The organism is Pseudomonas sp. MS15a(2019) (genome assembly GCF_013277805.1).
Lineage (GTDB): Bacteria > Pseudomonadota > Gammaproteobacteria > Pseudomonadales > Pseudomonadaceae > Chryseomonas > Chryseomonas benzopyrenica.
Genome location: NZ_VBTN01000001.1, coordinates 55,960 through 112,768, shown reverse-complemented (window position 1 = coordinate 112,768; position 56,809 = coordinate 55,960). Strand labels below are relative to the sequence as shown.

Here is a 56,809-nt window from a genome sequence, read left to right as displayed (position 1 = left end):
CACCAGCGCGATGCAGGGCGGATAGATGGCGGTCAGGATGGGCACCGAAATCTGGATCAGCTGGGTCAGCCCCAGGTTGGACACCAGCAGCGAGAAGGCCGCCAGCAGAACCACCAGGCTGCGATAGCTGAAGGGCAGGAATTCACTGAAGAATTCCGCGCAAGCGCAGGTCAGGCCCACCGCCGTGACCAGACAGGCCAGGGTAATCAGCACCGCGAGAAAGTCGCTGCCGACACTGCCGAAGGTGTGCTGCACATAGGCATGCAGGACCTCGGCGCCATTGCTGGCGTGGGGCACCAGCGACCCGCTGCCAGCGCCGAGCTGGAACAGGCTCAGGTAGACCAGCACCAGCCCTGCCCCGGCGATCAGGCCGGCGATGATGGTATAGCGCGTCAGCAATTGCGGCGCCGTCACGCCCCGGGCGCGAATGGCGTTGACGATGACGATACCGAACACCAGGGCGCCCAGGGTATCCATGGTCAGGTAGCCGTTGACGAAGCCCTGGGACAGCGCCCGCGAAGCATAGTCCGGCGCTGCCGTGGCAGGACCGCCGGCCGGCCAGAACAGCGCCGCACCACCCAGCACTGCCAGCGCCAGGATCTTCAGCGGACCAAGAAAGCGTCCCACGGTGTCGAGCAGGCGTCCCGGATAGAGCGAGACCACCAGCACCACTAGGAAGTAGGCCAGGCTGTAGAGAAACAGCGGTATGGGTCCGTTGCCCAGCAGCGGCGCGACGCCGACCTCGAAGGACACCGTGGCGGTGCGCGGCGTAGCGAACAGCGGCCCCACCGACAGGTAGCAGACGATGGCCAGGGTGCGGGCGGCCGTCTGGCCGAGCGGCTTGCTCAGGGCATCCATGCCACCGCCGACCCGCGCCAGGGCGATCAGCGTCAGCACCGGCAGGCCGACGGCGGTCAGCAGGAAGCCCAGGGCGGCGCTCCAGACGTGCTCGCCCGCCTGCAGACCGACGATCGGGGGAAAGATGATGTTGCCCGCGCCGACGAACAACGCGAACGTCATGAATCCAAGGGCCAGGACATCCCGGCTTTGCAAAGCTTTCATGGAAGGCAGTACCAGCAATGAGGAAAACGAGGCAGCCCGCCCTCATGGGAGCAGGTCTTGGCGGGGCCACGGCGTGGCCGTTGGAGCGGAAGGTTGCCATCCTAACGAATTACCGGCGAAAAGGCAGCCGGCAGCTGATGAGGCGTAATGAACGCGCCCATGAAAAAGGCCGCCCGGAGGCGGCCTTTTCTACAGTCAGTCAGGCTCAGGCCTGCTTGACTTCCCAACCGGTCAGCTCGGCCAAGGCCTTGCCGATGTCGGCCAGGGACCGCACGGTCTTCACACCGGCGTCCTGCAGGGCGGCGAACTTCTCGTCCGCAGTGCCCTTGCCACCGGAGATGATGGCGCCAGCGTGGCCCATGCGCTTGCCGGGCGGAGCGGTGACGCCGGCGATGTAGGACACCACCGGCTTGGTCACGTTGGCCTTGATGTAGGCCGCGGCTTCTTCTTCAGCGCTGCCGCCGATCTCGCCGATCATCACGATGGCTTCGGTCTGCGGATCTTCCTGGAATAGCTTCAGGATATCGATGAAGTTCGAACCCGGGATGGGATCGCCGCCGATGCCCACGCAGGTGGACTGGCCGAAGCCGGCGTCGGTGGTCTGCTTCACGGCTTCATAGGTCAGGGTGCCGGAACGCGACACGATACCGACCTTGCCCGGCAGGTGAATGTGACCGGGCATGATGCCGATCTTGCACTCGCCGGGGGTGATGACGCCGGGGCAGTTCGGGCCGATCAGGCGCACGCCCAGTTCGTCGCACTTCACCTTGGCATCCAGCATGTCGAGGGTGGGGATACCCTCGGTGATGCAGACGATCAGCTTGATACCGCCGAAGGCCGCTTCCAGGATGGAGTCCTTGCAGAAGGGAGCCGGCACGTAGATCACCGAAGCATCGGCGCCAGTGGCTTCCACCGCCTCGCGCACGGTGTTGAACACCGGCAGACCGAGGTGGGTGGAACCGCCCTTGCCGGGGGTCACGCCGCCAACCATCTGGGTGCCGTAGGCGATGGCCTGTTCGGAGTGGAAGGTACCCTGGCTACCGGTGAAGCCCTGGCAGATGACCTTGGTGTCTTTGTTGATCAGGACGCTCATTACTTACCCTCCGCGGCCTTGACGACCTGCTGGGCAGCGTCGGTCAGGCTGGTTGCCGCGATGATGTTCAGGCCGCTTTCGGCCAGGACCTTGGCACCGAGTTCGGCGTTGTTGCCTTCCAGGCGAACCACGACCGGCACCTTCACGCCAACTTCTTTAACGGCACCGATGATGCCTTCGGCGATCATGTCGCAGCGCACGATGCCGCCGAAGATGTTGACCAGAACGGCCTTCACGTTGCTGTCGGACAGGATGATCTTGAAGGCTTCGGTCACGCGCTCTTTGGTCGCGCCGCCGCCCACGTCCAGGAAGTTGGCCGGCTTGCCGCCGTGCAGGTTGACGATGTCCATGGTACCCATGGCCAGACCGGCACCGTTGACCATGCAGCCGATGCTGCCTTCCAGGGCCACGTAGTTCAGTTCCCACTTCTGCGCATGGGCTTCACGGGCGTCGTCCTGCGACGGGTCGTGGAAGGCACGCAGCTTGGGCTGACGGTAGATGGCGTTGCTGTCGATGTTGATCTTGGCATCCAGGCAGTGCAGGTTGCCATCCTTCTTGATCACCAGCGGGTTCACTTCCAGCAGCGCCAGGTCGTAGTCCTGGAACAGCTTGGCCAGACCGACGAAGATCTGGGTGAACTGCTTGATCTGGTCACCTTTCAGGCCCAGCTGGAACGCCAGGTCGCGACCCTGGTAGGGCTGAGCGCCCACCAGCGGATCGATGGTGGCCTTCAGAATCTTTTCCGGAGTGTCGTGAGCGACCTTCTCGATGTCCACGCCACCTTCGGTGGACGCCATGAACACGATACGGCGGCTGGAACGATCGACCACGGCGCCCAGATAGAGCTCCTGATCGATGTCGGTGCAGGATTCAACCAGGATCTTGGTGACCGGCTGACCGTTGGCGTCGGTCTGGTAGGTCACCAGACGCTGGCCCAGCCACTTGGCGGCGAATTCCTTGGCTTCTTCCTTGCTCTTGACCAGCTTCACACCACCGGCCTTACCACGGCCACCGGCGTGTACCTGGGCCTTGACGACCCACTCGTCGCCGCCGATACGGCCGCAAGCCTCGTAGGCCTCCTGGGGGGTGTCGACAGCGTAGCCTTTGGAAACGGGCAGGCCGTATTCAGCGAACAGCTGCTTACCCTGATACTCGTGGAGATTCATGCTTGTCTACCGTCTTCGTTGGGTATTGCGCATTCGACGCTGTGCGTTCTCCGAGCCGTCCTCCGGACGGTCGCGGGCACCGCGCCACCTGTGACCCCTGCCCTAGTGGGGTGTCTCACACCCCACTCACAAGAGTCCGAGGCGCCTTCCTGCGGTGGAGCCCTGAGGCTCCACGGCGGTCGGCGACCCCGTGGTTCCGTAAATCTCTTACCGCTTCTTGCGATTCACTGCGTGGATCGCATGACCGTTCACCGCCAGGGCCGCTTCGTGCAGCGCCTCGGACAACGTCGGGTGCGAGAACACCATCATGCCCAGGTCTTCGGCGCTGGTGCCGAATTCCATGGCGATGGCGCCTTGCTGCACCAGCTCCGCCGCGCTCGGGCCGACCACATGGACGCCCAGGACGCGATCGGTCTTGGCATCGGCCACGACCTTGACGAAACCGGCGGTGTCATTGGCCGCCAGGGCACGACCGCTGACCGCGAAGGGGAAGGTGCCGACATTGACTTCGACGCCTTCGGCCTTCAGGGCCTGCTCGGTCTTGCCGACCCACGCGATTTCCGGGTGGGTGTAGATCACCGAGGGGACCAGATCATAGTTCATCTGGGCCTTGTGACCAGCGATGCGCTCGGCGACCATCACGCCCTCTTCCGAGGCCTTGTGGGCCAGCATCAGACCGCGCACGCAGTCGCCGATGGCGAACACGCCCGGCACGCTGGTGGCGCAGTGGTCGTCGACGTAGATGTAGCCACGCTCGTCGCTTTCCACGCCGCTGTCGGACGCCAGCAGGTCGGTGGTCACCGGACGACGGCCCACGGCAACGATCAGGCGATCGAAGGTGATCTGCTTTTCTTCACCGGCTTCGGTGTAGTTGACGGTGACTTCTTCGCCATTGACCTGCGAGCCGGTCACACGAGCACCCATGCGGATGTTCAGACCCTGCTTGGAGAGGATCTTGTAGGCTTCCTTGGACACCTGCTCATCGGCGGCGACCAGGAACTTGTCCAGGGCCTCCAGCACGGTGACTTCGGCACCCAGGCGGGCCCAGACCGAACCCAGCTCCAGGCCGATGACGCCGGCACCGATCACGCCCAGACGCTTGGGCACGCTCTGGAATTCCAGGGCGCCAGTGGAATCGACGATGACCTTCTGGTCCACCGGAGCCGGCGGGATGTCGATGGGACGCGAGCCGGACGCCAGGATGACGTTTTCGGCCTCGACGACCTGGACGTTGCCGTCCAGACCGGTGACTTCGACCTTCTTGCCCGACAGCAGCTTGCCGTTGCCTTCCAGCAGGGTCACGCCGTTGGCCTTGAACAGGGTGGCCACGCCGCCAGTGAGGTTCTTCACGATCTGGTCCTTGCGGCCGATCATGGTGGGCACGTCGATGGTGACGTTCGGCGCGTCGATGCCGTGAACCTTAAAGCCCTCGTGGGCCTCGTGGTACTTGTAGGAGCTGTCCAGCAGCGCCTTGGAGGGAATGCAGCCCACGTTCAGGCAGGTGCCGCCCAGGGCGACCTTGCCTTCCTTGCCCTTGTAGCGCTCGACACAGGCCGTCTTCAGGCCAAGCTGCGCGGCGCGGATGGCGGCCACGTAGCCACCAGGGCCGGCGCCGATCACCACTACGTCGAATTTGTCGCTCATACACTAATCCCCTTGGAGCAGCTTCAGGCAGGAAAACTTGAAGCGGTGCGTGGCCCCTGCCCCGCACCGCGAGAGCCGGATCAGATGTCCAGCAGCAGACGAGCCGGGTCCTCCAGCAGGTCCTTCATGGTGACCAGGAAGGTCACGGCTTCCTTGCCATCGATCAGGCGATGGTCGTAGGACAGCGCAAGATACATCATCGGTAGGATCACCACCTGGCCGTTCACCGCCATCGGGCGTTCCTGGATCTTGTGCATGCCCAGGATCGCGGTCTGCGGCGGGTTGACGATGGGAGTGGACAGCAGCGAACCGAAGACACCACCGTTGGAGATGGTGAAGGTACCACCCTGCATGTCTTCCATGGTCAGCTTGCCGGCCTTGGCCTTCTTGCCGAAGTCGGCGATGGTGCCTTCCACTTCCGCCAGGCTCATGAACTCGGCGTTGCGCAGCACCGGCACCACCAGGCCACGGTCGCTGGACACGGCCACGCCGATGTCCTGGTAGCCGTGGTAGACGATGTCGTTGCCGTCGATGGAGGCGTTGACGCCCGGCTGGCGCTTGAGCGCCTCGGTGGCCGCCTTGACGAAGAAGGACATGAAGCCCAGGCGTACGCCATTGTGCTTCTTCTCGAACATGTCCTTGTACTTGGAGCGCAGGTCCATGATCGGCTTCATGTTGACCTCGTTGAAGGTCGTCAGCATGGCCATGCTGGACTGGGCTTCAACCAGGCGCTCGGCGACCTTGGCGCGCAGGCGGGTCATGGGCACGCGCTTCTCGGTGCGGTCGCCAGCGGCGGTCACCACCGGAGCGGCGGCGGCAGCGGGCTTGGCAGCCGGAGTGGCAGCGCCGGACTTCTTGGCCTCGACAGCGGCGACGGCGTCTTCCTTGGTGATGCGACCACCCTTGCCGGTGCCGACCAGGGTAGCCGGGTCGATGCCGTTCTCTTCGGCGATCTTGCGCGCGGCGGGCGCCAGGATCGGATCCTCTTCACCACCGACGGCCGGTGCGGCGGCCGGAGCACTGGCGGCAGCCGGCTGGGCAGCCGGAGCGGCGGCGGCAGTGGCGCCCTCCTCCACGCGAGCGATGACTTCTTCGCTCAGCACGGTATCGCCTTCGTTCTTCAGGATTTCGGCCAGGACGCCATCGGCCGGTGCCACGACTTCCAGCACGACCTTGTCGGTTTCGATGTCGACCAGCAGTTCGTCACGCTTGACCGCTTCGCCGGGCTTCTTGTGCCAGGTGGCGACGGTGCCGTCAGCGACCGATTCCGGGAAGGTAGGGGCTTTGATCTCGATAGCCATTCTATGAATTTCCTTAGTGATCTCTAGTAGTCGCGTGGCGAATCAAACGGAGAAAGCATCGTGCAGCAGTTTTTCCTGCTGCTCGGCGTGCATGGAGGCATAGCCGCAGGCCGGCGCGGCGGACGCATCGCGACCGGCGTATTCCAGACCCAGGCCCTGCTTGTAACCGGACACGGCGCGGCGCATGTGATGCTGGCTGCAGTACCAGGCGCCCTGGTTCATCGGCTCTTCCTGGCACCAGACCACGCGCTCGAGGTTCGGATAGCCGGCCAGTACGTCGGCCAGATCGTCTTCCGGGAACGGGTAGAGCTGCTCCAGACGCACGATGGCGATGTCCTGGCGATTCTCGCTGCGGCGCTTTTCCAGCAGGTCGTAGTAGACCTTGCCGCTGCACAGCACCAGGCGCTTCACCTGCTGGGCATCGATCTGATCCAGTTCGTTGATCACGGTCTGGAAGGAGCCATGGGCCAGGTCTTCCAGGGTCGAGATGGCCAGCTTGTGGCGCAGCAGCGACTTGGGCGTGAGTACCACCAGCGGCTTGCGCAGCGGGCGGATCACCTGGCGACGCAACAGATGGTAGATCTGCGCCGGCGTGGTGGGTACACAGACCTGGATGTTCTGCTCGGCGCACAGTTGCAGATAACGCTCCAGGCGTGCCGAGGAGTGCTCCGGGCCCTGGCCTTCGTAGCCATGGGGCAGCAGCATGGTCAGGCCGCAGAGACGACCCCACTTGATCTCGCCGCTGGTGATGAACTGGTCGATGACGACCTGGGCACCGTTGGCGAAGTCACCGAACTGGGCTTCCCAGACCACCAGCGCATTGGGCGTGGTGGTGGCGTAGCCGTATTCGAAGCCCAGTACCGCTTCCTCGGACAGGAAGGAGTCGTAGATCTCGAACGACGGCTGATTCTCGGCCAGGTGCTGCAGGGGCACGTAGGGTACGGCGTCCTTCTGGTTGTGCAGCACCGCGTGACGGTGCGAGAAGGTGCCACGGCCGACATCCTGACCGGTGATGCGGATCGGATGGCCTTCGTGCAACAGGGTGGCGTAGGCCATGGTCTCGGCGAAGCCCCAGTTCAAAGGCAGACCGCCGGCGGTCATCTTCTGGCGATCTTCGAGGATCTTGCCGACCTGACGCTGGACCACGACGCCTTCCGGAACCTGCAGCAGCTTGTTGGCCAAATCCTGCAGGGTCTTGAGGTCGAAGCCGGTGTCGTGCCGGGCGGTCCAGGCATGGCCGAGGTAGGGTTTCCAGTCGACGAACAGGTCGCGATTGGGCTCCTTGACCAGGCTGGCCACGACGTGACGGCCCTCGTCAAGGGCACCGCGATAGGCTTCGAACTGTGCCTGGACCTGCTCGGCAGTGACGACGCCGGCCTGGGTCAGGGCATCGGCGTAGAGATCGCGGGTGGTGCGCTGCTTGGCGATCTGCTGATACATCAACGGCTGGGTGCCGCTCGGCTCGTCGGCCTCGTTGTGGCCGCGACGGCGGTAGCACACCAGATCGATGACGATGTCACGCTTGAACTGCATGCGGTAGTCGACCGCCAGCTGGGTGACGAACAGCACCGCCTCGGGATCGTCGCCGTTCACATGGAAGATCGGCGCCTGGATCATCTTGGCGACATCGGTGGCGTACTCGGTGGAGCGCGCGTCTTCCTGGCGGTTGGTGGTGAAGCCCACCTGGTTGTTGATCACGAGGTGCAGGGTGCCGCCGGTCTTGTAGGCCCGGGTCTGCGACATCTGGAAGGTTTCCATGACCACGCCCTGGCCGGCGAAGGCGGCGTCGCCGTGGATGGCCACGGGCACGACCTTGTCACCGGAGCGATCGCCGCGGCGATCCTGGCGCGCGCGTACCGAACCTTCCACCACCGGAGAGACGATCTCCAGGTGCGAGGGATTGAACGCCAGCGCCAGGTGGACTTCGCCGCCCTGGGTCATGACGTTGGAGGAGAAGCCCTGGTGATACTTGACGTCACCGGAGCCCAGCTCGACCAGCTTCTTGCCTTCGAACTCGTCGAACAGGTCGCGCGGGTTCTTGCCCAGGGTGTTGACCAGCACGTTCAGGCGGCCACGGTGGGCCATGCCGATCACCAGTTCCTTGACCCCATAGGAGCCGGAACGCTGGATGATCTCGTCGATCAGCGGAATCAGGCTCTCGCCACCTTCCAGGCCGAATCTCTTGGTGCCCGGGTACTTGGTGCCCAGGTACTTTTCCAGACCCTCGGCGGCGGTCAGACGCTCCAGCAGATGGGTACGGACTTCCGGCGAATACTGCGGACGGCCACGGACGCTTTCCAGGCGCTGCAGGAACCAGCGGCGCTCCTCAGAATCGACGATGTGCATGAACTCCGCACCAACCGTGCGGCAATATGTCTCTTGCAGCGCATCCCTGATTTCGCGGAGAGTTGCTTCCTCTTTGCCGATGAACAATTCACCGGTACGGAAGGTGGTATCCAGATCGGCGTCGGTCAACCCATAGTGGTTGAGCAGCAGATCGGCAGGCGGCTGACGCTGCCACAGACCCAAGGGGTCGAGTTGGGCAGCCTGATGACCCTGCAGACGGTACGCCTGGATCAGACGCAGGACTTCGACCTGCTTCTTCTCGTGTTCGGAACTGACGGTACCGGCCGAGACCGGCTGAGCTCGCCGCTGATTCTTGCCCAGCAGCACGAAATGGTCGCGGATCGCGGAATGCGCGACGTCCGGCGAATTGCCAGTGACCGCGGGAAGCTTCTGGAAGTAGGTGCGCCATTCTTCCGGCACAGCGTTGGCATCGTGCAGAAACAGCTCATAGAGCTCTTCCACATAGGCAGCATTACTGCCGGACAGGTGAGCGCTGTCCCACAGTTGCTGCATCTGACTTTCGTGCATCTAGTTCACCCCTTCGGCAGAGATAGCATCAGCCGATGACCAGCCTCGACGCGAGACCTGGCCTCACTACGACTGCGCCAATGCCCGGATGCGGTTCCGGGTATCCCTGAATGGACATTGGTTGAATCAAGCTATCAAGGTCGCTAACGAACCCGCCCGGCACAACTGGCCGGGCGGGACGTGGATCAGGTACCGCTCTGCAGCAGCATCGCCCGCACATGGCCAATGGCCTTGGTCGGGTTCAGCCCCTTGGGACAGACCGCCACGCAGTTCATGATCGAACGGCAGCGGAACACGCTGAACGGATCGTCCATGGCGGCCAGACGCTCCTGGGTCTTGGTGTCGCGACTGTCGGCCAGGAAACGATAGGCCTGCAGCAGCGCAGCGGGGCCGAGGAACTTGTCGGGATTCCACCAGAAGGACGGGCAGGACGTCGAGCAGCAGGCGCACAGAATGCACTCGTACAGACCATCGATCTTCTCGCGGTCTTCCGGGCTCTGCAGGCGCTCGATGGCCGGTGCTGGGGTCTCGTTCTGCAGGAACGGCTTCACCTTCTCGTACTGCTTGTAGAAGATGCTCATGTCGACGACCAGGTCACGAATGACCGGCAGGCCAGGCAGCGGACGCACGACCAGCTTGCCGTTCTTGACCACCGCCGACAACGGCGTGATGCATGCCAGGCCGTTCTTGCCGTTGATGTTCATACCGTCGGAGCCGCACACGCCTTCGCGGCAGGAACGACGGTAGGAGAAGCCTTCATCCTGCTCTTTGATCAGAGCCAGGACGTCCAGCACCATGAGGTCCTTCCCACCGGTATCGACCTGGAACTCCTGCATGGACGGCAGGCCGTCCTGATCCGGGTTGTAACGATAAACGCTGACTTTCAACATGGTGGTCACCTTTAGTAAGTCCGAACCTTGGGTTCGAACATCGGTACGGTCTTGGGCGCGAAGTTGACGTCACGCTTACTGACCCGCTTTTCACCGGGGAAATAGAGGGTGTGGCACAGCCAGTTCTCGTCGTCGCGCTCTTCGAAGTCTTCACGGGCGTGAGCACCACGGGACTCTTTGCGGTTCTCGGCGGCGATGGCGGTCGCTTCGGCCACTTCGAGCAGGTTCTGCAACTCGAGCGCTTCGATACGGGCGGTGTTGAAGCCCTGACTCTTGTCGTTGATCTTGACCTTGGCGATGCGCTCGCGCAGGTCGGCCAGCTCGGCGATGCCCTTCTGCATGTACTCGCCGGTGCGGAACACCCCGAAGTAGTTCTGCATGCAGGTCTGCAGTTGCTTGCGCAGGGTGGCGACGTCGTCACCGGTGGTGCGCTCGTTGACGCCGGACAGGCGCTGCAGCGAGGCTTCCAGATCGCTTTCCGAGGCACCGCGGTGCTCGATACCTTCCTTGAGCGCCTTCTCCAGGTGCAGACCAGCGGCACGCCCGAAGACCACAAGGTCCAGCAGCGAGTTGCCACCCAGACGGTTGGCCCCGTGCACGGACACGCAGGCCACTTCGCCTACGGCGAACAGGCCTTCGATGATCTTGTCGTTGCCGTTGGCGTCCTGGGTGATGGCCTGGCCATGAATGTTGGTGGCGATGCCGCCCATCATATAGTGGCAGGTGGGGATCACGGGCACCGGTGCGACGACCGGATCGACATGGGCGAAGGTCTTGGACAGTTCGCAGATACCGGGCAGACGGCTGTGCAGCACGTCTTCACCCAGGTGATCCAGCTTCAGCAGCACGTGATCGCCATCCGGACCGCAACCGTTGCCGGCCAGCACTTCCTTGACCATGGAACGGGCGACCACGTCGCGACCGGCCAGGTCCTTGGCGTTGGGCGCATAGCGCTCCATGAAGCGCTCGCCATGCTTGTTGATCAGGTAGCCACCCTCACCGCGGCAACCCTCGGTGACCAGTACCCCGGCGCCGGCGATGCCAGTGGGGTGGAACTGCCACATCTCGATGTCCTGCACCGGCACGCCGGCACGCAGCGCCATGCCGACGCCGTCACCGGTGTTGATCAGGGCGTTGGTGGTGGAGGCATAGATACGGCCCGCACCGCCGGTGGCCAGCACGGTAGCCTTGGCCTTGACGTAGACGGTCTCGCCGGTTTCGATGGCGATGGCGATGACGCCGACCACGACACCATCCTGGTTCTTGACCAGATCCACGGCGTACCACTCGTTGAGGAAGACCGTGTTGTTCTTCAGGTTGCCCTGATAGAGGGTGTGCAGCAGAGCGTGACCGGTACGGTCGGCTGCGGCGCAGGTACGTGCGGCCTGGCCACCCTTGCCGTAGTCCTTGGACTGACCGCCGAAGGGACGCTGATAGATGCGGCCCTGCTCGGTACGGGAAAACGGCAGACCCATGTGCTCGAGTTCGAAGACCGCTTCCGGGCCCACGGAACACATGTACTCGATGGCGTCCTGGTCACCGATGTAGTCAGACCCCTTGACGGTGTCGTACATGTGCCAGCGCCAGTCGTCGTTCGGGTCGGCCGAAGCGATGGCGCAGGTGATGCCGCCCTGAGCGGACACGGTATGGGAGCGGGTCGGGAAAACCTTGGTGATCACCGCGGTCTTGTGGCCAGACTGGGCCAGTTGCAGGGCGGCGCGCATACCGGCGCCGCCGCCACCTACGATGATGGCATCAAACGAAATATGACGAATTGTGGACATAGATCAAACACCCCAGAAGATCTGCACGCCCCAGACGAAGAACGCGAACATCGCGAACCCGCATACCGCCTGGAAGAGAAAACGCACGGCGGTAGCACCCTTGCCGATTGCCATGGTGGTCAGGTAGTCGGTGGAGATGGTCCACATACCAACCCAGGCATGAACGCAGATGGACACCAGCGCCAACAGGCTGAAGATGCGCATCAGGGTGTGGGAGAACAGGCCGTGCCATTGCTCGAAGGTGAGCCCTGGATGAAGGATCAGGAAGCCGATGAGAAAGAGGAAGTAGACCGCGAGGACGACTGCCGAGACCCGTTGAGCCATCCAGTCGTAGAGACCGGAACGCGAAAGATTGGTGACGTTGGTTACCATACCCAAACCCCTGCCAGAATGATCAGAACTGCGGAAATGACCAGCACGAGCTGCGCACCCAGCTTGCCGCCCTGCAGGGTTTCGCCGGCGCCACCATCCATGATCAGGTGCCGAATGCCGGCGACCAGGTGGTAGAGCAATGCGGACAGCAGACCCCAGATCACGAGCTTGACCAGCGGATAGGCCAGAAAAGCTTTCACTTGGCCGAAGCCTTCCGGGCTACCCAACGACAGATGCAGGCCATAGAGCATGACTGCGATGCCGAGGAAGAGGATGACGCCGGAGATACGGTGAAGAATCGAGGTATAAGCTGTGATAGGTAGTTTGATGGTCCTGAGATCTAGGTTTACAGGTCGTTTGCTATTCACGGCTTCTTTCACACTGAGGGCCCAATTACGGTCGGGCTAGTTATAGGAGATTCCACATCTGCTACACGCTTCCTGTTGAAAGCGTCTCGACCGCTCGGCATCAGCTCGCCGACCCGGCACGGTCGGGCGAGAATTATAGACAGTTAGCCTACTCATGACAAACGCGGATACCCGATCCCGACGTCGCCAGCTGATATTCAGAAGCCTGCGTGTTAATGTCTTTTCGCCGCACAATCTGCCCAGAAAGCGCCTCTAGGGTGATATTTTCGTAAATTGACTTTCAAATTTATCCCTCTATAGTGGGCGAGGCCCTGAGTGGAGGGTTTATTGATGATTTCAAAGCAAAATAAGGAGGCCTAATGGCTGACAAGAAAGCGCAGTTGATCATCTCGGGAGCGGATCCGGTTGACCTGCCCGTTATGTCCGGCACCCTCGGCCCGGACGTGATCGATGTTCGCAACCTCACCTCCACTGGTGTGTTCACCTTCGACCCGGGCTTCATGTCCACTGCCTCGTGCGAGTCCAAGATCACCTACATCGACGGTGACAAGGGCATCCTGCTGCATCGTGGCTACCCGATCGAGCAATTGGCGGAGAAATCCGACTACCTCGAGACCTGTTACCTGCTGCTCAAGGGTGAGTTGCCGAACGCGCAAGAAAAAGCGCAGTTCGTTGACACCATCAAGAACCACACCATGGTTCACGAGCAACTGAAGAACTTCTTCAACGGCTTCCGTCGCGATGCGCATCCCATGGCCATCATGTGCGGCGTAGTCGGCGCCTTGTCGGCCTTCTATCACGACTCCCTAGACATCACCGATCCGCAGCACCGCGAGATTTCGGCGATGCGCCTGATCGCCAAGATGCCGACCCTGGCCGCCATGGTGCACAAGTACTCCATGGGTCAGCCGATGATGTATCCCCGCAACAACCTGGGCTATGCGGAAAACTTCCTGCACATGATGTTCAACACCCCGTGCGAGGAAAAACCCATCAGCCCAGTGCTGGCCCGTGCCATGGATCGCATCTTCATCCTGCATGCCGACCATGAGCAGAACGCCTCCACCTCCACCGTTCGCCTGGCCGGCTCTTCGGGCGCCAACCCCTTCGCCTGCATCGCTGCCGGCATTGCCGCCCTCTGGGGTCCGGCGCATGGTGGCGCCAACGAAGCCGTGCTGAAGATGCTGGACGAGATCGGCGATGTCGCCAACATCGACAAGTTCGTGGCCAAGGCCAAGGACAAGAACGATCCGTTCAAGCTGATGGGCTTCGGCCACCGGGTCTACAAGAACTTCGATCCCCGCGCCACGGTGATGAAGCAGACCTGCGACGAAGTCCTGGCCGAGCTCGGCATCAACGATCCGCAGCTGGAGCTGGCCATGCGCCTGGAAGAACTGGCCCGCAAGGACCCCTACTTCGTCGAGCGCAACCTCTATCCGAACGTGGACTTCTACTCTGGCATCATCCTCAAGGCGATCGGCATTCCGACCAGCATGTTCACCGTGATCTTCGCCATGGCGCGCACCGTTGGCTGGATCTCGCATTGGCAGGAAATGCTGTCCGGCCCCTACAAGATCGGCCGGCCGCGCCAGCTGTACACCGGCGTCGCCCAACGCGACATCTCGGACGATCGCGGCTGATCGATCCGTAAAGAAGAACCCCGCTTCGGCGGGGTTTTTTATGCCTGCAGTGCCTGGATCTACGTCTGACGCCAAGAACGTCAGGCATGAAAAAGCCCGCACTAGGCGGGCTTTTTCATGTCTGGATCAGGCAGATTACTTGGCCTGAGCTTCGACTTCGGCTTCTACGCGACGGTTAACAGCGCGACCGGCTTCGGTAGCGTTGTCAGCAACCGGGCGAGACTCACCGTAACCAACAGCGTTCACACGGCCACCCTGCACGCCGTACTGGTTGACCAGCACGTTACGCACGGCGTTGGCACGACGCTCGGACAGCTTCTGGTTGTAGGCGTCGGTGCCGACGGAGTCGGTGTGGCCTTCAACGGTGGTCGAGGTCTGCGGGTACTGCTGCATGAAGTCAGCCAGGTTCTTGATGTCGGCGTAGCTGTTGGGCTTGACCACGGCCTTGTCGAAATCGAACTTCACGTCCAGCTCGACGCGAACGGTTTCAGCGGCAGCCGGGCAGCCGGTAGCGTCAACGGTGACGTTGGCCGGGGTGTTCGGGCACTTGTCGACGTTGTCGCAAACGCCATCGTTGTCGGAATCGGTGCAGACGTCAGCAACGGGGGCCGGAGCCGGAGCCGGAGCGACTTCTTTCTTGGTGGAACCACCGAAGTTCAGACCAACACCAACAGCAGCGCTCCACTCGGTGTCGCCGTAGTCGATGTTGTAGTTGGCTTGCACGCCGGTACGGGCATACAGGTTCTCGGTGAAGTAGTACTTCAGGCCGGCACCCAGGTTGGCGTAGGTGGAGTGATCACGACCACCTTCGTTGATGTCGCGGTTGCTGATGGACTGGTGAGCGAAACCACCGGACACGTACGGACGCAGGCCGACGCCGGGCTGACCGAAGTGGTAGTAGGCATCCAGAGCGGCCAGGCTGCCCTTGATGTTCTTGTGGCCCAGGTCGCGGTCGCCACGGGCGTTGTGGTACTCACCGTAGGACAACGCCAGCTCAACGTCGTCGGTCAGGAAGTAGCCAACGGAACCGCCGTACAGGTCAGCGTTGGTCATGTTGCGCTGGCTGTCGGTGAACAGACGGCTGCCGAACAGCTCAGTCTCGACGGCGCCTTGACCTTGTGCCAGGGCGCTCAGCGAGGCGCTTGCCAGCAGGGAGCCGATCACGACGCCCAAGGTGCTCTTCAGTTTCATCCTTTGTATCCCCATTTTAGTGGTACTAATTCCGGCAATCTCCGGAGGCTTCGACAACAAGTTTTCGTGAAGTTCAAAAACTTACAGCTGACACATCCGGTCAGCCCTCAACTTCAGCTGCGAACTTGTCACGCAGTTTGTCGAGTGCCCGCTTGTATCGCATCTTGGTGGCGCTGAGCCCCATGTGCATGATGTCGGCTATCTCCTGGAACTCCAGCTCCGCGACGAAACGCAGCACCAGGATCTCCCGATCGACCTGCCCCACATGGACCAGCCAGCGATCCATCCCTCCCTTTTCTTCCAGCTTCGGCGCCCGTTCCTCGGAGGCTTCCTCCATCGGATCCAGACTTAATGCCTCCACCAGCCGCCGCTTGCGGCGTTCCTTGCGGTACTGAGTGATGCACTCGTTGTAGGTGATGCTGTACAGCCAGGTCTTGAATTTCGATTTCCCCTCGAAATTCTTCAAACCGTAAAGCACCTTCAGCATGATCTCCTGGCAGACATCGTCGGCATCCCGGTCGTTCCCCAGGTAACGGGCGCAGACGTTGAACAGGGTGCGCTGATAGCGGCGCATCAGTTCTTCGTAGGCTCGCGTCACGTGGAAGAGTTCACCATGCGCGCGCTGGACCAGCTCTTCATCGCTGAGCGTGGTCGGATCGTAGGCATGAGGGGCAGGCTTGTTCAAGACGGAATTGGCTACCAAAAAGTGGCGGGCATGATAGCCATCTCCGCGACGCCTGTCAGCGGCTGCGGACCTGAGCCTCCAGCAATAGACGGTTCGGAACCGAAACGATGTCGCCCTCCTCGGTCATGATGAGAGTCTTGGCAGTACCGATCTCCTCGATCTCGCCTTCGACATCCGCCAAGGTCACCCACTGGCCGACTTCGTAGAGTTCGCGCACGTAGATACCGGCCAGAATCTGCGACACCAGTCCCCGGCTACCCAGCCCCAGGGCCAGGGCTGCAGCCAGGGCGAAGGCGGTGAGCACGATGGCGATGACCAGGTTCAGCAGTTCGGTCTTGATCTCCAGCTGACCGACCGCGACCGAGATCGCAATGATGATGACCAGGCCCTGGGCCAGACGCCCCAGCCCTGCGGCGTAATCCAGGCCGACGCCCTCGGCGGCGCCGTGGACCAGGCCGCTGACCAGTTGCGCCAGCAGCACCCCGACGATGAGCACCAGGGCGGCGCCAAAGATCTTGGGCACATAAAGCGCCATGACGTCCAGGGTGGAGGAAACGCGCTGCAAACCCAGGGACTCGGCCGCCGACACCAGGAACACCAGCAGGACGAACCAGTAGACGATCCGGCCGATCAAAGTGGTGACCGGCATGCGCATGCCGATCTTGGCCAGTTGCTTGGTCACGCCGGCACCGGCGAGCACGCGGTCCAGGCCGAGCTTGGCGAGGACCTTCGACAGCACGGTGTCGAGAATCTTGGCGACTGCGAAGCCCGCCAGGATCACCACCAGGGCACCGAAGACGTTGGGAATGAAGCCGGCCACCTTGCTCCACAGGGTGGTCATGGCGGACAGCAGACTCTGGGTCCAGATATCGAATTCCATCTACTTCAGGATCTCCGGGGAAGATTCGCTACGTGCGGTACGGCGCGAGCGCGGCTTCAGATGAGGGGCGCCAGTGCCCAGTGCCAGCAGCAGCGCCGATGCCCAGTGCCGCCCGATCAGATCGAACAGCGCACCCGCGCCCACCTGACGATTGGCGGTCTTGAGCACACGATGCAATCGTGCCTGATCATCGCCCTCCTCGTCCTGAGCATTGGCCGGGGTATTGAGGAGCGCCTTGAGGGACGCTTCGAAGGGATCGTGCATAGGCACCTCGCTGGTCGTTTCCTCTTGACGCAGCGAGGTGGAGACGGGTCACAGCCAGCGCAGTCGGCGAAACAGCCAGACCTGGAAGATCGCCACCGCGCCGATCAGCAGGCAGGCGGCCACGAAGCCGAAGACGGATGACGAACCCGGCATGCCCCCCATGTTCATCCCGAGCAGACCGGTGATGAAGCTGATGGGCAGGAAGAAGCCGGTGATGATGGCCAGCAGATAGAGGGTGCGGTTGGTCTTTTCCGTGGTCGCCCGTTGCTCGGCGTCCTGCAGCAGCGCGACCCGCTCGCGCATGACCTCGAGCTCTTCCAGGTTGCGCACCAGACTGTTGTGCAATTCGCTCCAGTAGCCCTGACTGGCCGCCTCGACGAACCAGGCCGGCTTGCCACGGGCCAGGTCGCCATAGATGTCGCGCTGCGGGGCCAGATAACGGCGCAGCCCGGTGGCGCGGCGCCTGAGGGTTAGCACCTGGGCATGGTCGGGCAGGCTGCCCTCGTCCTGGTCGACCTGCTCCTCGAGACCATCGAGTTGATCGGACAGGCCACGCACCAGGTCATCGACCCGACTGGTCATGTAGCTGGCGAGGTAGAGCACCAGCTCCTCGGTATTCTGGGCGCCGATGCCCGCCTCCAGGTCCTCCTGGACCTCGGCGGCGGCCTTCATGGGCCTCATGCGCAGGGAGATGACCCGGCGTTTGTCGACGAATACCCGCAGCGAGACCATGTCTTCGGGCACGGCGCCGGGATTGAGGTTCACCCCGCGCAGGAACAGCAGGAGGCTGTCGTCGGGCTGATTGACCAGGCGTGGGCGGGTCGCCTCTTCCAGCAGCAGATCGCAGGCGAATTCGCTCAGACCACTGGATTGCCGGAGCCAGGCCTGGGCCTCGGGCACACTGCGATCCCAGTGCAGCCACAGCACCTCGCCGGGACCTGGCTCGACCTCGGCCAGTTCACGGCGACTCAGGCGCCGTCCACCACCGCGGCCGTCGAGGAGATAGCCATAGACGAGGCCCTGTTCCACATTACTGTCGTACTGCTGCATCTGGTGTCTCGTGCAAGGATGCTGCCCCCGTGTGGTGAGGCGATCCGGCGAACGTGACTCCAGCTGGGCGCAGGGCCACGCTCGTGGGGAATGGGGGATTAATCCCGGAAAGAGTCACCCCACCTCAGGCAGGCAGGGTGACCCCTGGGATCAGGCGTTGCCTTCAGCCAGGAAGAACCAGGTGTCGAGCACGGAATCGGGATTGAGAGACACGCTCTCGATGCCCTGCTCCATCAGCCACTTGGCCAGGTCCGGGTGGTCCGAGGGACCTTGACCGCAGATGCCGATGTACTTGCCGGCCCGGTTACAGGCTGCGATGGCATTGGCCAGCAGCTTCTTGACCGCCGGATTACGCTCGTCGAACAGGTGGGCAATGATGCCGGAGTCCCGATCCAGGCCCAGGGTGAGCTGGGTCAGATCGTTGGAGCCGATGGAGAAGCCGTCGAAGTGCTCGAGAAACTCGTCCGCCAACAGGGCGTTGGAGGGCAGCTCGCACATCATGATGACGCGCAGGTCGTTCTCACCGCGCTTGAGGCCGTTCTCGCCGAGCAGCTCGACCACCCGCGCCGCCTCGTCCAGGGTGCGCACGAAGGGCACCATGAGCTCGACGTTGGTCAGGCCCATCTCTTCGCGCACCTTCTTCATGGCGCGGCATTCCAGCTCGAAGCAATCGCGGAAGTTCTCGCTGATGTAGCGAGAGGCACCGCGGAAGCCCAGCATGGGGTTCTCTTCCTCAGGTTCGTAGAGTTTGCCGCCGATCAGATTGGCGTACTCGTTGGACTTGAAGTCCGATAGGCGCACGATGACCTTTTTCGGCCAGAAGGCGGCGGCCAGGGTGGACACCCCTTCCACCAGCTTTTCGACATAGAAGCCGACCGGATCCGAGTAACCAGCGATGCGCTTGTCGACGCTTTCCTTCACCTCGAAGGGCAGGCTGTCGTAGTTGAGCAGCGCCTTGGGGTGCACGCCGATCATGCGGTTGATGATGAATTCCAGGCGGGCCAGGCCCACGCCAGCATTGGGCAGCTGGGCGAAGTCGAAGGCGCGGTCGGGGTTACCGACGTTCATCATGATCTTGAATGGCAGCTCGGGCATGGCATCCACCGAGCTCTGGCGGATGTCGAAGTCCAGTTCGCCTTCGTAGATCAGGCCGGTGTCACCTTCGGCACAGGAGACGGTGACGGTCTGGCCGTCCTTGAGCAGGCTGGTGGCGTTGCCGCAACCGACCACGGCCGGGATCCCCAGCTCGCGGGCGATGATGGCGGCGTGGCAGGTACGGCCGCCGCGGTTGGTGACGATGGCGCTGGCGCGCTTCATCACCGGCTCCCAGTCGGGATCGGTCATGTCGGAGACCAGGACGTCACCGGGCTGGACACGATCCATCTCGCTCACGTCGCGGATGATCTTGACCTTGCCGGCGCCGATGCGCTGGCCGATGGCGCGGCCTTCCACTAGCACCAGGCCCTTGTCCTTGAGCAGGTAGCGCTCCATGACGGTGGCGCTGGCCCGGCTCTTCACCGTTTCCGGGCGCGCCTGGACGATGTAGAGCTTGCCGTCGTCGCCGTCTTTGGCCCATTCGATGTCCATCGGCCGACCATAGTGACGCTCGATGATCAGCGCCTGCTTGGACAGTTCGGTGACCTCGGCATCGGTGATGGAGAAACGCGCGCGATCCGCGGGCTCGACATCGACGGTGCGCACGGAGCGACCGGCCTTGGCTTCTTCGCCATAGACCATCTTGATGGCCTTGCTGCCCAGGTTGCGTCTGAGGATGGCCGGGCGACCGGCTTCCAGGGTGGGCTTGTGGACATAGAATTCGTCCGGGTTCACCGCGCCCTGCACCACGGTCTCGCCCAGGCCATAGGCAGCGGTGACGAAGACCGCATCGCGGAAACCGGATTCGGTATCCAGGGTGAAGAGCACGCCAGCGGCGCCGGTTTCCGAACGCACCATGCGCTGCACGCCGGCGGACAGGGCGACCAGCTTGTGATCGAAGCCCTGGTGCACGCGGTAGGCGATGGCGCGGTCATTGAAGAGGGAGGCGAAGACTTCCTTGGCCGCGCGGATGACGTTGTCGACGCCGCGGATATTGAGGAAGGTTTCCTGCTGACCGGCGAAGGAGGCATCCGGCAGGTCTTCGGCGGTCGCCGAGGAGCGTACGGCGACAGCGAGATTGGGGTTGCCTGCCGAGATCTCGGCGAAGGCCCGGCGGATTTCGGCGTCCAGGCGCTCGGGGAAAGGCGCGTCCATGACCCACTGGCGGATCTGGGCGCCGGTCTTGGCCAGGGCGACGACATCGTCGACATCCAGGGCATCGAGGGCCGCGTGGATACGCTCGTTCAGCCCACTCTGCTCAAGGAAGTCACGATAGGCCTGGGCCGTGGTGGCGAACCCACCCGGCACGGAGACGCCCGCGTTGGCCAGGTTGGCGATCATCTCGCCGAGGGATGCGTTCTTGCCGCCCACGCGCTCGACGTCGTGCACGCCAAGCTGCTCCAGTGAAATTACATACTCGTCCAAGGTCTTCTCTCCATCTTGTGTCTTTGTGGGAAAGCAGTACGCCTCGGCGCTCGCCCCATGGACAGTGGACGGCGGTAGGTTACAGTGCAGCGATCCCTGCCCCGTACGCCACCAGGACGTCCCTCCATGCAACGAACCGCCTTTTTCATTTCCGACGGTACCGGCATCACGGCCGAAACCCTCGGTCAGAGCCTCCTGGCCCAGTTCGGGGACATCACCTTCAGGAAGGTCACCCGCCCCTACGTGGATACGCTGGACAAGGCCAGGGCGATGGTACAGCAGATCAATGCCGCCGCCGTCCAGGACGGTGCGCGACCCATCATCTTCGATACCATCGTCAACCGCGACATCCGGGCCATTCTGGACCAGTCGAACGGGTTCATGATCGACATCTTCTCCACGTTTTTATCCCCGCTCGAACGGGAACTTTCCGCCGAATCTTCGTATTCGGTAGGGAAGTCACATTCGATCATGCACAATAGTCACTACATGGAGCGGATCGAGGCCGTCAATTTCGCACTCGAAAACGACGACGGCGCCCGCACGACCCACTATGCCCAGGCCGATCTGATCCTGGTGGGGGTCTCGCGCTGCGGCAAGACGCCGACCTGCCTCTATATGGCGCTGCAATACGGCATCCGCGCGGCGAACTATCCGCTGACCGAAGAGGACATGGAGCGCCTGCAACTCCCTGCCTCGCTCAAGACCTATCGCGACAAGCTGTTCGGCCTGACCATCGACGCCGAGCGGCTGGCGGCGATTCGCCACGAGCGCCGGCCGAACAGCCGCTATGCGAGCTTCGCCCAGTGCGAATTCGAACTGCGCGAGGTGGAAGGTCTGTTCCGCCGCGAGAACATCTCCTTCATCAACACCACGCATTTTTCCGTAGAGGAGATCTCGGCGAAGATTCTGGTGGAGAAAGGCGTGGAAAGACGGTTTAAATAGCCGACCACCCTTCCTCTTCGACGCCCTCGCGGCGCACCAGGCGACCGCCATGAATCTCGTCGATGCCCTGCTGTTCTTTCCGGTCGCCCTGCTCATCGCCCTGACACCCGGCCCCAACAACTTCTGCTCGCTCGGCAATGGCATCCGTCACGGCGCGGTGACGGCGGGACTGGCGGCCCTGGGTCGCAATGTGGCCTTCGTGATCTTCCTGGTGATTTCGGCGGTGGGCCTGGGCGCCATGCTGCTGGCCTCGGAAACGGCCTTTACCGTCATCAAGTGGATCGGCGCGTTCTATCTGCTCTACCTGGGCGTGAAGAGCTGGCGCAGCCGGGCCTTCGACGGCCTGGACCTGAGCGAGAACGGCGCAGCGCAACCACGCGCGCTGCATCGGTTGATGCTGCAGGAATTTCTCATCGGCATCAGCAACCCCAAGGCGATCCTGCTGTTCGCCGCGGTCTTTCCGCAATTCATCGACCCCACCCAGCCGACCACCCAACAATTCGTCTACCTGGGTGGTACCCACTTGTTCGCGGAAATGGTCGCGGCCTTCATCTATGGCCTGTTCGGCCGGCAGATCCGCCGCTTCATCCGCGGGCCCCGCGGAGTGCGCCGCCTCAACCAGGCCACCGGCGCCTTCTTTGCCGGCGCAGGCGGCCTGCTGCTGACCGCTCACCGCTAGCTCAGGACGTTACCAGGTGGGACTGGGCAGCGCCCAGCTTCGCCAGGGCCACCTCTATCGCCGACCAAGGCCTTTCCGGGCGCACTGCTGTCCTGCCTATGGCGGCCTGGCGAGCGGCCCGCACCAGGCAGGCGAATTCGGCCGCCACCGCATCGGCCTGCGTCGCGTCGGCGTCCCTGGAAAGGACCGCGGGTGACAACCAGAGGCGCTCCTGCAGGCGTTCGCCGGCCTGGCGAACGAAGTGCAGCCGCCGTTGCTGGCCTACGGGTCCGGCTTCAGTCTCTTCGACCAAGCCCAGCGACAGCGTCTTGTAGGCCGGCAGCCGATCGAGCAGCCCCTGCTGGGCCTGGACCGACCGTGGCCAATCGACATGCAGCCCCTCCAGCGGCAGACCGGCAGCCAACCCCAGGTTCTCGATCAACTCACCATGACGCACACCCAGCAGCTTCTTCAGCGGCTCGCGTTGCAGCAGGTTGTAGGCTCTTTCGAAGGCGGTACGCCAGGCCAGCGGCAGTTCCAGCGTCAGCAGCGGCTCGTCGATCTGGATCCATTCCACGCCCTGGGCGGCCAACCGCGCGAAGATCTCGCCGTAGACCGGCAGCAACGCTTCCAGCAGTTCGAGGCGATCGAAGGCCGGATCGAGCGAGCGACCGAGCCATAGATAGCTCAGGGGTCCGAGGATCACCGGCTTGACCAGCAGACCGAGCGCCTGGGCCTCGGCGACCTCGTCGAACAGCTGCTCCCAGCCGATGGCAAAGGACTGGTCCGCGGTGAATACCGGGACCTGACAGGGGCCGGCGAATCCCAGATCGTCTGCCGCCTCGGTGCGAGTGGCGGCGCCGACCAGATACGAATGCGCCAGAACCCGATCGCCCCAGCCGAAGTCGCCTACTGCGAGCCACTCACAACCCGCGGCCTGCTGGGCGCGCCACGCCTGCTGACGCTGCTGACGTCCCTGGGCGATCAGGGCGGCCCGGTCGCAATCGTCGAGAGACGCCATCGTCGCCAGGGACGCGTCACCCTGTTGCTCGCGCCGCGCGGAACTCTGGGAATGAATCTTGACCATTGCACACCTCCACCAGACAAGGTGAAGATTGTCGTCGCGCATGACCCATGAAACAAACTCAGGTTTCTTGTGGTGAACTCAAGTTTCTCTCATACACCGCGATCAGGGTTTGAAGCGCGCCATGCTGTAGGCGTCGACGAACACCCCATCGCGCAGGGCATAGCGCCGCAGCAGCCCTTCTTCTTCGAAACCCAGCTTGCGATAGAGCGCCAGGGCCGGCTCGTTGTCGCTGAAGACGGTCAGTTCGACCCGTTGCAGATTCATCCAGTTGTCGGCGAGGTCGAGCAGGGCCGTCAGCAGCTGGGTACCTATGCCCTGCCCCTGGCAATCCCGGGCCACGCCCATGCCGAGGGCGCCACAGTGCTGGCGGCGAATGCGCTGCTGCTGTTCGAGACTGGCGCTACCCACCACCTGCCCCTGCCGCAGGGCGACCAATCCTATCCGCCCTTCGCGCTCGCCGCTCAGACGCTGCCGCCATTGTTCGGCGCTCTGATAGGGTAGCTGCAGCACCTGCCGCGCCACGGCCGGATCGCCATAGAGGGCAGCGAGACCCTCGGCATGGCGATCAGCATAGCGTTCCAGATGGACGATCGGGCTGGACATGGGCGGCACTCCTTCGCAGAAGTCCGCAGCTTCGCCCAAGTCCGGTGGGTCGGACAAGGGCGAAGCGTGAGCCCGCTAACGGAGTCGCGGGATCAGAGGGTCCACTTCAGGCTGAGCATGACGTTGCGGGGATCGCCGTAGACGCCGGTACCAGTGCCCGTTGGAATGCCCTGCCAGTATTTCTCGTCGAAGATGTTGTTGAAGTTGACGCGACCATCCCAGTGCTCGTTGAAACGATAGCCCGCCATCACGCCCACCAGCGCATAGCTATCCTGTTTGGCTTCGCCATTACCGACACGCTCGAAGGTCCCGCTCTGGGCCAGCAGATCGGCGCCAATGCGCCACTTGCTCAGCTCGCCGGTGAGCTGATAGCTGGTGGCGGCCTTGAACAGGTGCTTGGGCTGCTCCGGCGCGAAGCGGCGGTCTTCGTAAACAGCGTCTTTCGTGAACTCGCTCAGCACCAGGGTATAGGCCGCCGACGCCTGCCAGTTGGGTGCGAATTGACCGGAGATTTCCGCATCTATGCCGCGACTGCGAACCTCGCCAGCGGCGGTGTAGCAGCTTTGCACCGGATAGCCCGGGCAGAAGGTCGCCTGGTTGCTCGGCAGGTAGGCGCGATTTTCCTGGACGGTGTCGAAGAGCGCGACGGAAGCGTTCAAGGCGCCATCGAAATAGGCGCCCTTCAGCCCGATCTCGTAGCTTTTGCCGGTCCGGGGTTCAAGTACCGAACCTCCGGTGTTCTGCTCGCTTTGCGGCTTGAAGATCTCGGTATAGCTGGCATACACCGAGTAGGTGTCGTTCAGGTCATAGATGATGCCGGCATAGGGCGTGAATTCGCGTGTGGCCTTGTAGTCGTTGTCACTGTAGAGATTGTCGAAGTCGTACCAGCTGACGCGTCCCCCAACGATGACGTGCAGGGGATCGATCGGATTGAGACGCGCAGCAGCGTAAATCGCTTCCTCGGTGGTGGTGTTCTTGCTGGCGTAAGGCGTCAAGCTGTCCTTGGCCGGCTTGGGAATGCTGCTGGGACGGAAGTTGTAGATGTCGACCGGGGTTGCGCCGGAAAAGCCCCCGCGCTGGTAGAACTTTTCCTGACGCCGACTGATGCCCACCATCAACTCATGCTCTCGACCCAGCAACTGGAAGGGGCCGCTCACCGAGGCATCGAGGTTGAGCTGGTCGGAATCCGTCCGATAGGCACCGGAGGCGGTGGCCAGATCGCTGACGGAGGAATAGCTGAAGTCCGGCGCTACAGAGGTCAGGTAATTGGAATAGGTATCCGAATTCGCCCAGACCTGCTGCGCTGCCAGCTTGGCCTTCCAGCCGTTGTCGAAGGTGTGGGTGATGTCCGAGAACAGGGTGTAGGTGTCCTGATCCCAGTACGCCCAGTCGCCGCTCAGGAAGGTGGAGCGTGACAGGTGCAGGTCTTCGCCATTGGGACCGCTGGGCAGGCTGCCCCAGTCGGAGGTCTTGTCCTCGCGCTGCTTGGAGGCGCCGATGGTCCAGGTGGTAGCGTCGCTGAGATCCGCTTCAAGGACACCATAGAAGGTCTGGCGTTTGCGCTCGCGGACGTCCTGGAAGCTGTTGCTGTCTTCATAGGCAGCCACGGCGCGACCGCGCAGGGTGCCAGCTTCATTCAGCTTGTTGGAGGCGTCGACCTCGGTACGGTAGCGATCCCAGCTGCCGGCGCTGGTGGTGACGCTGACCTGCGGAAAGGCGGTCGGGCGCTTGCGCACCAGATTCAGGGTGGCCGAAGGGTCGCCAGCACCGGTCATCAGGCCGGTCGCGCCGCGCACCACCTCGACCCGGTCGTAGATGGACAGGTCCGCCGAGGACAGGGTGTCGAGGGTGAAGGTCCCGGCCGTGGTGGGCAGGCCGTCGTACATGATGTTGTCGATACGGAAGCCGCGCGCGAGGAATTCCTGGCGGTCGCCGCCGAACTTGTTCAGCGTCACCCCCGGCGCGTAGCGGACCACATCGTTGAGATCGGTCATGCCCTGGTCTTCCATGCGCTGTCGGGTGATGACACTGACCGACTGGGGCGTCTCGCGGATCGACAGGGGCAGCCCGGTGGAGGTGCTCATGGCGCCGGTGGTATAGGAGCGGGTCCCTTCGGTGGTCGCTCGACCAGTAAGGGAGCCGTCGTCCGCACTGATAGTGGTGGCATCCAGGGTCACGCTGCCAGTCTCCGCGTGGGTGGATACCGGCGCGACGGTAGCGACCGAGCCGCTGACCGAGGCCGCCAGGCCACTGCCCGCCAGCAGACGCTGCAGGGCGACATCCGGCTCCATCCGCCCCGACAGCGCCGGCGCACCTTTGCCGGCCAGGGCCGCGGGATCGTAGTTCACCTTCAGGCCGCTGGCACGCGCAAAGCTCTGCAGGGCATCGGCCAGCGGCTGCGCCGGTTGCGACAGGGCGATGGGTGCTGCCTGGGCCAAGGCTGTCACGCCCAGGGAAACGGAGAGCGCCAGGGCGCGAAGAGTGAAGTGCTGCATCTAGGTTCGTCCTCAGAATGGAAGCGGTCCGTCCATACCCCACGTAAGGACTCGACAGACCCGGCTCCCGGGTCCATGGACCTGCATCCAACGCCGCCAGCGGCGGGCTGAAAGACTATGAGATGATGTCCTATCTGTAAATGCAAATTAGTATCATAAATATACGCGAACGTTACCCATTGGCGTCCGTGCGCTCTAGGCTGCGGTTCCGTGAAGTTGCAGGAGCTGGGTGCACTTCAGGCAAAAGCTGCCTGATCCATTGCATCCAATACACTGGCGGAACATGGGTACCAGGGCTGGAGCAAAGACAAGAGAGCGGGCAAGCTACTCCCAGACGAAAAACGTGACGCAATTTGCAAAAAGCCCTCCATTGCCGCAGAGTTGCTCTCGCTTGAAACAAGGAACGTTTTGATGTGCCAAGGAATGCCACCAAGGTCCATGACCCGTCTGCGTCGTGGGCTGCTGCTAGGCGTACTAGGGCTGCTGATCCTGGCCTGTGATCCCTTGGGCTTGTCCAGCGCCACGGACAAGGCCAGCGAACAATTCTTCAATCGACTGCTGTCGGCCTTCTACTCCGATCGCGGCCAGCAACAGATCGTTTTGCTGTTGCTGGACGATGCCTTTCTGCTTCGGCACGATCTGCATTGGCCTCTGCCTTATCAGGAACAGGCCAAGGTGTTGGCGCGGCTGCTGCATTATCGGCCCCAGGCGGTATTCGTCGACCTGCTGTATAGCCATGATCACTCCCGGGCGAACGAGACGCCGCAGGTACTAGCCAACGTCTTCGCCCGCTATGCCCAGCAGGACATTCCAGTGTTACTCGCCAGCACCGGGCAGACGCTCCCGCAGACGAATCAGGCGGATACCCTGTCTGAGCTGGCGAAGGTGACGAAGCCGGCCATCATCCAATGGGATGACCAGGGGGACCGCTATCCCCTCACCGTAACCGGCAGCGACGGTCAGCCGCTGCCTACTCCTGCCCAAGCGCTCTATCAGGAATACTGTCAACGCCAGACTTGCGAGCCGCGTGAGATGGCAGCGGACGCGCCTCCCATCGCCGTGCAATGGGGACTGCATACGGCTAGCCAGCAGCCTTTGCTCAGCAACAGCCAGCATTGCCAACTGCGCTCCAGTGCCCTGGCGGAGACCTTCCAGATGGTGCTGACGGCGTTGTTCTGGCGCTTCTCCACTCCCGCGACCCTGCCCTGCCCCTATACCCTCACCCTGAATGCAGCGGAACTGGAAACGACCCTGCCCGAAGAGCGGGCGCTGCTGCGCAGCGTATTACAAGGGCGCCTGGTTCTGGTGGGTGCCGACATCACAGGAGCGGCGGATCGAATCCATTCACCGGTTCACGGACAGATTCCGGCGGTCTATCAGCACGCCATGGCCTTGGACAATCTCATTACCTTACAGGCCGACTATTACCGAGACCCGCCAAGCCTGGGCGACACCTCACTGGATGTCATCAGTATCGTCAGCCTGGTGTTTGCAGCTGCCATCCTCGCCATTGTCCTGGTTCGCGAGCAAGGTTGGTTCACTAGGCTCTACCTGAGAACGGTGCTGGTAATCCTCCTGTTGGCCGCCATGGCCGTCTGCTACTTGCTGAGCCTGACGCCGCTCAACGTGGTCGGTCTGGGACTGCTCAGCCTCACCCTTTTTCGCAATCACCTAGAAGCTCGGGCGGAGACCCGAGATCACATCCGGCAAGGAGAACAATCATGATCAAAGCGTGGCTCACCAGCGCAATTCTCGTGGTATCGCTTGAGCTTCAGGCCGCTCCCCTCACGGTCGTGGCGATCGAGAGCGACCCCTTGAGCCTGCTCGACCCACTCGGCAAACCCTTGGGTAGCCTGTCTCGGGATCGCCTGCCCCAGCTGCCGCTGCCGGTCTTGTCTACCAACGAACTGGATCTAGTGGAGGTACAACTGGATGGCCGGCGAGTCTGGCTGGACCGGATGGACGTGCGCCTGAACCAGGGCGCAGAGGTAAAGATGCCGTGCGCCAAGCTGGCCAGTGGCACGGCCGACCGCAGCAGTGGGGCCACCTTGGGCTACGGCGCCGGCTGCGCCAAGGAGTAGCGATGAACACCGCCCGCGCTGTCCTACCGCTGCTCTTTGGCTGCCTCGTGCTGAGCGGATGTGGGACGCTCACCGGGGCGCCCGATGCCCTGGCCAATCTGTCAGGAAAGCATACGTATGCCACCTTCGACGGCCACTATCTGGATCAACCGGATGTGCGAGCCCACCGCACGCTCGATGCCCGGCACGTCGAAAACCTGCGCCTCAGCTACGATGGCCGCAGTCTTCCAGCCAATGAGGTGCGCCAGCAGAACCTCGTCGCCATTGCTCCGCTACAGGAGTATCTGGATGGCATCGTGCAAAAACTCGGGCGGGGCTGGCCGGGTGAGATGCCACCCCTCAAGATCGGCCTGGTCGACAGTTACGCCTTCGGCCCTTCGGCCGATCCCTACGGCAACATCTTCGTGCCCCTGGGGATGTTGGAAAACGTCGCCAGCGAAGATGAAATCGCCGCCATGCTGGCTCATGAAATGAGCCACGTTCTGCTGCGGCACCATGATCGCCGTAAGGCGTTCATCCAGCAGAAAGAGAACGTCACTCGCATGGCGACCTTGGCGATATTGGGTGCGACAGTGGCCGACACCCGCATGGATCGCGCTGGCGATCAGGTCCGCTTCAACCAGAAGAATCCCGCTGAAACCGGCAAGATCATCAACCGTACCCTCCTCTACAGCGCCTTGATCAACAGCTTTTCCGACAATGTCTGGAACACGGCCTGGGGCCGCGTCCAGGAGGATCAGGCAGATCTGCTCGGCGTCGACCTGCTGATCCGTGCTGGCTATGCACCGCGGGCCGCCAGCCACAGCCTGCAACGCCTGGACGACTACCAGGGCAAGCAGACCCCGCTGATGGCCACCTTTCTTCAGGAACGCCAGCTGGGCCTCACGGCGGCGGTTACCAAGCTGGATGTCAATGGAGTGTTCAAGGAAGCTCAGACATTCCTCAATCAAGGCATGCTGGTGAGCATTACCACAGCCAGTGACTACCTGCAGCGCTCGCACATGTCGCCCATGCAACGTGATAAGGACCTGCGCCAGTACCTGCAGCGGGAGTATCAGGGCGAGCGGCGCGCCCAGGTGGAGCGCTCGCGCTGGTCGCACCTGCGTGAGGATCCTCGGGTACGGGCCGCACTCAGTGCCTACCGTGATGCCTATGGCGCCAATGTGGCCCTGGAGCGCAAGGATCTGCGAGGTGCTCAAGCCCTGGTCGAACGTGCCCTGTCATCACCGGTAGCCAACCAACCCGGCATCCGCCGTGCAGCCTTCAATCTTCACCTGGCCCAGGGTAATCGGCAGCAGGCGGCGGCAACCCTGCAGGCCATCGAGAACTGGCGCCTGGCGAGTCCGGAGCTTTACGAGCTGGCGATTTCCGCACGCCTGAACAATGGCGATCCCCAGGGTGCGCTCGCCTTGATCGATCAAGGCGAGCAGAACTTCGGCTCCGAAGAAATGTTCATCGTGCAGAAGATCCATGTTGCGCGACAACTCAAGGACCAGCCCGCCCAGCAGCGGCTGGGTAAGAAATGCCTGACCTATCCCAGCGTCAAGGCCAATTGCGTGAAGTTGGTGCCAGGGCTGAAGGCTTGATCCGTTACGCGAGGGACGCTTCCTGACCATGGGGCATCTCCGATTCGGCATCCGAACACCCTGTACAGGACCGCCGTCCGGTCGGTGCCGCACCCGTTCAGACCAGGCGCCGACTTCCCCCCGCCCCTTCATCGCGAAAATGCTGGGCGATGGTCAGGATCTGCGGCTCGATGGCCAGGAAGGCATCTAGCACCTGGGGATCGAAGGTGCTGCCACGCATCTCGCGCATCATCTGCAGCGAGTCTTCGTGGCTGAAAGGCTCCTTGTAGCAGCGACGACTGATCAGCGCATCGTAGATGTCGGCCACAGCCATGATTCGCCCGGCCAAGGGAATGTCTGTACCGGACAGCCTGTTGGGATAGCCGCTGCCGTCCCATTTCTCGTGGTGGGTACTGGCGATCTCGGCGGCCAGGGCGAGGAAGTTGTCATCCTCCAGATGGCTGGCGGTGCTGAGGATGATCTGGCGACCGAATTCGGCGTGCCGCTGCATCACCTGCATTTCCTCGGGCGTCAGCCGCCCGGGCTTGAGCAGGATGGCATCCGGCACCCCGACCTTGCCGATGTCATGCAGCGGCGCGGACAGGAACAGCAGCTGGATATAGTCCGGCGTCAGCAGGTCCGCCGCCTGACCGGTGCGTCTCATCTGCTCGGCGATGGCACGGACATAGTGTTGGGTGCGCTTGATATGGGCACCGGTCTCGGGATCCCGGGTCTCGGCCACCGCGGCCATCGACTCGATGGTGACCTGGCGTGAGCGTTCCAGTTGCCGGCGCCAGCGCTCTTCGTACTGGCGCGCCAGGATGATCCGGGTGACCAACGCCAGGCCCGAAAGCATCGCCACCAGCAGCAGGGGTGCGGCCAGGGGCAGGAAGACGTCGTAGCGCACGAACAGCCAGATGCCCAGCAGCTGTGGCAGGACGATCAACGCTGCCGCCAACAGGGCGAGGCGGCGCTGATTGTGGTTGTAGAAAAACCCGGCGGATAACAACAGGCCGCCGATCAGGCACAACGCCAGTTGCAGTACTCCAGCGAACTGGGGGACCCGCACCAAGGCGTCGTCCAGCAGGTCCTGGGTCAGGGCGGCCTGCAGCCTGACGCCGGAAAAGGTCTGGCCCAGGGCCGTCGTGTGCAGATCATTGAAGCCCGCGGCAGATACGCCGACGAAGACCACCTTGTCCTTGAGTCTGGCGGGCGCCACCGCGCCGCTGAGCACCGCCAGCGCCGAGACCTCTGGATAATGCTCGGCAGTGCTGTGCAGGTGCAGCAGCGCCTGGCCTCGACTGTCGAGCGGCAGACGGTGATCGCCAAGCCGCAGCACCGGTCCGGTGACGCTGGTCTCCACCACGCCCTCGGCCAGCCCCAGGGCGCGCATGGTGGCGGCCAGGGCCAGACTGGGATGGATGATGCCCTGGTGACTGAGCAGCAGGGGGGTGCGCCTGAGGATGCCATCGCTGTCACGCTGGCTGTTGATGAAGCCGCTAAAGCGCGTCTGGCTGGCGATGGGGGCTACGTTGTCCAGCGCGCCAGTAGCCTCGGGCAGCGCCAGGGCGTCGAGGGCACCGCTGAAGCCAATCCCGGGCCGTAGGCCGCTGGAAGCGGGCTGGTGCAGATCGAGGAAGAAGAAGCGGGCGGCGATGGCCCCCGTCTGTCCCATGACGTAGCCAAGATAGCCGTCGTTGTCCTGCAACTCCGCAGGCACGCCGGAAAAGCTCAGGTCGATGCCGAAGTCGTCTTTGAAGCTCTGCTGCAACGCCTTGAGCGAGGTGCGGTCCGGCTCGCTGAACAAGACGTCGATGGCGATCGCGGCGGGCTCGGCTTCGGCGATGCGGGAGAGCAGCTCGGCTACCCGATAGCGGGGCCAGGGCCACTGGCCCAGTGCCGCCAGGCTGGCTTCGTCGATGCTGACCACCTGTACCCCGGTCGCCTCCTCGTCGCTGGCCGAAAAGCGACTCAGCTGATCGTAGGCGAGGCGGTCGAGATACTGCAGTGGCGTCCATTGCAGCAAGGCGGCGAAGCCAAAGGCCAGCGACAGCCCCAGACTGACCAGGAACATCCAGGGCGCGCGACGACGCAACGGGTGGGTGACGGATTTCATGCACCAGACCCTAGAGAATCAGGACTTCGGCACGGCGATTGCGCGGCTCCGACTTTCCCGGACGAGACGGCACCAGTGGCACCGTGTCGCCGAAGAACTCGACGTTGATACGCAGTTTGGGATCGAGCCGCTGCAGCAGACCGGCCACCTTGCGGGCGCGCTGCCCCGAGAGGTCGAGATTGTAGGAAGGCGTACCCGACGCATCCGCGTGGCCGAATACCGAAATCTCGGTAGGCATGCGCTGGCGCGCAGCGTCCAGCACCTCTGGTAGCAGCGCTTTGGATTGAGGTGTCAGCTCCATACTGTCGGACCGGAAGTTGAGCACGAAGGTCTTTGGCGGCGAGGGCTGGGCCGCCAGCACCTGGCGGTGCTGCTGCTCGAAGAGCGGCTGGGCCACTGACTGCGCGGCAGTCGGCGCCTGATTCGGTCCGGCTACCGTAACCTCGGCAAAGCCCTGGTCGATTGCCTGGCGCCCGGCGGAGCTGGTGACGGAGACGGCACCGACGTGCCCATCCTCGTCGGGCATCAGGGTGACCCTGGTCTGGGGCAGCGGAGGGCTGGCACAGCCGCCCAGCACCAGCGCCGACAGCAGGATACCTAGCAGCAGGCGACCCTGGGACGAGGCAGCGATCACGGCGCTCATTGGGCCTGGACCAGGAAGCGGGTGCCACGCACGCCGATAGTGGCGGAAGGCGTCTCGATCTTCACCGAGTCGGGCGAGACCTTGCCGATCTTGCCGGACGAGTAGATAGCCGCGCCTTTGGTGAGGTAGACCGAGAAGCCATAACGGCTGCTCTTGGGTTCAAACAGGTAATCGCGCAGCTGCACATCGGCGTCGTTGCCCAGGGTGAGCAGGGTACCGTCGAGAAAGACGATGGCCGCGGTGGATTCCGGGCCCGCCTGCAAGCGATCGGCCACCTGCAGGGTGGTGCCGGCCTGGGCCTGGAAGGTCGTCGTCTGACGCAACACCTTGACGCTGCCCGACACGCTCTTGATCAGCGCGACGTGGGACTCTTCCGCGGCAGTCACCAATGGTGATCCCAGCACCTGGACACCGAGCAGCGCCAACGCGCACAGTATTCTTTTCATGCTTTCCTGTCCTTGGATGGACGACGTGCTTGGACGGTCTCTGACTAGGCAACGCGGGTTGCAGCAGGCGCCCAGGCAACTTCCCGAAGCAGCCTGCTACCCAGCGAGCCAGGCACTAGGCTCGTGAACCCAATCACCTTCTACCAGATAAACAAGCCAGGCGGCATAGCCAGCAGCACAAGTGGCAATTTGATATCACCGTTACGGGACGGGACAGTGCGAGACGAACGCTGATAACTGCGGTCTAGTGACCATCTTTCCCAGGTCGCCCTCCATGCACATCATTCTGGTCCGTCACGGCAAACCCGATCTTTCCAGTAAGGCTCGCTGCACCCCGCGGGAGATGAAGGACTGGGTCGCGCGCTACCAGGAGGCGCCGGTGCCGGCAGGCCAGGAGCCTGCGGAAACACGGCGGCTGGCGCAGGAGGCGGGCTATGTGGTGAGCAGCCCCCTGGGACGTTGCGTACGCTCGCTGGAATACCTGATGGGGCGCACGGACAGCCCGGTCGATGAGGTCTATGCCGAAGCGCACCTGCCTTATCTGGAACTCGATGCGCCGCGGCTGCCGGTCAAGGCCTGGCGCCTGCTGTTCAGATCCGCCTGGTTCCTGGGCTTCGCCGCCCATACCGAATCCATCGGCAGCTCTTCGGTGCGCGCTGGCCAGGCGGCCGATCGACTCATCGAACTGGCCGAGCGCCACGGCTCGGTGCTGTTGCTAGGACACGGCATCATGAACGTCCTGATCGCCTGGCAACTGCGCAAGCGCGGCTGGCACGGTCCGCTGCATCTGCTGCTGAAGGACTACTGGAAGCCGAGCCTCTATCGCAAAGAGCAGCGCTAGGACGCGGCGCCTGGCTTCGGTCACACCGGCCACGTCCGACGGCGGCAAGGTGACCGGTAATAGCCAGGCAACCTGCCCTCTTGCCTCTTCGTTCCGCCGGAACTGCCCGCTCACTTGTCCAGCGAAGGCCCTACCAATGCGGCGAGCTGGTCGTAGACCCCTGGCGCTGCCACCAGCAGGGGATTGCCATTGACCAGGCCCTCGTTACGCAGGAAGGCGTTGTGGCGGCCGCCCGCCTCCTGGATCAGGACCAGGCCCGCCAGGCAGTCCCAGCCATGGATCAGGGTCTCGTAATAGCCGATCAGCCGGCCGGCGGCGACGTAGGCGGTCATCAGGGCGCCCGAGCCATTGCGAAAGAACTGCCCGCCTTCGGCCAGCAGACCGGTCACGAAGGGCAGGAAGTTTTCCTTGCCACGTCTGTGGGTGGTACCCAGGCCGGTCAAGCCCTGGCGGATCTCGGTGGCGGGATGGACACGCAGTGGCTGATCGTTGACGAAGGCGCCATGCCCCCGCAGGCCATAGAAGAGTTCGTCGTGATTCGGATCCATGATCGCGCCGAGCAAGGGCTCCCCCTCGTGCATCAGGCCGATGGACACGCACCAATTGTGCAGTCCATTGAGAAAGGGCGCGGTGCCGTCGATGGGATCTATGACCCAGAGATAGGGGGCAGCCAGATCGGTTGCACCGCCCTCCTCGCCCAGCAGGCCATCCTCCGGAAAGCGCTCGCTCAGGCGTTGGCGGATGAGCTCCTCCAGCGTCTTGTCGGCGATGCTCACCACGTCCTGCAGGTCGCTGCCCTTGTGGTCCACCTGCAGCGCGCCGCGCCGGTGATAGAAGTCAAGGCCGAGTTGCGCCGCTTCCCGGGCGATCTCCTGGACGGCGCGGTAGCGTTCGGCGATGGCGGGGGCAATGTTGACCATGAAGACTCCTGGAGCAGTTGAAAAGCGCCAGGGTGCCAGCTCGGAACCAGGATGCAAATCCTCCATACGGGACGGCACCAGGTCATCGTCCTCAAGCAGAATTACGGCGTCCGGCAACCAACCCGTGTCTCCAATCATAGTGGTACAGAATACAAATCCGCTCTCACTGTAATGCAATCTCAATTGATCGCCCTCGCGGACATTCAATTCCAAGGCCGCGAAATCCCGCTTGAGTTGCCAGCCATCGGCGCAAGGCTGGCACCAGGCGTTGGGCACCCAACCAGAACGACCATCCACAGCTTTGCACCATGTCCAGCCCAGCATATCCGTGATCTCTTGCGAGCCATCGATTACCGGCTGAACGATATCGCCGCCTGCAACTGCCAGCGGATTTGGATAAGGTCGTTGATAGGCGAGACTGGCGCTACCTAAGGTGCCAGGAGGAAAGCGATAGAACATATGACTAATCCTTATTGACGCCGTCCTTACTCTTTAAGCTCTACCAGTACCAGGCGGTCACCACCATGTCATCTGCAAGCCGCAGGCTGTCGGGTATTGGCAGTCGATACGGCGAAATGTGGAAGCGGACCGCACCAAATCCGCCAGCAGCCGGTCAGAACATTCAAGCGCTCGATGTACCGGGAGGACGCCATGACCGCACAAACTTCGCTATTCCACGGCAATGGTCAGTTGCAGCAGTTGCGCCGACTGATTCCCAGAAAGCACTTCGAGTGTCTGGAGCGCCATCTGGAGCTGTTGTCGAGCGAATTCCCACTCTTCGATCATCCGCCACTGATGATCGACTGTCCCATCGCCGAAACCCTGGAAAACCTCGGCATCCGTGCCTTCCAGTGGCAAGGCAGCTGCGACCTGCCGCAGCGGATGGCCCTGGGTAGCGCGCTCATGGGTGAGGGGTTCATGGCCCAGTCCAGTACGCCCGAATACACCCTCTACCTCAATGCGCGTGGTGAAAAAGTCCTGTTGCGACAAGAGCCCGCTGCCAGCCAGACCTTGGTCAGCCTGGTCTCGGATTGCCCGCCGCTCTTCGCCTATCTGGCAGCCAAGCACCGCGAGCTGCTATCGGTTGACTGAACGGTTCGGCATCCGGTTGTCGGTGGTGTGACCGACCGGTACTCAGGATGACGAACGGGATCACAGTTACGCAGTAACGTCAGACTAAGAAGGAACCAAATAGGCAGGGTAATGGTAGATTCGCGCTTCGGATCTACCAGGAGACCCAAGGAATGGGAATTCGTATTCTGGCCAGTGTCATTGCGACCTTTGCAGCCCTTCACGCCCAGGCTGCCACCCTTCCCGCCGTACCGCCGCTCAAGCTGGCGGATCTTACGCTCAAGGCTCCCGCCGCAAGTACCGAGGTTCTCCCTAGCAGAGCCGACGCCCAGCCCCGTGACACTCGACAGCCAATCAATAGCGCCCGCTGGCTGAACGAACGTCAGACCTTTGTTCAAGAACAGCGCTGGGTATTCTAGGCCGTTCGATTGATGTCGACGGATGGCTTCCAATTCGTATGCTTTTTAATCCCGCCCAGGGAATGAATCGCCGTTTTCCAGGTCCGTCTGGTTCTATGGGCAGCTCACCCCGTCTGCCCTTTCGACCTGCATGCGGAGCCGTCATGAAACGCCTGTCCCTTCTCCTGTTCGCCGCGCTGTCGGCATGCAGTTCGGCGCCTACCTCTCCTCCGGCCGACCCCTCGCAATTCGGCGGCCGTACCCAGGAGCAACTCCGGCAGAGTTTCGGCTCGCCGCAGCGAGTCGCGCAGCTCGATCGCCTAGTGGTCTACGAATATCGCAACCTGCGCGCCCCGGGTAGCGCGACGCCGGTCTATTCCTTCCTCATCGAAAACGAACGGGTGATCGAATCTACCCCCGGAACCTTGCAGCTTTATCGCGAGGACGGCATCACCAAGGTCAAGGCGGAAAGCCTCTAGGCAGAGCGGACGCCCTTGCCGGAGGTTAACGCACGGCCTGGAAGGGATGTGCAAAAAAATACCGATTTTGGTGTCTTCCAGCATTTGTTTCCCAGGCGGCTACGGGCTGTAATCAGTCCGAGGCTTCCGCTGCCAAGGCCGCAATAGCCGGTCGCGTAGTGGGTTACAACAACAAGAAAAGCGTCTGCTGCATTGGCACAGGACGCGGAGTGCAAGATGAAAACCACACCCAAAGCGCTTTTATTGTCCGCTGTCACCCTCTCTGCAGGCCTGACCTTTTCACTGGCCCTTCAGGCCGCTGAAACGGTCACCATCGCTACCGTCAACAACAGTGACATGATCCGCATGCAGCGGCTGTCCAAGACCTTCGAAGAACAGCATCCCGACATCAAACTCAACTGGGTGGTGCTGGAGGAAAACGTGCTGCGGCAGCGGCTGACCACCGACATCGCCACCCAGGGCGGTCAGTTCGACGTCCTGACCATCGGCATGTACGAGACCGGCCTCTGGGGCGCCCAGAACTGGCTGGAGCCCATGAAGGACCTGCCCGCCAACTACGACCTGGACGACCTCTTCCCGTCGGTTCGCGAAGGCCTGTCGGTCAAGGGCGCCCTCTATGCGCTGCCCTTCTACGCTGAAAGCTCCATCACCTATTACCGCAAGGACCTGTTCCAGCAGGCTGGCCTGACCATGCCCGCCCAGCCCACCTGGACCCAGATCGCCGAGTTCGCCGGCAAGCTGCATCAGCCGGACAAGGACCAGTACGGTCTCTGCCTGAGAGGCAAGGCCGGCTGGGGCGAGAACATGGCCCTGGTCACCACCATGGCCAACGCCTTCGGCGCGCGCTGGTTCGATGAAAAGTGGCAACCGGAATTCACCGGTCCGGAATGGACCGCGGCGGCCAACTACTACGTCACCAACATGAAGAAGTACGGTCCGCCCGGCGCCTCCAGCAACGGCTTCAACGAAAACCTGGCGCTGTTCAACAGCGGCAAGTGCGCCATCTGGGTCGATGCCAGCGTCGCCGGCTCCTTCACCATGGACAAGAGCCAGAGCAAGGTCGCCGACAGCGTCGGCTTCGCCGGCTCGCCGCGCGAGGTCACCGACAAGGGCTCCTCCTGGCTGTACGCTTGGTCCCTCGGTATCCCAACCTCCTCCAAGCACAAGGATGCCGCCAAGACCTTCGTGACCTGGGCCACCTCCAAGGACTACGCCAAGCTGGTCGCGGACAAGGACGGCATCGCCAACGTGCCGCCGGGTACCCGCAAGTCCACTTACAGCCAGGCCTACATGGACGCGGCGCCCTTCGCCAAGGTCTCCCTGGACATGCTGCAGCACGCCGACCCGGCCCACCCTTCGGCCAAGCCGGTGCCCTATGTGGGCATCCAGTACGTGACCATTCCCGAGTTCCAGGCCATCGGCACTTCGGTGGGCAAGCTGTTCGCTGCGGCCCTCACCGGGCAGATGTCGGTCGAGCAGGCCCTGCAGGCGGCTCAGCAGTCCACCGCCCGGGAAATGAAGCGCGCCGGCTATCCCAAGTAGCGCTGGATACCGGGATCCGCCGCGCGCGGATCCCGGCCTAGCGGCTTTCCCTGCCTGATCCGCCACTGGCCTCGCGAGACGCCAGTGCCTCGTCACGGCCCACTGCCTTGCGGAGCATCGCCATGCAGACCTCCACCCTCAAGACGCCTGCCGTCGAAACTCCTGCCGCACCCGCCCGGCGTCAACGCCATCGTGCCGGTCCCGGCTGGTTCCTGATCAGTCCTTCGGTGGCCTTGCTGCTGGTGTGGATGCTGGTGCCCCTGGGCATGACCATCTGGTTCTCGCTGATCCGCTACAACCTGCTGTATCCCGGCGAGCATGGCTTCGTCGGCCTGGAGAACTTCGAATACTTCGTCACCGATGCCGGCTTCTGGCCCGGCATGAGCAATACCTTGCTGCTGGTGGGCAGCGTGCTGCTGATCAGCGTGGTCTTCGGCGTTCTGATCTCGGCGCTGCTGGAGGCCAGCGAGTTCCTTGGCCGCGGCATCGTCCGCGTCCTGCTGATCTCACCCTTCTTCATCATGCCCACGGTCAGCGCCCTGATCTGGAAGAACCTGATCTTCCATCCGGTCTCCGGCATCCTCGCGGCGGTCTGGAAGCTGTTCGGCGCCACCCCGGTGGACTGGCTGGCCACCCATCCGCTGCTGTCGATCATCCTGATCGTGTCCTGGCAGTGGCTGCCCTTCGCCATCCTCATCCTGATGACCGCCATGCAGTCGCTGGACCAAGAGCAGAAGGAAGCCGCGCGCCTGGACGGTGCCGGTCCGCTCGCCATCTTCTGGCACCTGACCCTGCCGCACCTGGCGCGCCCCATCGCCGTGGTGGTGATGATCGAAACCATCTTCCTGCTGTCGGTGTTCGCCGAGATCTACACCACCACCAGCGGCGGTCCGGGCTTCGCCTCCACCAACCTGGCCTACCTGATCTACAACCAGGCCCTGCTGCAGTTCGACGTCGGCCTGGCCTCCGCCGGTGGCCTGATCGCCGTGATCATCGCCAACATCGCCGCCATCATCCTGGTGCGGATGCTTGGCAAGAACCTGACCCAACAGTGAGGACCCTGACATGCTGACGCTCAAGCAATCCCGGCGCCTGCAGAGCCTGCTGCTGGGCCTGCTCGCCTGGCTGGTGGCGCTGCTGCTGTTCTTCCCGATCTTCTGGATGGTACTGACCAGCTTCAAGACCGAGATCGACGCCTTCGCCACGCCGCCGCAGTTCTTCTTCATCCCCACCCTGGAGAACTACCTGACCATCCAGGCGCGTAGCGACTACTTCCACTTCGCGCTGAACTCGGTGGTGATCTCCTTTGGTGCCACCCTGCTCAGCCTGCTGTTGGCGCTACCAGCGGCCTACTCGATGGCCTTCCACGAGACCAAGCACACCCAGCGCCTGCTCTTGTGGATGCTGTCCACCAAGATGCTGCCGGCGGTCGGGGTGCTGGTACCCATCTACCTGCTGGCCAAGCAGTTCGAACTGCTCGACAGCCGGCTGCTGCTGATCGCCGTCTACACCCTGATCAACCTGCCGATCGTGGTCTGGATGGTCTACACCTATTTCAAGGACATTCCCAAGGACATCCTCGAGGCCGCGCGCCTGGATGGCGCCACCACCTACCAGGAAATCGTCCGGGTGCTGCTGCCGATCGCCAAGGGCGGCATCGCCTCGACCATGCTGCTGTCGCTGATCCTGTGCTGGAACGAGGCCTTCTGGTCGTTAAATCTTACGTCGTCCAATGCCGCCCCCCTGACCGCGCTGATCGCCTCCTACTCCAGTCCCCAGGGACTGTTCTGGGCCAAGCTGTCGGCCGTCTCGACGCTGGCCTGTGCCCCCATCCTGATCTTTGGCTGGATCAGCCAGAAACAACTCGTCCGCGGCCTGTCGTTCGGCGCGGTGAAATAAGAACAAGAGGACTCCTGTCATGGCCAATCTGAAAATCCGCAGCCTGCGCAAGGGCTTCGACTCGCTGGAAATCATCAAGGGCGTCGACCTGGACATCAACGACCGTGAGTTCGTGGTCTTCGTCGGTCCCTCGGGTTGCGGCAAGTCCACCCTGCTGCGCCTCATCGCCGGTCTGGAAGAGGTCAGCAGCGGGACCCTGGAACTGGACGGGCGCGACATCACCGAGGTCTCGCCAGCCAAACGTGACCTGGCCATGGTGTTCCAGACCTACGCCCTCTATCCGCACATGAGCGTGCGCAAGAATCTGTCCTTCGCCCTGGACCTGGCCAAGATCGACAAGCAGGAAGTGGAGCGCAAGGTCACCGATGCCGCCCGCATCCTCGAACTGACACCCCTGCTGGAGCGCAAGCCGCGCCAGCTCTCCGGCGGCCAGCGCCAGCGTGTGGCCATCGGCCGCGCCATCGTCCGCCAGCCAAAGATCTTCCTGTTCGACGAACCCCTGTCCAACCTGGACGCCGCCCTGCGCGTGCAGATGCGCCTGGAGCTGGCACGCCTGCACCAGGAACTGCAGGCCACCATGATCTACGTGACCCACGACCAGGTAGAGGCCATGACCCTCGCCACCAAGGTGGTGGTACTGAATGGCGGGCGGGTCGAGCAGGTCGGCTCGCCCCTCGAGCTCTATCACCATCCGGCCAACCTCTTCGTCGCCGGCTTCCTCGGCACGCCGAAGATGGCCTTTCTCAAGGGCAAGGTGCTGGCCACCGACGCCCAGGGCGTGGAAGTGGAGCTGGCCGCCGGTCCGCGCCTGCACCTGCCGCGGCGCGGTGACGGCCTGACGGTTGGCAGTCCGGTGACCCTGGGCATTCGCCCGGAACACCTGCGCCTGGCCGCCGACGGCCAGCTGCCGGTAATCAGCGATGTGGCCGAACGCCTGGGCAGCGACACCTATTGCCACATGGTCACCGAGGCCGAGGAGCCGCTGACCGTGCGCGTGCCGGGTGACTGCGCCGTGGCCTACGGCGAACGCCAGCGCCTGGCCCTGGACGTGGACTTCTGTCACCTGTTCGACGAACAGGGCCGCGCCGTGGCGCCGCTGCTGCGCCAGGCCGCCTGATCTCCCCTTCTCTCCTGGTCATGGCCGACCATGACCAGGAGCGCCTTCTGCCAGGATCCCTCTCATGAAACTCAATCGCCAGAATCTCGACCAGCTTCCCGCATACATCGCCAAGCCCTCCTACGCCGCCTGCCAGCTGCGTCAGGGCATCGTCCACATCGGCGTCGGCGGCTTCCACCGCGCCCACCAGGCCATCTACACCGAAGCCCTGCTCAACCAGGGCCGCGACCTGGACTGGAGCATCTGCGGCGTCGGCCTGCGCGCCGAGGACCGCGCCATGCGTGACGCCCTGGCCGGACAGGACTACCTCTATACCCAGGTGGTGCTGGCCGACGAGCCGGACACCGAGGTCCGCGTCGTCGGCGCCATCAGCGGCATGCTGCTGGCAGAGGACGGCACCCAAACGCTGATCGACAAGCTGGCCCATCCCAGCACCCGCATCGTCTCCCTCACCATCACCGAGGGCGGCTACTGCATGGATGACAGCACTGGCGAATTCAACTTCAAACTGCCGCTGATCCAGCACGACCTGCAGCATCCCGGCGATCCGCGCAGCGTCTTCGGCTTCCTGCTGGCGGCCCTGGCCAAGCGCCGCGCCGAGGGCACCGGCCCCTTCACCGTGATGTCCTGCGACAACCTTCCGCACAATGGCCAGGTGACCCGCAAGGCCCTGCTGGCCTACGCCGGCCTGGTAGACGAAGAGCTGCACGGCTGGATCGCCGAGCACGTCAGCTTCCCTAACGCCATGGTCGATCGCATCACCCCCATGACCAGCACCGCCCATCGCGAGGCCCTGCTGGCCGAACACGGCGTCGAGGATGCTTGGCCGGTGGTCTGCGAGCCCTTCCTGCAGTGGGTGCTGGAAGACAAATTCGTCGCCGGCCGTCCGGCCTGGGAAGACGTCGGCGTGCAGTTCACCGATGACGTCACCCCCTACGAGGAGATGAAGATCAAGCTGCTCAACGGCAGCCACCTGGCCCTCACCTACCTGGGCTTCCTCAAGGGCTATCGCTTCGTCCACGAGACCATGGCCGACCCGCTGTTCGTGCGCTACATCCGCACCTACATGGACGAGGACGTGACCCCGCAGCTGGCCCCGGTACCCGGCATCGATCTCGACCAGTACAAGGACACCCTGATCGAGCGCTTCTCCAATCGCGCGATCGCCGACCAGCTGGAGCGGGTCTGCTCCGACGGCTCCTCGAAGTTTCCCAAGTTCACCGTGCCGACCATCAACCGGCTGATCGAAGACGACCAGGCCATGGATCGCGCGGCGTTGGTGGTGGCCGCCTGGGCGGTCTATCTGCGCGGCGTGGACGAGAGCGGGGCGACCTATCGCATCCCCGATCCGCGGGCCAACTACTGCGAGGAGCTGGTGCAGGATCAGAAGAACCTCACCGAGCGCCTGCTGGGCGCCGAGGAAATCTTCGGCAAGCACATCCCGAAATCCGCCGCCTTCGTTGCCGCCTTCGAGCGGCAGCTGTACAACTTGCGGACCCATGGGGTCAGCGCCACCTTGCAGACCCTGCTCGGCGACTAGCCTTGGCAAAACGCTGCCTAGGTAGCGTCGATGGTTCATACAAGCCCTAACAACAAGGAGCGGCCAGGCATGAAGTTTCTCGGGATCGACTGCGGTACCCAGGGCACCAAGGCGGTGATCCTGGATGTCGAGCGCGGCGTGGTACTGGGTGAAGGCAATGCGCCTCACCCCCTGACCGAGGGCGCCAATGGCCGTCGCGAGCAGAATCCGGCGGACTGGATCAGGGCACTGGTAGCGGCTACCCGCGCCGCCCTGGCCCAGGCCGGCAGCGATGGCCAGGACATCCTCGGTGTTGGCGTCTCGGGCCAGCAGCATGGTCTGGTGCTGCTCGACGACAGCGGCAAGGTGCTGCGTCCGGCCAAGCTCTGGTGCGACACCGAGTCCACCCCGGAAAACCAGCGTCTGCTGGAGCATCTCGGCGGCGCGGCAGGCTCCATCGAGCGCCTGGGCCTGGCCATCGCGCCGGGCTATACCGTCTCCAAGCTGCTCTGGACCCAGGAGCAGCACCCGGAGGTGTTCGACCAGATCGCCCGGGTGCTGCTGCCCCACGATTACCTGAACTTCTGGCTGACCGGTCGCGCCGTGGCGGAGTACGGCGATGCCTCGGGCACCGGCTATTTCAACGTACGAACGCGCCAATACGACCTGGAACTGCTGCGCCATATCGACCCCAGCGGTCGCCTGGAACGTGCCCTGCCGGAGCTGATCGAGGCCGACCAGCCGGTCGGTCGCCTACGGCCGGAGGTCGCCAGCCAGCTGGGCATCAATCCCCAGGCGCTAGTCTCCAGCGGCGGCGGCGACAACATGATGGGCGCGCTGGGCACCGGCAACAGCCGTGCCGGCCAGATCACCCTGAGCCTAGGTACCTCGGGCACCCTCTATGGCTACTCCGACGAACCACGTATCAGCGATCATCCGGCGGTGGCGGGCTTCTGCTCGTCCAACGGCGGCTGGCTGCCGCTGATCTGCACCATGAACCTGACCAATGCCAGCGGCCAGATCCGCGAACTGCTCGGCCTGGATCTGGCCGAATTCACCCGTCTGGTGGCGGAATCGCCCATCGGGGCCGAGGGGGTGCTGATGCTGCCCTTCCTCAATGGCGAACGGGTACCGGCGCTACCGACGGCGACCGCCAGCCTGCACGGCCTCACCGCCACCAACCTGACCCGCGCCAACCTGTGCCGGGCGGTGGTCGAGGGGGTCAGCTTCGCCCTGAGATATGGCTTCGATCTGCTGCGCGACCTGGGCATGCCTGGTGACACCCTGAGACTCATCGGCGGGGGTGCCAAGAGCCCGGTGTGGCGGCAACTGATCGCCGATCTGATGAACACCCCGGTGGTCTGCCCGGTCCACGGCGAAGCCGCCGCCCTGGGCGGCGCCCTGCAGGCCGCATGGTGCTGGAGTCGGGAACAGGGCCGCCCGGAGTCGTTGGACAGCCTTACCGAGCGCTGCGTGCACCTGGACCCGGCCAGCCGCGCCGAACCGGATCCCGCCCGGGTCGCCGAGTACGAAGCGGCCTACCAGCGCTATCGGCAGCAATTACGTGACAGCTACGGGGTAGCCTAGCGAGCGGAGGGGGTGGAAAACGCCAGGCGGTTTTCACCCCATGGAGACTCAGCCGTAGGTTGGGCTGAGCACCGCGAAGCCCAACAAAACACAGCCGTACCTTTACATCGTTGGGCTTCGCTGCGCTCAGCACCAACCTACGTCTCAGGCCTTGCCGATCGGCACGAAGGGCGCATCCAGCAGCCGGGCGAGGTCCGTCGGTGCCAGGGCCACTTCCAGTCCGCGGCGCCCCGCACTGACATGGATGCTCGGCAGCTCCGCGGCGGACTCGTCGATGAAGGTGCGCAGCCGCTTCTTCTGCCCCAGCGGACTGATGCCACCCACTAGGTAACCAGTGCTGCGCTGGGCCTGGTCGGGCTTGGCCATCTCCAGCTTCTTCACCCCGGCCGCCTGGGCCAAGGCCTTGAGATCCAGGGTCCCGGCGACCGGCACGATGGCCACCAGCAACTCCTGCTTCTCGCTCGCCGCCAGCAGGGTCTTGAACACCGTCGCCGGCGCCAGCCCGAGCTTTTCCGCGGCCTCCAGGCCGTAGGAGGCGGCCTTGGGATCATGGTGGTAGCTCAGCACCTCGTGGGGCACCTGGCTTTTCTTGAGCAGTTCTATCGCCGGGGTCATGCCAGCACTCCTTGGGGATCGGCCACCTCGGCCCGCCCGCGGCCCTGCGCCTTGGCCCGGTAGAGGGCGAAGTCGGCGGCCTGCAGCCAGTGGGCAACGTCATCGTAGGCCCGGTCGAATCCGGCGACGCCGCAGCTCATGCCGACGCGGACGTTTTGGCGATCGCCAGGGCTGCCCGCCTGCATCTCGTGGAGGCGCTCCTGCAGGCGGCGAATCAGATCCAGGGCTCGCTCGGGCGAGGTGTCGGGTAAGAGGATACCGAATTCATCGCCGCCGAAACGACCAGCGAGATCACTGGTGCGGATGGTGCGCGCCAGCAGACCGGAAAACTGGCGCAGCATCTCGTCACCGGCCTGGTGGCCGAAGCGATCGTTGACCAGCTTGAAGTTGTCCAGGTCGATCATCACCAGGCTGGCCTCGGCGCCACTGCGCTTGCAGCGGGCGAACTCACGCTGCAGCAGCTGATCCCAGTGCGTTCTGTTGTGCAGACCGGTCATGCCATCCTGCTTGCTGATCAGCTCCAGCTCCTGCTTGCGCCGCGACAGCTGCTGCGCCAGGCGAAAGCTCACCAGGCCCAGGGCCCAGGGGTAGGCGACGATCATCGGCAGGCAGGCATAGATCTGCGCCGTCGAGGTCTGGATGGCGACCGGGTGGCGCAGCACGACCAAGCCGATGAGGATGCCGGCCAGCTGCGCGAGCAGGCCGCGGCGCCAAAACACCAGGCCACCGGCGCCCAGCATGTTGAGGCTGGTCATGGCGAGCAGGGTCACGCTGGGCAGAAGGTTGAAGCCCATGCTCGCCACCCAGAAGCCCGCCGAGCCACAATCCAGCAACAGGTTGCTCAACTCGGCGCGATAGGGATCCCGGGCGCGGACGGCGCGCAGATAGGCCAGCGGCGACCACAGCAGCGCATTGGCCAGCAGCAGGATCCACAGGCCGACGGATACCGGCTGGGTGATCTGGACCGAGACGATGCAGCTCAGGCTGAGCAACAGGCCAACCGCCCGGGGCAGCCAAAGCCGCCGGGCGAAACTGTGGCCACGCGTGAGCGCATCTGGCATTGGCGATCCCCACTGCGACGGACGATGAAAGGTCGCGCATTATCAGTGGATGAGGGCAAAACGCCAGCGACCCGCGACCTGAACGTCGTTTACCGATAGCTACGACGCGCCTAGACACTGCCAGAAGGAAACATCGGGTGACACGAGCACCAGACGAACAGCCTTGAACCTCGGCCTGACCGGCCTCATCCAATGGTCAGGCCCGTCAAAAAGAGGAAGCCGCATGCAAGTTCAAGTCAACAGTGACCACAACATCGAAGGCAGCGCCGGTTTGCAGAATTGGGTGACATCCGTGGTGGAAGATCGCCTGGATCGTTTCGACGAACTCCTGACCCGCGTCGAGGTGCACCTCAACGACGAAAACGCCGGCAAGTCCGGTGCCCAGGACAAGCGCTGCCAAATGGAAGCGCGCATCAAGGGCCATCAACCCCTCTCGGTCACCCACAAGGCCGAGTCCCTCGACCTGGCAGTGGATGGCGCAGCGGACAAGTTGCTGCGAGCCATCACCCACCTGTCTGGCAAATTGGAGAAGAAGCGCCTTTCCGGCGGCGAACTCAATGACCCCCTTGCCCTGGAGGATTCCGAAGAGTTCAAGGATTCCTTGCGGCAGGACGAATTCCTTGAACGGGAGCAACTGGCTCACGATCACGAGTTGAAGTAAGGCAACCTCTGGCTTCAGCCTACAACCGGGGCCGCTCATCGAGCGGCCCCGGTCTTTTCCACCCCGGCAAAAAGGATGCTCCATGCCCTCCCCCTTTCGCGTCGCCCTGATCGGCTATGGCTTCGTCGGTCAAACCTTCCACGGCCCGCTGCTGCGCTCCATCCCCGGCCTCACCCTGGAACTGGTGGCCTCGCGGGACGCCGAGCGAGTGCACGCCGATCTGCCCGAGGTCCGGGTGACGGCGGATTACCTGGCCGCCGTGCAGGATCCGGCCATCGACCTAGTGGTCATCGCCTCCCCCAACCAGACCCATGCGCCCCTCGCCAGCGCCGCTTTGGCGGCGGGCAAGCACGTGGTGGTCGACAAGCCCTTTACCGTCACCCTCGCCGAAGCGCGGCAGCTGTCCCAGGAAGCCGACCAGGCCGAACGGTTGCTGTCGGTGTTCCAGAATCGGCGCTGGGACAGTGATTTCCTCGGATTGCAGGAGGTACTCGCCAGTGGAGCTCTGGGTGAATTGACCAGCCTGGAGTCCCGGATCGAACGCTTTCGTCCCGAGGTGCGAAACCGCTGGCGAGAGGCGGATCTGCCCGGCAGTGGCCTCTGGTTCGACCTGGGCCCCCACCTCCTGGATCAGGCACTCTGCCTGTTCGGTCTGCCGCGGCGCCTGCAGGCAAATCTGGTGCGGCAACGACCCGGCGCCCTTACCGATGACTGGTTCCAGGTGCAACTGGACTACGGCGCCCGCCAGGTGACCCTGAGAGCCGGCATGCTGGCCGCCGGTGGCGTACCCCGTTTCCTTGCCCAGGGCACTGACGGCAGCTGGATCAAGACAGGCGCGGATCGCCAGGAAGATGCCCTCAAGGCAGGCGTTCGTCCGGGTGGACCCGAGTGGGGTCAGGATCCCGATCCAGGTTGGCTAATCGGCGCCGATCGCGCGCGCCGGGCGCTGCCCACGCCTGCTGGCGATCATCGGCGCTATTACCTGGCGCTGGTCGAGGCCCTTGCCGGGCGTGCGGCCAATCCCGTATCACCCGCTCAGGCCTGCGCCCTCATGGCCTTGCTGGAGACCGCGCAACGCTCCGCGGCGGAAGGCCGGGCCCTGGAACCCGAACTGACCGCACCCGAACGCACCGCCTACTGACTGGCCACCCACTGCGGACGCCGTCCCGCCAGGCGTTCGCCCAACTGGCGCAGGGTGCGCGAGAGACGCCGCTCGATCCACTCGTAGCTGCCCCAGGCCAGCAGCAGGATCACCGGCAGGCAGACCGCCAGGGTCTGGTAGGGGCTCAGCCCCCACTGCTGGTGCAGCCAGTAGTCGCCCAGCCAGAGCACGATGACGTGCACCAGGTAGACCGAATAGGACCAGTCCCCCAGTGCCTTGCACAGGCGTGAGCCGGCGAACCAGGGTTCGAGGATCACGCAGGCGCCCACCAGGACCGCGCTGGGCACGCCCCAGGTCAGCAGCCGCCAGGGATGGTCCGCCGGAAAGGCCACCAGACAGACCAGTGCCGCCAGAGCAGCCGTCAGGGCCAGCGGCTTGGAGCCGCGCAGGGCGCCGCGCCGATAGAGCGCCGCCAGGCTCACGCCTAGCAGGAACTCGAAGATGATCGGATTGCGATAGAAACTGCTGACGAAGGACTCGCGGGCCAGCACCAGGCTGACGAGGATCACCAGCAGACTGACCACGCCGATGCGCCAGCGCTCGGCCACGCCAAAGGACAGGGCAAACAGCAGGTAGAACAGCATCTCGAAGTTGAGCGTCCAGCCCACCGGCAGGATCGGATAATGGCCGAAGCCCGCCGGGTTCTCGCTGGGAATGAAGAACAGCGAGAGTAGTAGTTCCCGTGCGGCGATCCCGTAGACCGGCATCACGTCGCTGGCCAGATAGAGGATCAGCGCCGTCACCGCGGTGTACAGCCAATAGGCCGGGACGATACGGGCGATGCGGTGCCAGAGGAAGGTGCTGCGCCTGAGCGATCGGCCGGCGGTGGACAGGTAGATCACGAAGCCGCTGAGTACGAAGAAGATATCGACCCCGACCTGTCCCCGGGTGGAGAGCAGATGGCCGCCGAGGCTGTCGGCGTGGAAGTCGAAGAACACCTGCATGAAGTGATGAAAGACCACCAGCCAGGCGGCCAGGGCCCTGAGAGCCTGCAGTGAAACCAGCATTGTAGAACCTTTCCCTCCTCGTCCCGCCAGGCACGACCCAGCGCCGCGCCGTCATTGTGGACGGCATGGGCAGGTCGGGTGTTCCCGGGAAAAGGCGGGATTGCGCCGGATCACAGGCTGAACGGATCAATGCTCGACCCGTTCAGCGGCAGTTCAGGCGGCGGGTCTCATTGCAGGCTGAGACGCCAGGCGCGGTGGATCTTGGGATTGCGCGCGAAATCCGGATCCAGGGTGCTGGCGCTGATCTCCTCGACGCGATAACGCTCGGCGAGGCCTGCATCCAACTCGAACTTGCGGAAGTTGTTGGAGAAGTACAGCACGCCATTGCGACTCAGATGGGCCATGGCGGAGTCGATCAGGGCGACGTGATCGCGCTGGACGTCGAACACGCCTTCCAGACGCTTGGAATTGGAGAAGGTCGGCGGATCGACGAAGATCAGATCGTATTCGCCGCGATCGTTTTCCAGCCAGTGCAGGACATCGCCCTGCTCCAGGCGGTGTCGCTCGGAAAAGCCGTTGAGCGCCAGGTTGCGTCGAGCCCAGTCCAGGTAAGTTCGCGAGAGATCGACGCTGGTGGTGCTGCGCGCTCCGCCCACCGCGGCCTGCACCGTGGCGGCGCCGGTGTAGCAGAACAGGTTGAGGAAGCGCTTGCCCTGGGCTTCCTGACGCAGGCGTAGGCGCAGCGGGCGATGGTCGAGGAACAGACCGGTATCCAGGTAGTCGGTGAGATTCACCAGCAGTTTGGCACCCGCCTCCTCCACCTGCAGGAATTCACCCTGGGCCGCCTGACGCTCGTACTGCTTGGTGCCGCTCTGCCGCTCGCGCCGCTTGACCACCACCCGCGCCGGATCGATGTTCAGAGCCTGGGGAATGGCGGCCAGGGCATCGAGCAGGCGCGCCTGGGCCTTGTCCGGATCGATGGAACGGGGCGGTGCATACTCCTGCACGTGCACCCGGTCACCATAGAGATCCACGGCCACCGCGTACTCGGGCATGTCGGCGTCATAGAGGCGATAGCACTGCACGCCCTGGTTGCGCGCCCACTTGCCGAGCTGCTTGAGATTCTTCTGCAGGCGATTGGCGAACATCTGCCCGCCTTCGCTGAGCTTGGCCGGTTCCGCCGCCTGATCGATGGCCGAGCGCTCGCCGCTGCGGCTGCCGGTGACGAACTGGCGGGTCTCCACCTCGAACATCAGCAGCTTGCAGGGCAAGGCGCCGTTCCAGAAGGCGTACTGCTTGTGACTGCGGATCCCCATGCGCTTGCCCAGTTCGGGCGCACCGGTAAAGACCCCCGCGCGCCAGCCCAGGCAGGCCTGGCGCAACCGCTCGCCGAGATTCTGGTAGAGATACAGCAGACTGGCTTCATCGCCCAGGCGCTCGCCATAGGGCGGGTTGCAGATCACCAGACCGGTCTGGCCCTTGTCCGGCCGCGGCTCGAAGTTGGCCACCTCGCCCTGGTAGACCTTGATCCACTCGGACAGACCGGCGCGCTCGATGTTGTTGCGCGCCGGCTGGATCAGTCGGGGATCGGCTTCGTAACCGCGGATCCAGGCCGGTGTCTTGGCCAGGCCAGCCGCCGCCCGCGCTTCGGCGTCCTGATGCAGCTGCTGCCAGAGCGCGGGCACATGGCCCAGCCAGGCGGAAAAGCCCCAGCGCTCGCGGCGCAGGTTGGGCGCGATGTCCGCCGCCATCAGCCCGGCCTCGACCAGGAAGGTACCCACCCCACACATGGGGTCGGCCAAGGCCCCGCCCGCCGCGGCCAGGGCCGGCCAGCCGGCACGGATCAGCACCGCGGCCGCCAGATTTTCCTTGAGCGGCGCCGCCCCCTGCTGCAGGCGATAGCCGCGCTGGTGCAGGCTCTGGCCGGAGAGATCCAGCGACAGGATGGCCTGACCCCGCTCCAGGTGCAGATGGACGCGCAGGTCCGGGGCGACCTTGTCGACCGTGGGTCGTTGCCCGGTGCGTTCACGCAGGCGGTCGACGATGGCGTCCTTGACCTTGAGGGCGCCGAAATGGGTGTTGTCGATGCCCGCGCCCTGGCCGCTGAAGCCCACCGCCAGGGTGCCGTTGGGCGCCAGGTGCTCTTCCCACTCCACGCCATGCACACCCAGGTACAGCCCCTGGGGGTCTTCCACCGGGAAGCGGGCCAGCACCAGCAGCACCCGGTTGGCCAGGCGCGACCAGAGGCAGAGGCGGTAGGCGTCCGCGAGACTCGCCTCGCCGCGCACCGCCGCGGTCTGGCTACGGGCTTCCTGCAGGCCGAGGCCCTGGGCCTCTTCCAGCAGCAGGGTCTCGAGCCCCTTGGGACAGGTGAGGATGAGTTGTTGCATCGCGGACATCGTTGAATCCATAGGTTAGCGAAAGGCGCTTCTCTGCCTTTGGTCGGATTGACCGGTAAGGACAGCGCCTCCCGTGAAAGTTTGACTGCGTCTCAACAAGCCGCAGTGACGGCATTCCAGCGGCGGTTTATCGCCATTTCATTTCGATTTGATTACGTCTTATAGCTAAAAGGTCGTTCCCAGCCAGGGTCTCATTGGTTAGTAATTGACCACCCGCAGCGCGAAGGTGCGGGGCGGATGTCAGGACGCCGGCTCTGGCATCCAGGCCTGCAACGGGCCATGGACAATCTGCAAGTCAACCTACGAGGGCACTACCCTATGAGAAGACTCAAGCGTGATCCAATGGAACGAGCTTTCCAGCGTGGTTATCAGCACGGCATTGTGGGCAAATCGCGGGACCTCTGCCCCTTCACCCAGGACGCCGTCCGGCAGGCCTGGCTCAATGGCTGGCGTGAGGGCCGTAGCGACCAATGGGACGGCTACGTAGGCACCGCCGGTCTTCAACGCGTGAATCAACTTCAAGCCGTAGGCTAATTCGATTTCACTAGCGGAAGCCCGAGGGCTTCCACCAGCGTTCTGGTTTTGTTCCAGTCAGATCCCTTCCCAGGATCAGGGACCCGGTCCCACGGGGGCTCCCAGCGAGCCCCCTATCCCTCAGCGGCGTGCTGCCGCGATCGCGTCCACGGCTTCGCGGATCAACGCCGGTCCGCGATAGATGAAGCCGCTGTAGAGCTGCACCAGACTGGCCCCTGCGGCGATCTTTTCCGCCGCATCTTCCCCCGACAGGATCCCGCCCGCCGCGATGATCGGCAGCCGGCCACCCAGTTCGCCCGCCAAGACCCGTACCACATGGGTGCTCTTTTCCCGCACCGGAGCGCCCGACAGGCCACCAGCCTCGGCGGCATAGGGCAGATTCTCCACCCCTTCGCGCCCCAGGGTGGTGTTGGTGGCGATGATGGCGTCCATCCCGGCATCGCGGATCGCCTGGGCGGTCAGCACGATTTCCTCATCGGTCATGTCCGGGGCGATCTTGATGGCGATGGGCACCCGCCGGCCATGCTGGACCGCCAGGTCTTCCTGGCGCTGGCGCAGGGCTTCCAGCAGGCTCTTGAGCGCATCACCGAATTGCAGACTGCGCAGGCCGGGCGTGTTGGGCGAGCTCACGTTCACCGTGATGTAGCTGGCATGGGCGTAGACCCGGTCCAGGCCGATCAGGTAGTCGTCCACCGCCCGCTCCACCGGGGTACTGGCGTTCTTGCCGATGTTGATCCCCAACACACCCTGGAAGCGCGCCGCCTTGACCCGCTCGATCAGGGCGTCGACACCCGCATTATTGAAACCCATGCGGTTGATGATGGCGTCGGCCTGTTCGAGACGGAACAACCGCGGCTTGGGATTGCCCGGCTGCGGCCGTGGCGTCACGGTGCCGATCTCGACGAAGCCGAAACCCAGGCCGGCGAAGCCATCGATGGCGGCGCCGTTCTTGTCGAGTCCGGCGGCCAGGCCCACCGGATTGGGAAACTCCAGACCCATGACCTGGACCGGCAGCCGACCCGGCCGCCGTCCGAGACCGGTCAGGCCCAGACGACCGGCGGCACCGATCAGGTCCAGCGCCAGATCGTGCGATCCTTCAGGAGACATTTTGAAAAGCAGAGGACGGAGCGCGTCGTACATGGCGGACTCACAGGCAATTCGGAAAACGCGCATTATACAGGCTTGCCAGCGGCCATACGTCGCTCGCGCCGGACTCGAACGGTCACTTGCACAAAAGATCCTACCTTTCGGGAATCATTTGACGATAGCGCGGTCTTTGCCACGCTAGAATCGGCCGTGCAGTTCCTATCCGCCCTGGAGATCCCATGAGCAACAGTGCCAACCTCCTGGGCAGCCCCTGGTCTTCATTGGCCTTGCATCTGCATCCTTCCCTGGCCAGCCGCCGCATCCAGCGCTGCCTGGAGCGGCTGGCCGACGCCTTCGTCCCCTTGCCCGCGCCAACCGACAGCCTTTGGTGGGATGAAGGCCATCCGCTGCATCTGCTCCTCGGCCTGCCACGCGCCGCCCTGTCCGGCCCGACCCAGGAGATCAAGAGCCGGGCCCATGCCCTACTGAGTCAACTGGTGGTGGCTGAAACCGTTCAGGTCGCCGCTCTCGACCTGCGCGCCATCGATGGACTCTGCCAGCGTCTAGGCGACAGCACACCCGCGACAGTGGTGCAGCTGGAGGAGCTGGCCGCCCTGCCCGCGGCGCGCGAGCAGGTGCGGATCATCGGCTATCGGGATTTTCAGGCGGCGCTCTATCGCACCCTGCCGAATCTGTCCGCGGAACAGACTCTGCGTCTGCGCCAGGCCAGCTGGCGGGGTACTCGGCTATTCCTGGAAAACGACCCAGCCACCACGCTCGCCTTTGCCAGCATCATCGCCTATGCCCGGATTCGCGGCATCGCCGTGGAGGTGCCGGCGCAGATCCAGCGTCTGCGCCTGGACCCGGCGGCCATCGACCGCCTGCAAGAGGCCTTTGCCCTCTATGCCCTGCCCAACGCGGTCTGGAACCACCCGGATTTCATCCAGGTGCTGCTGGGGCTGAAGCTCGACTATGCGCGCCTGCCGCTGCCCGCACCGGGCCAGGATCTGGAATGGCTGCTACTGCCCAACGAGGTGGCGAGCACCCGGGTCCTCGCCGAGATTCTCGAACGCCTCGGCGCGGCCGAGGTGATCGGCTACCTGCAGGCGCTCTAGCGATCGCTCAGCAGGCGATGACCGCAGGCGCGTGACGCTGCCCCGCCGCCAGGAAGACCTCGAAGGCCAGCCGCTGGCCGGCCAGCATCGCCGGGTGCAAACGCGCATCGCGGCCGGCCTCGTCCAGGCGCTGCAGAAATCCCGGCCAGGCGCCCTGGGGGGGTACGTGGCCCAGATAGGCCCGGGCATCGCGTACCGCCTCATCGGGACTCTCGCCGGCATGGCGATCCAGCAACCGCGATCCCAGCCGAGATCCCTCCAGCACATAGGCCACCCCCCAGCACTCACCCTCATCGAGCAGACGCTCGAGGGCGACGGGTTCGGGCGGGGCGGCGGCCAGTTGCTGCAGATCTTCCCCCAGCACTTCGGTACGGCGACGCTCGGCCCAATCGGGCAGCAGACGCTGGATGCCGGAGCGCTCCAGGAGCGCTTCGAGGCCGATCAGCGCCTGGGCATGGGCCTGCAGAAAGGCGGTGTAATGGGGCCGGGTCTGCAGTGCATAGCGGCCGAAGGTCGCATCGACCTGCTCGTGCAGGGCACCGCCCTCGGCGCGCAACATTTCACGGATGGTGGACACGCAAATACCTCATGGTGACGGCGGCCTTCAGAGGGGCGAAGGCTGGGGCTTCTCGCCGCGCAGGGCTGCCTGCAGCCGTGCTGCCAGGTCCGCTTCGCGAAAGGGCTTGGGTACGATGAATGATTGTTCCGGATCGAGCTCGCCCAGTTCGGCGTAGCCGGTGATGAAGACCACCGGCAACTGTGGCAGCCGCTTGCGCACCTGACGGGCCAGTTCGGCACCGTTCATGCCGGGCATGGCGAAGTCCGCCAGCAACAGATCGATCTGCGGATCACGCTCCAGCGCGCTCAACGCCGCGAAGCCGTTGCTGGCTTCCACCACCTGATAGCCGAGATCAGCCAACAGGGCGGCGGTCACGTTGCGTACCGCGTGATCGTCGTCGACCAGCAGAATGCGGCGTTCGGCGGCCTGTTCGTCACGATCCATGGCGGGCAGCCCGATCGGATCCAGGGCATCCTCCGCCTCGGTACGGGGCAGATAGACCAGCACCGTGGTACCGCTGCCCATCTGCGTCTCGATGCGCACACCGCCACCGGACTGCTTGGCGAAGCCGAACACCTGGGCCAGGCCCAGACCGGAGCCCTTGCCCACCTCCTTGGTGGTGAAGAAGGGTTCGAAGGCCTTGGCCAGCACCTCTTCGCTCATGCCGGTGCCGGAATCCTGCACCGCCAGCAGTACGTACTCACCGGGTTCGGGTTCTTCGGGACGTTGAGGCGGCTCGCTGATGGTCTGGTTGGAGGTGCTCAGGCGCAGGGTACCGCCGACCGCCATGGCATCCCGGGCATTGATCGCCAGGTTGAGGATGATGAGCTCGATCTGGGTCGGATCAACCAGCGCATGCCAGCAATCGGCGCGCAGATGGGTCTCGATCCAGACACTGCCACCCATGGTGCTGCGCAGCAGTTCGAGCATGCCCTCGACGGTTTCGTTGAGCTTGACCGGTTTGGGCGCCAGGCGCTGGCGGCGGGAGAAGGCCAGCAGCTGGGCGGTGAGCTTGGCGCCCCGCTCGCCCGCTTCGCGGATGTTCTGCACCCGCCCCTGGATCTTGTCGCTGGCCGCCAGGCGCGTCAGGTCGCGCTCGAGGAAGCTGGCGCTGCTGAGCACCACGGTGAGCAGATTGTTGAAGTCATGGGCCACGCCCGCGGTGAGCTGGCCCACGGCCTCCAGCCGCTGCATCTGCTGCAGGGTCGCCTCCACCCGCTCGCGCTCGTCGATCTGCTCGCGCAATTGGCGATTCGCCGCGGCCAGCTCTTCCATCGCCAGGACTTCCGAGGAGATGTCGCGACCCGAGCAATAGGTCATGCCCGCATCCGGCACCGCCGTCCAGGAAATCCAGCGATAGCTGCCGTCGCGGTGACGGATACGGTTGACGAAGCGCTGGCTGGTCGCGCCATTGGCCAGCTGCTTGAGTTCGTTGTCGGTGATGAAGCGTTCGTCGGGATGCACCAGCGTCAGCAGCGAGGAATCGAGCAGCTCCACGCGGGACCAGCCGAGATTCTCTTCCCAGGCCGGGTTGAGCGCCACCAGGGTGCCATCCGGCTTGCACACCAGCAGCAGATCGCGGGTGAGATCCCAGGTCCGATCACGCTCGCGGGTACGTTCTTCGACGCGTTCGCCGAGACTGACGTTGAGCCGCTCGAGCTTTTCCGCGGCATCGCGCTGCTGGGTGATGTCGAGCATCACCCCCAGGAAGCGGGTGCAGACGCCGCTTTCGAAAAAGGGCTGGCCACGGGTCTCGACCCAGCGCTGGGCGCCGTTGTCCAGACGGATGCGGTACTCGCTGCGGTTGTCGTCGTCGCGCTCGTCGGCACCCGCCTGGCGGACCGTGTCGAGAAAGCGTTCGAGGCCGTCGCTGC

The 56,809-nt window shown here is 63.8% G+C and carries 50 protein-coding genes (2 of these 50 running past the window's edge); 20 read left to right on the top strand and 30 right to left on the bottom strand.

Going from position 1 to position 56,809, the window contains the following annotated elements; all coding sequences use genetic code 11:
- The 10 genes from brnQ to sdhC form a co-directional block, all read right to left on the bottom strand.
- On the bottom strand, window positions 1–1,062 hold the 5' portion of the coding sequence (brnQ, locus tag FEZ61_RS00495; RefSeq protein ID WP_064306645.1) for a branched-chain amino acid transport system II carrier protein. The gene continues 282 nt to the left of window position 1, outside the view; the window shows 1,062 of its 1,344 coding nt (coding positions 1–1,062); its start codon is at window positions 1,060–1,062; its stop codon lies beyond the left edge, outside the window.
- Between the two features lie 205 nt (window positions 1,063–1,267).
- A complete protein-coding gene (sucD, locus tag FEZ61_RS00490; protein WP_017638886.1) occupies window positions 1,268–2,155 on the bottom strand; it encodes a succinate--CoA ligase subunit alpha in 888 nt (295 codons plus the stop codon).
- Window positions 2,155–3,321, bottom strand: coding sequence for an ADP-forming succinate--CoA ligase subunit beta (sucC, locus tag FEZ61_RS00485; RefSeq protein ID WP_064306646.1), 1,167 nt, complete (start codon window positions 3,319–3,321; stop codon window positions 2,155–2,157). The genes sucD and sucC overlap by 1 nt, the downstream gene beginning before the upstream one ends.
- 207 nt (window positions 3,322–3,528) lie before the next feature.
- The gene (gene lpdA / locus FEZ61_RS00480) at window positions 3,529–4,965 is read right to left on the bottom strand and encodes a dihydrolipoyl dehydrogenase (RefSeq protein ID WP_017638888.1); all 1,437 of its coding nucleotides are present in this window, start codon (window positions 4,963–4,965) and stop codon (window positions 3,529–3,531) included.
- Window positions 4,966–5,045: 80 nt separating this feature from the next.
- Window positions 5,046–6,266 (bottom strand): 2-oxoglutarate dehydrogenase complex dihydrolipoyllysine-residue succinyltransferase, encoded by a 1,221-nt coding sequence (gene odhB, locus FEZ61_RS00475; RefSeq protein ID WP_173146718.1) that lies wholly within the window; start codon window positions 6,264–6,266, stop codon window positions 5,046–5,048.
- A gap of 42 nt (window positions 6,267–6,308) precedes the next feature.
- Window positions 6,309–9,140: a 2-oxoglutarate dehydrogenase E1 component gene (locus tag FEZ61_RS00470; RefSeq protein ID WP_064306648.1), complete on the bottom strand. Its 2,832-nt coding sequence runs from the start codon at window positions 9,138–9,140 to the stop codon at window positions 6,309–6,311.
- Between the two features lie 185 nt (window positions 9,141–9,325).
- The gene (locus tag FEZ61_RS00465) at window positions 9,326–10,030 is read right to left on the bottom strand and encodes a succinate dehydrogenase iron-sulfur subunit (protein WP_017638890.1); all 705 of its coding nucleotides are present in this window, start codon (window positions 10,028–10,030) and stop codon (window positions 9,326–9,328) included.
- Between the two features lie 11 nt (window positions 10,031–10,041).
- Window positions 10,042–11,814: a succinate dehydrogenase flavoprotein subunit gene (gene sdhA / locus FEZ61_RS00460; protein WP_026083584.1), complete on the bottom strand. Its 1,773-nt coding sequence runs from the start codon at window positions 11,812–11,814 to the stop codon at window positions 10,042–10,044.
- A gap of 3 nt (window positions 11,815–11,817) precedes the next feature.
- Window positions 11,818–12,186, bottom strand: a complete 369-nt coding sequence (gene sdhD / locus FEZ61_RS00455) for a succinate dehydrogenase, hydrophobic membrane anchor protein (protein WP_017638892.1) — start codon at window positions 12,184–12,186, stop codon at window positions 11,818–11,820.
- Window positions 12,180–12,566, bottom strand: a complete 387-nt coding sequence (sdhC, locus tag FEZ61_RS00450) for a succinate dehydrogenase, cytochrome b556 subunit (RefSeq protein ID WP_026083585.1) — start codon at window positions 12,564–12,566, stop codon at window positions 12,180–12,182. Before sdhC ends, sdhD begins: the two co-directional genes overlap by 7 nt.
- 347 nt (window positions 12,567–12,913) lie before the next feature.
- Between sdhC and gltA the strand changes: the two genes are divergently transcribed.
- Complete coding sequence (gltA, locus tag FEZ61_RS00445; RefSeq protein ID WP_017638893.1) at window positions 12,914–14,194, top strand: citrate synthase; 1,281 nt, start codon at window positions 12,914–12,916, stop codon at window positions 14,192–14,194.
- Window positions 14,195–14,329: 135 nt separating this feature from the next.
- On the opposite strand, the gene FEZ61_RS00440 is transcribed toward gltA, so the two are convergent.
- From FEZ61_RS00440 to ppsA, 6 genes are all read right to left on the bottom strand, one after another.
- Window positions 14,330–15,385: an OmpA family protein gene (locus tag FEZ61_RS00440; protein ID WP_017638894.1), complete on the bottom strand. Its 1,056-nt coding sequence runs from the start codon at window positions 15,383–15,385 to the stop codon at window positions 14,330–14,332.
- Between the two features lie 100 nt (window positions 15,386–15,485).
- Window positions 15,486–16,070 (bottom strand): RNA polymerase sigma factor SigX, encoded by a 585-nt coding sequence (gene sigX, locus FEZ61_RS00435; RefSeq protein WP_007159259.1) that lies wholly within the window; start codon window positions 16,068–16,070, stop codon window positions 15,486–15,488.
- Between the two features lie 55 nt (window positions 16,071–16,125).
- Complete coding sequence (locus FEZ61_RS00430; RefSeq protein ID WP_017638896.1) at window positions 16,126–16,950, bottom strand: mechanosensitive ion channel domain-containing protein; 825 nt, start codon at window positions 16,948–16,950, stop codon at window positions 16,126–16,128.
- Window positions 16,951–17,214 (bottom strand): hypothetical protein, encoded by a 264-nt coding sequence (locus tag FEZ61_RS00425; RefSeq protein ID WP_064306650.1) that lies wholly within the window; start codon window positions 17,212–17,214, stop codon window positions 16,951–16,953.
- 48 nt (window positions 17,215–17,262) lie between these two features.
- Window positions 17,263–18,264, bottom strand: coding sequence for a zinc transporter ZntB (locus FEZ61_RS00420; protein WP_173146716.1), 1,002 nt, complete (start codon window positions 18,262–18,264; stop codon window positions 17,263–17,265).
- Between the two features lie 150 nt (window positions 18,265–18,414).
- Window positions 18,415–20,784 (bottom strand): phosphoenolpyruvate synthase, encoded by a 2,370-nt coding sequence (gene ppsA / locus FEZ61_RS00415; protein WP_026083586.1) that lies wholly within the window; start codon window positions 20,782–20,784, stop codon window positions 18,415–18,417.
- A 126-nt stretch (window positions 20,785–20,910) separates the two neighbouring features.
- On the opposite strand from ppsA, the gene FEZ61_RS00410 reads away from it, so the two are divergent.
- Both FEZ61_RS00410 and FEZ61_RS00405 read left to right on the top strand, forming a co-directional pair.
- Entirely contained in the window at window positions 20,911–21,729 is an 819-nt protein-coding gene (locus FEZ61_RS00410) for a pyruvate, water dikinase regulatory protein (protein WP_017638900.1), read from the top strand.
- Between the two features lie 49 nt (window positions 21,730–21,778).
- On the top strand, window positions 21,779–22,408 hold the full coding sequence (locus FEZ61_RS00405) for a LysE family transporter (RefSeq protein WP_017638901.1): 630 nt from the start codon (window positions 21,779–21,781) through the stop codon (window positions 22,406–22,408).
- Between the two features lies 1 nt (window position 22,409).
- Here FEZ61_RS00405 and FEZ61_RS00400 read toward each other — a convergent pair whose 3' ends face one another.
- The 3 genes from FEZ61_RS00400 to FEZ61_RS00390 form a co-directional block, all read right to left on the bottom strand.
- Window positions 22,410–23,474 carry a hypothetical protein gene (locus FEZ61_RS00400; RefSeq protein WP_017638902.1) on the bottom strand — a complete coding sequence of 355 codons (1,065 nt, stop codon included), beginning with the start codon at window positions 23,472–23,474 and terminating at the stop codon, window positions 22,410–22,412.
- A 102-nt stretch (window positions 23,475–23,576) separates the two neighbouring features.
- Window positions 23,577–24,077: a GNAT family N-acetyltransferase gene (locus tag FEZ61_RS00395; RefSeq protein WP_017638903.1), complete on the bottom strand. Its 501-nt coding sequence runs from the start codon at window positions 24,075–24,077 to the stop codon at window positions 23,577–23,579.
- 92 nt (window positions 24,078–24,169) lie between these two features.
- Window positions 24,170–26,572, bottom strand: a complete 2,403-nt coding sequence (locus tag FEZ61_RS00390) for a TonB-dependent siderophore receptor (protein WP_017638904.1) — start codon at window positions 26,570–26,572, stop codon at window positions 24,170–24,172.
- A 438-nt stretch (window positions 26,573–27,010) separates the two neighbouring features.
- On the opposite strand from FEZ61_RS00390, the gene FEZ61_RS00385 reads away from it, so the two are divergent.
- From FEZ61_RS00385 to FEZ61_RS00375, 3 genes are read left to right on the top strand one after another with little or no spacing between them, the layout of a single operon-like run.
- A complete protein-coding gene (locus FEZ61_RS00385) occupies window positions 27,011–28,297 on the top strand; it encodes a CHASE2 domain-containing protein (RefSeq protein WP_017638905.1) in 1,287 nt (428 codons plus the stop codon).
- A complete protein-coding gene (locus FEZ61_RS00380) occupies window positions 28,294–28,653 on the top strand; it encodes a hypothetical protein (protein WP_017638906.1) in 360 nt (119 codons plus the stop codon). Before FEZ61_RS00385 ends, FEZ61_RS00380 begins: the two co-directional genes overlap by 4 nt.
- A gap of 2 nt (window positions 28,654–28,655) precedes the next feature.
- A complete protein-coding gene (locus tag FEZ61_RS00375; RefSeq protein WP_173146714.1) occupies window positions 28,656–30,239 on the top strand; it encodes a M48 family metallopeptidase in 1,584 nt (527 codons plus the stop codon).
- 97 nt (window positions 30,240–30,336) lie between these two features.
- Here the strand turns inward: FEZ61_RS00375 and FEZ61_RS00370 are convergent, their stop codons facing one another.
- Genes FEZ61_RS00370 through FEZ61_RS00360 form a run of 3 tightly spaced genes read right to left on the bottom strand, consistent with a single transcriptional unit; the run spans window position 30,337 to window position 33,423 of the window.
- Window positions 30,337–32,334: a CHASE2 domain-containing protein gene (locus FEZ61_RS00370; protein WP_236712161.1), complete on the bottom strand. Its 1,998-nt coding sequence runs from the start codon at window positions 32,332–32,334 to the stop codon at window positions 30,337–30,339.
- Window positions 32,335–32,344: 10 nt separating this feature from the next.
- On the bottom strand, window positions 32,345–32,977 hold the full coding sequence (locus FEZ61_RS00365; RefSeq protein WP_173146712.1) for an OmpA family protein: 633 nt from the start codon (window positions 32,975–32,977) through the stop codon (window positions 32,345–32,347).
- Window positions 32,974–33,423, bottom strand: coding sequence for a FecR domain-containing protein (locus FEZ61_RS00360; RefSeq protein ID WP_160922852.1), 450 nt, complete (start codon window positions 33,421–33,423; stop codon window positions 32,974–32,976). The genes FEZ61_RS00365 and FEZ61_RS00360 overlap by 4 nt, the downstream gene beginning before the upstream one ends.
- 274 nt (window positions 33,424–33,697) lie before the next feature.
- Between FEZ61_RS00360 and FEZ61_RS00355 the strand changes: the two genes are divergently transcribed.
- Complete coding sequence (locus FEZ61_RS00355) at window positions 33,698–34,264, top strand: histidine phosphatase family protein (RefSeq protein ID WP_173146710.1); 567 nt, start codon at window positions 33,698–33,700, stop codon at window positions 34,262–34,264.
- Between the two features lie 110 nt (window positions 34,265–34,374).
- On the opposite strand, the gene FEZ61_RS24315 is transcribed toward FEZ61_RS00355, so the two are convergent.
- Window positions 34,375–35,184, bottom strand: coding sequence for an inositol monophosphatase (locus FEZ61_RS24315; protein WP_242455081.1), 810 nt, complete (start codon window positions 35,182–35,184; stop codon window positions 34,375–34,377).
- A gap of 651 nt (window positions 35,185–35,835) precedes the next feature.
- Between FEZ61_RS24315 and FEZ61_RS00345 the strand changes: the two genes are divergently transcribed.
- The 9 genes from FEZ61_RS00345 to xylB all read left to right on the top strand — a co-directional run bounded on the left by FEZ61_RS00345 (window position 35,836) and on the right by xylB (window position 44,796).
- Window positions 35,836–36,276 carry a hypothetical protein gene (locus tag FEZ61_RS00345; RefSeq protein WP_017638913.1) on the top strand — a complete coding sequence of 147 codons (441 nt, stop codon included), beginning with the start codon at window positions 35,836–35,838 and terminating at the stop codon, window positions 36,274–36,276.
- Between the two features lie 152 nt (window positions 36,277–36,428).
- Window positions 36,429–36,674 (top strand): hypothetical protein, encoded by a 246-nt coding sequence (locus FEZ61_RS00340; protein ID WP_017638914.1) that lies wholly within the window; start codon window positions 36,429–36,431, stop codon window positions 36,672–36,674.
- A gap of 143 nt (window positions 36,675–36,817) precedes the next feature.
- Entirely contained in the window at window positions 36,818–37,132 is a 315-nt protein-coding gene (locus FEZ61_RS00335; protein WP_064306661.1) for a hypothetical protein, read from the top strand.
- Between the two features lie 216 nt (window positions 37,133–37,348).
- Window positions 37,349–38,674, top strand: coding sequence for a sugar ABC transporter substrate-binding protein (locus tag FEZ61_RS00330; RefSeq protein ID WP_026083592.1), 1,326 nt, complete (start codon window positions 37,349–37,351; stop codon window positions 38,672–38,674).
- 122 nt (window positions 38,675–38,796) lie between these two features.
- Entirely contained in the window at window positions 38,797–39,729 is a 933-nt protein-coding gene (locus FEZ61_RS00325; protein ID WP_017638917.1) for a sugar ABC transporter permease, read from the top strand.
- A gap of 10 nt (window positions 39,730–39,739) precedes the next feature.
- Complete coding sequence (locus FEZ61_RS00320) at window positions 39,740–40,573, top strand: ABC transporter permease subunit (protein WP_017638918.1); 834 nt, start codon at window positions 39,740–39,742, stop codon at window positions 40,571–40,573.
- Window positions 40,574–40,592: 19 nt separating this feature from the next.
- On the top strand, window positions 40,593–41,690 hold the full coding sequence (gene ugpC / locus FEZ61_RS00315) for a sn-glycerol-3-phosphate ABC transporter ATP-binding protein UgpC (protein WP_017638919.1): 1,098 nt from the start codon (window positions 40,593–40,595) through the stop codon (window positions 41,688–41,690).
- Window positions 41,691–41,754: 64 nt separating this feature from the next.
- Window positions 41,755–43,230, top strand: coding sequence for a mannitol dehydrogenase family protein (locus tag FEZ61_RS00310; protein WP_173146706.1), 1,476 nt, complete (start codon window positions 41,755–41,757; stop codon window positions 43,228–43,230).
- 69 nt (window positions 43,231–43,299) lie between these two features.
- A complete protein-coding gene (gene xylB, locus FEZ61_RS00305; RefSeq protein ID WP_173146704.1) occupies window positions 43,300–44,796 on the top strand; it encodes a xylulokinase in 1,497 nt (498 codons plus the stop codon).
- Between the two features lie 144 nt (window positions 44,797–44,940).
- On the opposite strand, the gene ybaK is transcribed toward xylB, so the two are convergent.
- Together ybaK and FEZ61_RS00295 are read right to left on the bottom strand one after the other, a co-directional pair.
- Window positions 44,941–45,411 (bottom strand): Cys-tRNA(Pro) deacylase, encoded by a 471-nt coding sequence (ybaK, locus tag FEZ61_RS00300; protein WP_017638922.1) that lies wholly within the window; start codon window positions 45,409–45,411, stop codon window positions 44,941–44,943.
- Entirely contained in the window at window positions 45,408–46,472 is a 1,065-nt protein-coding gene (locus tag FEZ61_RS00295; protein ID WP_017638923.1) for a diguanylate cyclase, read from the bottom strand. Before FEZ61_RS00295 ends, ybaK begins: the two co-directional genes overlap by 4 nt.
- Window positions 46,473–46,695: 223 nt before the next feature.
- Here FEZ61_RS00295 and FEZ61_RS00290 point away from each other — a divergent pair, with 223 nt between their 5' ends.
- Window positions 46,696–47,133, top strand: a complete 438-nt coding sequence (locus FEZ61_RS00290) for an HPF/RaiA family ribosome-associated protein (protein WP_017638924.1) — start codon at window positions 46,696–46,698, stop codon at window positions 47,131–47,133.
- Between the two features lie 82 nt (window positions 47,134–47,215).
- A complete protein-coding gene (locus FEZ61_RS00285) occupies window positions 47,216–48,274 on the top strand; it encodes an oxidoreductase (protein WP_017638925.1) in 1,059 nt (352 codons plus the stop codon).
- Here the strand turns inward: FEZ61_RS00285 and FEZ61_RS00280 are convergent.
- Together FEZ61_RS00280 and rlmKL are read right to left on the bottom strand one after the other, a co-directional pair.
- Window positions 48,268–49,302: an acyltransferase gene (locus tag FEZ61_RS00280; RefSeq protein WP_017638926.1), complete on the bottom strand. Its 1,035-nt coding sequence runs from the start codon at window positions 49,300–49,302 to the stop codon at window positions 48,268–48,270. The two genes, FEZ61_RS00285 and FEZ61_RS00280, sit on opposite strands and share 7 nt — an antisense overlap.
- A gap of 167 nt (window positions 49,303–49,469) precedes the next feature.
- The gene (rlmKL, locus tag FEZ61_RS00275; protein WP_173146702.1) at window positions 49,470–51,641 is read right to left on the bottom strand and encodes a bifunctional 23S rRNA (guanine(2069)-N(7))-methyltransferase RlmK/23S rRNA (guanine(2445)-N(2))-methyltransferase RlmL; all 2,172 of its coding nucleotides are present in this window, start codon (window positions 51,639–51,641) and stop codon (window positions 49,470–49,472) included.
- A 318-nt stretch (window positions 51,642–51,959) separates the two neighbouring features.
- On the opposite strand from rlmKL, the gene rmf reads away from it, so the two are divergent.
- Complete coding sequence (rmf, locus tag FEZ61_RS00270) at window positions 51,960–52,175, top strand: ribosome modulation factor (protein WP_081594565.1); 216 nt, start codon at window positions 51,960–51,962, stop codon at window positions 52,173–52,175.
- Window positions 52,176–52,295: 120 nt separating this feature from the next.
- Here the strand turns inward: rmf and FEZ61_RS00265 are convergent, their stop codons facing one another.
- Window positions 52,296–53,315, bottom strand: coding sequence for a quinone-dependent dihydroorotate dehydrogenase (locus tag FEZ61_RS00265; protein WP_017638928.1), 1,020 nt, complete (start codon window positions 53,313–53,315; stop codon window positions 52,296–52,298).
- A 185-nt stretch (window positions 53,316–53,500) separates the two neighbouring features.
- On the opposite strand from FEZ61_RS00265, the gene FEZ61_RS00260 reads away from it, so the two are divergent.
- On the top strand, window positions 53,501–54,376 hold the full coding sequence (locus FEZ61_RS00260; RefSeq protein WP_017638929.1) for a hypothetical protein: 876 nt from the start codon (window positions 53,501–53,503) through the stop codon (window positions 54,374–54,376).
- Between the two features lie 7 nt (window positions 54,377–54,383).
- Here the strand turns inward: FEZ61_RS00260 and FEZ61_RS00255 are convergent, their stop codons facing one another.
- Both FEZ61_RS00255 and FEZ61_RS00250 read right to left on the bottom strand, forming a co-directional pair.
- On the bottom strand, window positions 54,384–54,953 hold the full coding sequence (locus FEZ61_RS00255; RefSeq protein WP_026083593.1) for a biliverdin-producing heme oxygenase: 570 nt from the start codon (window positions 54,951–54,953) through the stop codon (window positions 54,384–54,386).
- A 27-nt stretch (window positions 54,954–54,980) separates the two neighbouring features.
- On the bottom strand, window positions 54,981–56,809 hold the 3' portion of the coding sequence (locus FEZ61_RS00250) for a response regulator (protein WP_173146700.1). Its footprint extends 583 nt past the window's final position; 1,829 of the gene's 2,412 nt are visible here — the last part of the coding sequence; the start codon falls outside the window, past its right edge — the gene reads right to left on this strand; the stop codon is at window positions 54,981–54,983.

Coding starts and splice junctions, on each gene's coding strand:
- sucD (WP_017638886.1), bottom strand. CDS start 2,155: ATGAGCGTCCTGATCAACAAAGACACCAAGGTCATCTGCCAGGGCTTC.
- sucC (WP_064306646.1), bottom strand. CDS start 3,321: ATGAATCTCCACGAGTATCAGGGTAAGCAGCTGTTCGCTGAATACGGC.
- lpdA (WP_017638888.1), bottom strand. CDS start 4,965: ATGAGCGACAAATTCGACGTAGTGGTGATCGGCGCCGGCCCTGGTGGC.
- odhB (WP_173146718.1), bottom strand. CDS start 6,266: ATGGCTATCGAGATCAAAGCCCCTACCTTCCCGGAATCGGTCGCTGAC.
- FEZ61_RS00470 (WP_064306648.1), bottom strand. CDS start 9,140: ATGCACGAAAGTCAGATGCAGCAACTGTGGGACAGCGCTCACCTGTCC.
- FEZ61_RS00465 (WP_017638890.1), bottom strand. CDS start 10,030: ATGTTGAAAGTCAGCGTTTATCGTTACAACCCGGATCAGGACGGCCTG.
- sdhA (WP_026083584.1), bottom strand. CDS start 11,814: ATGTCCACAATTCGTCATATTTCGTTTGATGCCATCATCGTAGGTGGC.
- sdhD (WP_017638892.1), bottom strand. CDS start 12,186: ATGGTAACCAACGTCACCAATCTTTCGCGTTCCGGTCTCTACGACTGG.
- gltA (WP_017638893.1), top strand. CDS start 12,914: ATGGCTGACAAGAAAGCGCAGTTGATCATCTCGGGAGCGGATCCGGTT.
- FEZ61_RS00440 (WP_017638894.1), bottom strand. CDS start 15,385: ATGAAACTGAAGAGCACCTTGGGCGTCGTGATCGGCTCCCTGCTGGCA.
- FEZ61_RS00430 (WP_017638896.1), bottom strand. CDS start 16,950: ATGGAATTCGATATCTGGACCCAGAGTCTGCTGTCCGCCATGACCACC.
- FEZ61_RS00425 (WP_064306650.1), bottom strand. CDS start 17,214: ATGCACGATCCCTTCGAAGCGTCCCTCAAGGCGCTCCTCAATACCCCG.
- FEZ61_RS00420 (WP_173146716.1), bottom strand. CDS start 18,264: ATGCAGCAGTACGACAGTAATGTGGAACAGGGCCTCGTCTATGGCTAT.
- FEZ61_RS00410 (WP_017638900.1), top strand. CDS start 20,911: ATGCAACGAACCGCCTTTTTCATTTCCGACGGTACCGGCATCACGGCC.
- FEZ61_RS00405 (WP_017638901.1), top strand. CDS start 21,779: ATGAATCTCGTCGATGCCCTGCTGTTCTTTCCGGTCGCCCTGCTCATC.
- FEZ61_RS00400 (WP_017638902.1), bottom strand. CDS start 23,474: ATGGTCAAGATTCATTCCCAGAGTTCCGCGCGGCGCGAGCAACAGGGT.
- FEZ61_RS00395 (WP_017638903.1), bottom strand. CDS start 24,077: ATGTCCAGCCCGATCGTCCATCTGGAACGCTATGCTGATCGCCATGCC.
- FEZ61_RS00390 (WP_017638904.1), bottom strand. CDS start 26,572: ATGCAGCACTTCACTCTTCGCGCCCTGGCGCTCTCCGTTTCCCTGGGC.
- FEZ61_RS00385 (WP_017638905.1), top strand. CDS start 27,011: ATGACCCGTCTGCGTCGTGGGCTGCTGCTAGGCGTACTAGGGCTGCTG.
- FEZ61_RS00380 (WP_017638906.1), top strand. CDS start 28,294: ATGATCAAAGCGTGGCTCACCAGCGCAATTCTCGTGGTATCGCTTGAG.
- FEZ61_RS00375 (WP_173146714.1), top strand. CDS start 28,656: ATGAACACCGCCCGCGCTGTCCTACCGCTGCTCTTTGGCTGCCTCGTG.
- FEZ61_RS00370 (WP_236712161.1), bottom strand. CDS start 32,334: ATGAAATCCGTCACCCACCCGTTGCGTCGTCGCGCGCCCTGGATGTTC.
- FEZ61_RS00365 (WP_173146712.1), bottom strand. CDS start 32,977: ATGAGCGCCGTGATCGCTGCCTCGTCCCAGGGTCGCCTGCTGCTAGGT.
- FEZ61_RS00360 (WP_160922852.1), bottom strand. CDS start 33,423: ATGAAAAGAATACTGTGCGCGTTGGCGCTGCTCGGTGTCCAGGTGCTG.
- FEZ61_RS00355 (WP_173146710.1), top strand. CDS start 33,698: ATGCACATCATTCTGGTCCGTCACGGCAAACCCGATCTTTCCAGTAAG.
- FEZ61_RS24315 (WP_242455081.1), bottom strand. CDS start 35,184: ATGGTCAACATTGCCCCCGCCATCGCCGAACGCTACCGCGCCGTCCAG.
- FEZ61_RS00345 (WP_017638913.1), top strand. CDS start 35,836: ATGACCGCACAAACTTCGCTATTCCACGGCAATGGTCAGTTGCAGCAG.
- FEZ61_RS00340 (WP_017638914.1), top strand. CDS start 36,429: ATGGGAATTCGTATTCTGGCCAGTGTCATTGCGACCTTTGCAGCCCTT.
- FEZ61_RS00335 (WP_064306661.1), top strand. CDS start 36,818: ATGAAACGCCTGTCCCTTCTCCTGTTCGCCGCGCTGTCGGCATGCAGT.
- FEZ61_RS00330 (WP_026083592.1), top strand. CDS start 37,349: ATGAAAACCACACCCAAAGCGCTTTTATTGTCCGCTGTCACCCTCTCT.
- FEZ61_RS00325 (WP_017638917.1), top strand. CDS start 38,797: ATGCAGACCTCCACCCTCAAGACGCCTGCCGTCGAAACTCCTGCCGCA.
- FEZ61_RS00320 (WP_017638918.1), top strand. CDS start 39,740: ATGCTGACGCTCAAGCAATCCCGGCGCCTGCAGAGCCTGCTGCTGGGC.
- ugpC (WP_017638919.1), top strand. CDS start 40,593: ATGGCCAATCTGAAAATCCGCAGCCTGCGCAAGGGCTTCGACTCGCTG.
- FEZ61_RS00310 (WP_173146706.1), top strand. CDS start 41,755: ATGAAACTCAATCGCCAGAATCTCGACCAGCTTCCCGCATACATCGCC.
- xylB (WP_173146704.1), top strand. CDS start 43,300: ATGAAGTTTCTCGGGATCGACTGCGGTACCCAGGGCACCAAGGCGGTG.
- ybaK (WP_017638922.1), bottom strand. CDS start 45,411: ATGACCCCGGCGATAGAACTGCTCAAGAAAAGCCAGGTGCCCCACGAG.
- FEZ61_RS00295 (WP_017638923.1), bottom strand. CDS start 46,472: ATGCCAGATGCGCTCACGCGTGGCCACAGTTTCGCCCGGCGGCTTTGG.
- FEZ61_RS00290 (WP_017638924.1), top strand. CDS start 46,696: ATGCAAGTTCAAGTCAACAGTGACCACAACATCGAAGGCAGCGCCGGT.
- FEZ61_RS00285 (WP_017638925.1), top strand. CDS start 47,216: ATGCCCTCCCCCTTTCGCGTCGCCCTGATCGGCTATGGCTTCGTCGGT.
- FEZ61_RS00280 (WP_017638926.1), bottom strand. CDS start 49,302: ATGCTGGTTTCACTGCAGGCTCTCAGGGCCCTGGCCGCCTGGCTGGTG.
- rlmKL (WP_173146702.1), bottom strand. CDS start 51,641: ATGTCCGCGATGCAACAACTCATCCTCACCTGTCCCAAGGGGCTCGAG.
- rmf (WP_081594565.1), top strand. CDS start 51,960: ATGAGAAGACTCAAGCGTGATCCAATGGAACGAGCTTTCCAGCGTGGT.
- FEZ61_RS00265 (WP_017638928.1), bottom strand. CDS start 53,315: ATGTACGACGCGCTCCGTCCTCTGCTTTTCAAAATGTCTCCTGAAGGA.
- FEZ61_RS00260 (WP_017638929.1), top strand. CDS start 53,501: ATGAGCAACAGTGCCAACCTCCTGGGCAGCCCCTGGTCTTCATTGGCC.